This is a genomic window from Candidatus Abyssobacteria bacterium SURF_5, from assembly GCA_003598085.1.
Classification (GTDB): Bacteria; Abyssobacteria; SURF-5; order SURF-5; family SURF-5; genus SURF-5.
Window position 1 is genome coordinate 1 of sequence record QZKU01000070.1, and the last position, 42,402, is coordinate 42,402.

The window sequence follows — 42,402 nt, forward strand, 5'->3', positions numbered from 1 at the left end:
GCTACCGCACATTTGAAACCTTTTCGCTTGCCCTTTATCACGTGCTCGGAGACCTTCCTATGCCACAATTAACCCACAAATTCTTGTGAGGAGCTTAAATACTTTTCTTTTTTGACGGCTAGTCTTTACAGAGGTTTCTGTCATAGACCCAGATGTGCTCAAAGCTTTGAAGGCATTCATTTTTTCAAATCCTTTTTTCGTCAAGGTCACCTTGTGAACTTCATTTGTTACTGTGCCCTTGGAAATTGGGAACATGCTCTTAGGTTTCTCTCGCCTATCTAATACACCTTCTTTTATCATCTCGCTGATCAGCCAGTTTAGCTCTGCTTTTTCTCTCGCAAAAATAAGCGGATAATCAAATAAGGAATTGATTTCACATGCTTCCCCTAATTCCGCCTTCATGCCCATGTAAGCAATCAGGTTCTTTTCTTTCTGTTCCAGGGTTAAAAGAGAGAAATTCTGGTCAACTTCCTGAATTAAGTCTAAATCAAGCGAGGGTATTTCTTCTTGGAGATTACTCGTCCTTATAAAACCAGATAAGACGTAACTCTTAAAGGTGACAGTATTAAGAACCTTACATACTTCTTTCGAGATTCTGTAAGAACCACATCTCAAACACTTGATAAGAAAAATTTCCTCGCCATCTGCATCTTCTTGAACTTGTCCATTCAATAAGCAGATAGGACATTGATGCTTGACTGATTCCATTAGCCTTCTTCCTCCGAAATATAGAAGTCAAAGAATTTTATTCATATAGACAGAGAAAGTCAAGTATATAAAATTGAAAGCAGCCACCATGGCAGAACCCCCGAAGCTTGATGCCCAAGGGGCCCTGCAATATGATTTACTTCCGCTCAGCTACCCAGACCTTCTTCCTGTCCTTTTGAAGCACTACGACCAGATCCAGAAAATGTGTCCAGTGCTTGATGCTCCATTTCCTTTCAGCTTCTTTCAATTCGGGGTCAGCTTAAGCAACCATATGTCAACCACCCAAGACAAAAAAATAACTGCCTAGTTTTAGCTAAGCAGTTATAACCTTAACTTTGGCACGCCCTGAGGGATTTGAACCCCCGACCTTCTGATCCGTAGTCAGACGCTCTATCCAGCTGAGCTAAGGGCGCATTTCGTGCGGAGAGGGAGGGATTCGAACCCTCGATAGAGGTTTAAGCCCCTATAACACCTTAGCAGGGTGCCGCCTTCAACCAGCTCGGCCACCTCTCCAAATGGCTGCTACTCAAGAGCCGCTTCGCTTACTCGGTAAGCGGAGGGCGAGGGACTCGAACCCCCAAGCCCGAAGGCGCCGGTTTTCAAGACCGGTGCATTACCAGTTATGCTAGCCCTCCTGCAACTCGAAGAAATACGGGTACTTCCCGTTGCAAATTATAGCAGATAGCCGGGGGAGTGTCAATCCGCCCATCAGCAAATCGAGGAGCCCTGCCCCCTTGCGCCCGCGCCTCCTTTCGCCCCATTTGACAAAGCGCGCCGTGCTGAATAAAATAAACATGGAGAAGGGCCCATAGCTCAGTTGGTAGAGCAGGAGACTCATAATCTCTTGGTCGTAGGTTCGAGTCCTACTGGGCCCACCCGGCTTCCTTCACTCCGTTCCATCAATAAATCGTTTCCCTGAAAATTCCTCTTCTCGTCTCTCTCACACTTTTATCCGTGCACGAGCCGAACATCAGGCGGCCCTGCATCAGATACCTTCCTTCCTTGACAGCCTCCTTCAAAAGCTGATATAAAGGCATCTGCAGATTCCTCCCTGAGAGAAACCTTTTTTTTGAGGAGACACGCCATGAGCGAAGGAACGTTATATCAGGAACTGGCGGACAGAATCATGATGGGGCATTCGGAGAGAATCCAGCGCCTGTTCAAGATGCTGGCCGATGAGAATGAGGCAAAACTGATGTTGGCCATGCCCGCCACCGCGGAGGAACTGGCCGGCGCAACCGATCGGCCGATCGCGGACGTACAAAAATCCCTTGACACCCTCTTCAAAAAGGGCGTCGTGTTCGTTTCGGGAAGCTCCGGCAAGTACCGCATGTGCCGCGATGCCGGACAGTTCCACGACGCCAGCATCCTCTGGCCGGATGCGCCGCAGGAGTTCTACGATCTCTGGAAGGAATTCACGAAGACCGAGTGGGGACAGACTGCGAAAGCTATCGAAGGGTTCTTGAGCAATCCGCCCATGCGAATTATCCCCATCGAGGCTGCCCTCGAAGATAAGAACCAGATCCTGCACTACGAGAACGTGAAACAGATCATCGATAACGCCAAACGGATGGCCGTAACCAAATGCACGTGCCGCGTCGTCGATGGCGCCTGCGGATTACCCGTCGAGGTCTGCGTGCAACTGAACCGCGCCGCGGATTACTCGATCAAGCGCGGAACCGGCCGCGAGATCAACAAGGCCGAAGCCCTCGAGATCATGCGAAAAGCCGAGGAGGCCGGCCTCGTGCACGTAACCATGAATACCGACCGCAGCGACCACTTCATCTGCAACTGCTGCCCCGACTGCTGCATCGGCCTCAGCGTCATCAGGGCAAAGGACGGCGCGAAATTTGTGTCTCCCTCGCGGTTCCAGGCGGTGGTCGATCAAGAAGCCTGCATCGGCTGCGAATCCTGCCTCGAGCGCTGCTATTTCGGCGCACTGAGCACAACTGAAGCAGGAGACGAAATCAAGGCGTCCGTCGATCCCGACAAGTGCGTCGGCTGCGGACTGTGCGCCGTGGTCTGTCCATCGGACGCAATACATTGCGAGGAGGTTCGTCCGGCGGACTTCATCCCCTCCGCACAGCATTAGGAGGAACCGGCCGCGCTTGCGTCAGGCATCGTCACGGGCATGCAGATATCCGCAGTGGTCCCGTTTCCGAGTTCGCTGCGGAACCAGAGGCTGCCTTTGTGGCCCTCTATGATCTTCCTGCAAATGGCAAGCCCCAGGCCCGTTCCCTTGGATTTTGTCGTAAAGAAAGGCTCGTATATCCGATCAAGGTCTTCAGGAGCAATACCTCGGCCGGTATCGGAAATCGTCAGGAATAAATATTTTGTTTTGCCACGGGGCTGAGTGCATGAGGAAATTGTGATCACCCCTCCCTTTGGCATCGCCTCGATTGAATTCGACATCAGGTTCACGAGGGCGCGCGCCATCTTGTCAGGGTCCACAGTCACCATCTCGCTTCCGTTCTCAAGATTGAGAACAAGCTTCACTCCACTCGCTTCAAGTTTGCGTCCGATTCCATGAACGGCGGTGTCAATGATCGCATGCAGCGGCCGCGAAGAATATCGCAGCGTTACCGGCCGCGCGTATTCCAATATTTCCTCGACAAGCCGGTTCAGGGAATCGACCCCTGCTTCCATGTCGGCAAGCGTGTCAAGCATATCGCCATCTGCACCGACGCCGGCGCGTATCGCCTCGAGCCCGAGCGAAATGTTTTGAAGCGGATTGCGTATTTCATGGGCAACGACCGACACCGTTTGCCCGATGACCGCCAGCCGCTCCGCTTGCTGAAGGTCAGCAACCTTTTGACGAACCGTTTTTTCCAGATTCTCGGACAATTGACGATATTCCTCTCGACTGGCATGAAGCCTGTCCTCGTTCCACTTGCGCTCGATAGCGATGGCATAGAGCGCGGCAAGCCGCTCTGCCACAACCATATCCCTCTCGCAATAATCTCTCTCCGGATTGGCCAGCCCGATCATGCCCACGCGCTCTTTGCCAAACATGGCGGGCACTCCAAGAAAACGACTGATCGGAACATGTCCGGACGGAACCCCTCTCGAGCGAGCGTCGGTCGCAGGAGAATTGGTCAGCAACGGCTCTTTATTCTCCCACACCCAACCGGCAAGACCGCTCTCCGCAGTCACTCCTTTGAAGATAAACTTCTTGTCTTCGACCCGGCACCCGCTCCAGATGTCGTGCGTCAACGTCGGACAAACGAAATCGCCCGTCTCCCGATCGAGGTATCCAACTATTCCGTAGCGACTGCCGGTCAACCGCTTGGCGTACTCGAGCACGAGACACGAGATATCTTCAAGCGAAGCCGAGCGCAAAAGCGCCTTCGCCAGTTCCGCCATGGCGGCATGCTCTTCGATCTCCCATTCCAAAGCAGCCTCAGTTTTTCTTTGTTCAGTAACATCGAGCCAATATGCGACCGCGCCCGTGATTCTGTCTCCTTCGCGGATCGGAGCCGCCGAGGCAAGCGCATATCGAGCGTCGCCCCTGCGATCCCTGAATGTGAAACGCACATTCTGAACGATCTCCCCTCGGAGGGCACGGGCTGATGCCATATCGGAAACATTCATCTTCCGGCCGTCAAGCTGCGTCAGATCGATCAACCGCAGAATCTGAAGCTGCGTTAAGCCGATCGGATTGAACCCAAATATGGAGGCCGCCGCCTCATTTGCACCCGTGAGCACTCCACCAAGGCCGTAAATAAGAAAGGGATCAGCAATCGCAGAAACGACGGCTCGAATTTTCTCCGCCTGCTCGCGAGTCGCCTCCGACGGCTCAAGACCTTGGCTGACGGGGCAGGCAGCGCGCCTCTTTGCTCGTAACATGAATATATCTTTTCCCCCTTTGCGGACTAAATAGCTCCACCTTTATTGCACCATTCCCGCCACAATCATTCTGTAAGCCTAACTACTTTCAGGAAACTAAATTGCAAACTGTCGGCGTGAGCGACCCTCGGGTAAAAGGATTTCCCGCCGTTGGGCTTTTTCCGGTCGGGGCGCGGCGTCGACGTAGCCCGGCCTTGCGATCTCGCGCAAAACAGACACATTATTTTAAAAGCGTGTTTTCAAACCGATGGGGGACAGAATGAAGCAGAAAATTTTCCCGCCCAACCTCTTGATTGGCGCCGACGGCTGGAGCTGGGACGACTGGGTCGGCGGCCTGTATCCTTCAGGTACGCCCAAATCGGAATACTTGAAGGAATATTCCCGCCACTACAGAACCGTCGAGGTCGATTCCACCTTTTACCGCATTCCCAAAAAAGATGCCGTGCGAAAATGGTATGACCAGACACCGGCCGATTTTTATTTCGCCGCCAAAGTCCCTCGCGGGGTGACACACACGGGGTTTTCCGGCGATTACCGCAGCCGGCTTGATTATTTTGTCGAAGTAATGAGAACCCTCGAAAAAAAGCTCGGACCTCTGCTCTTCCAATTCCGCTACTACCGGCAGTCCGAGTTCCCCTCAGTCGATGCCTTCGTCGATGCGCTGGAGCCGGTGCTGACCTCCCTGCCGCCGGACCTTCGGTTCGCTGTCGAGATACGCAATCCCGAATGGGTGGCGCCCCAACTTCTCGAATGCCTCCGCCGGCATAATACGGCTTTCACATTGGTCGATCATCCCTGGGCGGAGAAAGTCGACGTTCTGATGAAACGAATGAATGTGATTACCGCCGACTTCTGCTACATCCGCTGGCTCGGACACCAGACGGCCCTCGAGAAAGTGACCGATCGCTGGGACCGGCTTGTGGCCGATAAGACCGAGGCCACCTCGCGCTGGGTGAAAGTCCTCAAAGACCTCCTCGCCCGCGACATCAATACAATCTATGGCTTCTATCGCAATCGCTACGCGGGCTATGCGCCCGGCTCAATCGAGTTGCTGAAGAACCTCTGGCAAAAAGAAGAGCCTCAGTGACTCCTACCCGTCCATTTGCTTGAAAGCGTATAGTAAAGCGTGACTGCCGCCGTCTGCTCTTGGTCGAAAGAGGCGCGCCTCCCCATCTTCTTCACGATCTCGTCCCATTCAGCAGGCGAATATTCGTTGGGCCAATAGAAGCGATGGCACGTCGCACATTCGGTCACCGCAAGCGCTCTCCCGCTGCGAAGCGCATCGACATCGATGGGGGAGGGCGCTTCTTCCAAAGCGGCCAACTGCTCCGCCGTCGGAAGCGATTTTGACGCCCCGGCGCATGCGAAGAAAACCATTGAAATTGATATGCCCACTAATACAGTCCTTAGCTCTTCCAGGTTCAACATCATTTTGCTCCCACTCGACTCTAGAAAACCCATCCGATCCCAAAATTGACGGCGTCGCCCGGATCGTCGCCTTCGCTGTCACGAAATTGATAATCCGCTTTCAAGACCACATTCGGCGTAAGATAGAAGTTCATCCCAACCGTGATCTCATTGCGGTCCCCGTTCGGGTTTTTCGGCACCCCCGAAGGCATACTGTATTGCGTATCGAAATCGTCATAGCGCACAAAGAAGGCGGCGTCTGAATTCCTCAGCTTGCCGGTCTTCCATTTGTCCGGCCAGAAACGATAGGCGCCCTCCAGGTACCAGCCGAAGATCTCCTCGGCTGTTCCGTTGCCGATTTGCTCCGCCCCATCGATACTTTCAAAAGCCACGGCTCCACGAAAGTCGAGACGCGAAACTGTATATTCAAAATCTGCGGAATAGATTTGGATATCTCCGTTGATGCCCGGATCCTTCCCCTGATTCCCGTTGTCGATACCGCCGGCGTAGGTGGAAACGCCAAGCCGCAACCATTGCCCAAATGGGACCTCTCGCAGAGCGAATGGGAAATAATCCAACCGACCCGTGAAGGCGGCATCATGCAGGCCGGGACGCTCCTTGATCCTGCCAGCGCGGATGCCGCTGAGAGCGTTGAACTTGGACCCGTTCAGCCCATTTACCACATATGCCTGGTATTTGAGCGAAGGACTGATGTTGCCGAACAAACCTATGCCGTCCGACGACCATGTGCTCGGGATGATGAACTGCGCGAACGACGGGCGCTCCACTCCATAAAACGTCACCGGCTCGTGCTTCTGATTAATGATCCCGAGCGGCGTGAGAATCCTCCCTGCACGCACATTGAACAGATCGGACAGGAGAAAATCAAAATATGCCTGCTCGATCACCAGCTCGCCGCCCGCACCGTCCGTGACAAAAGCATGCTCGATCTCGGTCTCCGAATGAAATTTGATCCAGTCGTTGAAATCGTAGCCGAGATACAGGACCAGCCGATGGATGTCAAATTGATCGCCCGACGGCCCCTCTTCAAAGTTCGCGTGAAACTCCCCATAGCCGCCCATAGTGAACCTGTTCAGCCACGACGAGGAATCCCACAGCGGGGAATCGTCAACCTCATCCAGCCGGACGGATACTTCGGCTATCTTTTCCCGGCTCTCTTCGTTCAACAGTTGCTCCTCCCGCTGCTGCGTCTTGAGCTGCTGCAACTGCTCGTTCAAATCGCGCAGGCTCTGTTCCAAAGCCTCGATCTTCTCGTCGCGGGCGTCCGACCGCTGCTCCTCGGCATGCGCCGCCGAACACGTCATCAGGGATGCCGTTACCGTCGTCAACCACAGCCAGACCAAAATGGACCTCATGCCGCACTCCTTTCACGCAATCTGTACTCCGGATTTCATGCCACCGCTGATAGCGGCCCGGTTGCGCTCTCACTGTGCGGCCCAGGTCCACATCGTAAAACGCCCCAATGTCGTCCTAGTTCATCATTTCTTCCTCCTTGCCAGCGCTGCTCTTCTACGACATCTCCAGCAGTATCTGCGTAAGCTTCTTCCTGAGCATCTCAATTTGCTTCGATTTGAAGGCTCGCCGCGTCTCTTCCAGCGCTTCGATTGTATCCACAAGAATATGCTTCAATGCCTCCCTATAATCACAGGCATCGTCTGAACAGGAGAGGCGCTCTCGCGAGGATGTTTTCGAGAGTGTTCGCAGATACAAATCTGACGCGTGATGGCGGTTATAAATACTTTGTCTCTCGTGCATAGATGCTCCATCGATAACCCTTTGTTTGCCGAAACAATTTTGATGCCTTCATGCGTGTGCCCGTATTCGAACGCTGTTGCGGGCACACTGCCGCCGATCACACAGAGAGTGAGACGCTGTCGCAGCATAGCGGCCGGAAAAAAAGCCGTAAAACCTCCAAAAAAACCACCCTCGAGTTCATTTCGATTTCGAATCCGCACTCTTAGGGGCCGCGGCATGCAACGTAGACGCCTCACAAACGCATTCCGCGCGGCGACCGACCCGAAAGCAGTTGAACCGCTCAGCCCACGCCTCGATTCCCTCCGGGCACGACTCAAGGAATTCGACGAAAAGCGCGAGCCGGCGGGTAAGGTCCCCGGAAATTGCGTGTTCAAGCCGACATGCTTGTTCTTCAGCTTCTGCTCTGCAGATTCCAAGGACCTTCGTAAGAAAATCATGCATCACCGTATGGCGCCGTACCACCCGTCTGGCCGCGATAAGACCCTTCGGAGTCAACGTGATAAACTCGTAAGGCTCATACTGAATTAGCCCTTTCTCAGCCAACGATTGAAGGGCGCCGGTTACTGACGGGCGGGTAACCTTCATGCTCCGTGCGATGTCCTTCGACCGGACCGCCCTTTTCTTCAAGCCGATCTGGTAGATCGTTTCAAGATAATCTTCCTGGCTTGGGCTGAGAGGTGCCACCATGTGCTTCTCCTTATGTAGTTGGGATTGCCAAACATAATATATGAAGACCAACTCGTTGTCAAGTGGAAAATGCGAACGGGCGAGAGGAGGGAGGGGCCGCAGGGGGGAACCGCCTGTGTCTACCGGCGATCTTTAGGGAACTTCATGGCAGGCATCAACTGCCCACAGATTCCCTCCACTCGAAGTACGAGACCGCCTTCGCGTAGGCCGCGATCGCTTTCTCCGGGCTGGTGAAAAGAGGGTATCCCGCCGACTGCAGCGCGCGCGAGAACTCGAGATCGCCGGTGAAACCCGCAAGGCTGATCAGCAGGCAGGGCTTTCTCAGGTCTTTTCTGAGGTCGATCATGTATTGCAGATATTCCTGCTGGCCGCCCGGTGTGATTCCACCGCCGATCAGAAGGGTGACGTCAATGCTTTCATCTTTTTCGACAACCCGCAGCGAATCCGAATATAAAGAGATGATTCCCCACGGCGCCACTCCGAGGTCGACTGGATTGCGGAAACTTGCCCCGGACGCCGGAACGAATTTCATCAACTCTTTGACTGTGCTCTTCTCCAGTTCCGGAAGCGAGAGACCCGCCCTCTCCGCTGCGTCGGAAGCGGCGACTGCCGGACCGCCCGGCCCGGAAATAATGGCCATTCTCCTGCCGCCGACCCGGCCAAAATAATAAAGGGCTGTCGCGATGTCGATCATTTCCTCCAGTGAGCCTGCGCGGATTACGCCGGCTTGCCTGAAGGCCGCGTCCCATACCGCATCGGCGCCGGCAAGCGAACCGGTATGAGACGAAACGGCCCGCGCGCCCGCCGCGGTCGAGCCTGCTTTCCAGACAATCACCGGTTTGCGCGCGCTCGCCTCCCTGAGCGCAGCCATCAGGTTTCGGCCGTCGCGCGTCCCCTCAAGATAGGCCGTGATGACCGCCGTCTTGTCGTCGCGCGAGAGGTAATCGATGAAATCGCAGCTCGACAGGTCGCACTCGTTCCCGATGCTTACTACTTTGCTGAAACTCATTCCGCGCAGGGTCCCCATCATGGTGACGAATGCGCCCAACGAACCGCTCTGCGAGACGAACGCCAGCTTGCCCACGACCGACGGCATCGAGGGAAAGAAACCCAGCCCGGCCTCCGGGCTATACACGCCCATGCAGTTCGGCCCCACCAGCCGAACGCCGCCTTCGCGCGCCCTCTCCACCATGCGCCGCTCGCGCTCGAACCCCCGCCGTTCGCCGGTCTCACCGAAACCGGAGGTAAAAACGATGGCGGCCTTCACCCGCTTCTCGACACAATCCTCCATCACCCGCTCGATCTGCTCAACGCCGACCAAAAGGATCGCAAGGTCAACATCCGCCGGAATCGAGGCCAGGGAAGGATACGCCTTCAGCCCGAGTATCGAGTCCGCGCTGGGATTCACCGGAAAAATCTCGCCCTTAAAACCCGGGTCCAGCAGCGCCTGCAGAAACACGAGGCCCGGCTTGAACGTCCGCGGCGCGCCGACAACGGCGACCGTTTTCGGCAAAAAGACCGCTTCCATTTGGTCAATTGTATAACTCATCGTAAAGCCTTCCTACGCGACAGACATGAACGTGCGAGAGGGGGTTGGGATGTTCTTGTAATAGACGAATGGCATAGTAGCATACGAACCTCAGGATTTCAATGGTCCCGGTCGGATAGCTGGATAGCTGGCTTGACTTTTCATGAATAGACTGTTAGACTGGTCTTAGACTGGTTAGGAGGAAAGCTAATGCATAAGGTGGGCGCTTATGAAGCAAAAACAAACCTTCCCAAACTCCTCGAACGTGTGGCCAAAGGCGAACGCATAACCATTACCAAACACGGCGTTCCCGTTGCAACACTCCAACCCGCAGATTCCGCAAAGAAAGCCGTGCCGGAAACCATTGCACAGGTAAAACAGTTTCGCCGGGGCCATCGGCTGGCTGGATTATCGATACGAGCCATGATTGACGAGGGAAGACGGTGATGACTGCAAGATTCGTTGTCGATAATTCTGTAATAATGGCCTGGTGTTTCGAGGACGTGGGAGATCGGTTTGCGGAAGCCGTTCTAGAGAGCCTCGAAACGTGTGAGGCGGTTGTTCCTGCCATTTGGCCGCTTGAGGTTGGTAATGTCCTGCTCGTGGCGGAGCGAAAAAAGCGCCTGAGTCAGGCAGATGTCATCCGATTCGTATCCCTCCTCTATGATCTTCCGATCGTAATTGAACAGGAAACGCCCGAGAGAATGCTCAAGGAGATTCTGGCGCTGGCGAGAGAACAGCACCTCACAACTTATGATGCTTCCTATCTCGATCTCGCGATGAGATTGGGGTTGCCGATTGCAACACGCGACCAGTCCCTCTCCAAAGCTGCAAAGAAAAGCCGCGTCCCTGCCTTTGACCCGGCAAAACTTGCATAATGCAGATACCAACCGTAAGCGAAGCGGAACTGGCTGAGTGTCCACTATGCGCGCTATCGCGCCTCATCCGGTGGCAACAGCATTGCCTGTCGAAGTCTTGCCACAAGTGACGGCTTGCTCTTATGTTTAAAGTAAAGACTTGCCATCTGCCGCAAAAACTCTGAACTGGCATCTGCCCGAATTGCCAGGTCCCGCAGGTCCTGAAGCAAGCACACCGCTTCGTCGTACTCTTTGGGTTGTCTGCATGAAATCAAGTCTGCGACCTTGATCCAAAGTTGCGCTTCACTGCCCGCGAGCGACTGCAGCCTTCCTTCACGGGCCTCGGCCTTTGCTCGCTCTTGTTGTTCAAGTTCCTTCGCCTTTCGCTCCGCCTCCTGCTTCTGCCGCTCTTCCGCGATGGATTCGGCCCGATTCATGAGCCGACCCGAATTTCGCGGACGACGTCGTCGAGAGGCTTTTGGGGATCGCTTCTGAGCAAGAATCTCGTGCATCGCGCGCTGTTTCAGTTCGGCGGTGACGTGGGAACTCTCGCCGCTGAGCAATTGTGTGAGAGCTTCTTCCTTCTCTTTTAATGGCAACTTTGTCACCCATTTTCTGATGTCTTTCTTCGACAAAGTCCACTCGACTCTTTGCTCACTCTCCCCGGCGGCCGCATCGATCAAATCCGGTTCAATGTCGAGAAACTCCACAAAGGTTCGCAGCTGAGTATTCAATTTTCCCAATCCTGGAGGAATAGGCGGTTCCTCGCATTCTTCATCCACGACGCCCTCCTGGACTGCCCGCAGCCACGCGAGGTAAAGGCAACGATGGTCCCCGAGCATCAGATCAGAGCGCAACTGTATCAGACGCTCAAGCCAGCCCTCACCCTCGACCCAATCGTCTCTGTCCACCTCTTCGGCGCTGAAGGAGAGGATGAGAAGGTCATCTTTCGTATGATAGTCCAGGGTTTCATCGGTGCAGTATCCCGACACTGTGTCAGGATCGAGCAACCGTATCGGGATACGGAACATCAGCCATCGGCTTCCCCAATTGCTCATGTAGAGAAAGGCATCGAAGTACTTCTCCATCCACATATGTGGATCGCCCTTGAAACTGCCCCAATTGTAGAAGTTATTAAACGAAATCGGCGTGATCTCAGCCCTGCTCGAGGAAGAGCGCAACTCCTCCATCTGTTCCACGGTCAAAGGGCGATCTAGTGCTCGAAACTCGTAGAATTGGTACTCGCTCATTTCTCACTCCAGCTTGCAATCTCGTGAGGAAAAACGTCGTCCAAATTGGTTGCCGAAACATTATATTCATGCGTGCGATTTTATACAAGGCGTTTCCGAACCGTTTTTTCTGCCCTCCCCCAGGATGTGCGGTCCGCATGTTTTCAGACGTTTCCGTACTGCAGGGACATCTGTACCGCCTGAAGTGAATTCGTCTGCAAGCTCCCTTGCGCGTCATCCCGCCATTGTGTTAGAATCACCCCCGATTTCCCATGACCACAACAATATCCGAAACTCAGCGCAGATTCACGTACTACCGGTGGCTGATTTTCAGCATTCTGGCGCTGGGATACGTCCTCGTCTATTTCCACCGCCTGTCGCCCGGTGTGATGGCGCTTGATCTCATGGAATCCTTCGGGGTCGGCGCGACCGTCGTCGGCATTCTCGGATCGGCCTACTTCTACCCGTATGCGATCATGCAGCTGCCGGCCGGATTGCTGTCGGACTCGCTCGGCCCGCGCAAGAGCGTCACCATTTTCCTCATTATCGCCGCTGCGGGCGCAACTCTCTTTGCGCTCTCGCCGAACATCCAGACCGCAATTGCGGCGCGCGTGCTCGTGGGTCTCGGCGTTTGCATGGTTTTCGTGCCGGCGCTCAAGATACTCTCGCAGTGGTTCACCCGCGGCGAGTTCTCCATGATGACCGCCATCCTGAACGCAATGGGCGGCGTCGGAGTCCTCATAGCCGCGGCGCCGCTCGCGTTCCTGACGGAAAGGATTGGATGGAGGAATTCGTTCTTCGCAATCGGAGCCGCCACCCTTGTGCTCGCGCTTGTCGTTTGGAAGTGGGTGAGAAACCGGCCAGATGAGGTGGGCCTGCCACCTATCATTGTTGGCGATGAAACATCCCGGGATGCGGTGAAGGCGATCCCCCTCGTTAGCGGCATGCTCCTGGTTCTGCAAAACGGCCGCTTCTGGGCGATCGCGATATGGTTCTTTTTCAACTGCGGGGTTTTCTTCGGACTCGGCGGGTTGTGGGGCGGCCCGTACTTGATGCAGGTCTACGGTTTGAGCAAGACCCAGGCCGGCGGCATCCTCAACATGCTGGCGGTCGGCCTGATCATCGGAAGTCCGGTCCTGAGCACGCTCTCAGATCGAGTGTTTCGGAGCAGAAAAAAGGTCATGCTCCTGAGCGCGCTGGCGTTGTGCCTCACGCTGCTGTTGCCGGTCATCTCCACTGACAGGCTCCCTTTCCCGCTCCTCTATGTATTGTTCTATTCAATTGGCATGTTCTCGGCCGCAATCGTGGTGATTGCATTTACGGCTACCAAGGAACTCTTTCCGCTTGAGATAGCCGGTACTTCGGTGGGAACCGTCAACCTGTTTCCTTTCGCGGGCGGCGCGGCTTTTCAGCCGCTTTTGGGATATATTTTGGCGAGATTCACAGGAGAGTCGAATGCTGCCGGCTATCGCGCCGTTTTTATCGCGTGTTTCATCTCAGCAGTAATTGCCCTTATTTCGATCTCCCTGATGAAAGAGACGCTTGTCAGCAAACCGGAAACGAAATGATCTGATATCCCGCCGGGCCTCACTGCCGCGCCATCGCTATGCGCTTTTCAGCTTCGGCATCCTGTATCGGCCTGCCGCTTACATCCACGACAACCTTGTGAATTGTCCCGGTGAAGCGGAATTCGCCGGAATAATCCGGCGTCACGGGTGAGCCCGGAGCACGCCCGCAGGAAAGCACTCCGGCCAGCCCGAACGTGAGCGGAACCGTCATCGGCAATTCGAGCTGTCCAGCCTGCATTCGGTCAATGTAAAGCCTGGCTATTCCAGGTGCGCCTCTGCCGTTCAAGATATCAGCATCTCCCGTGGGTTTAAATTCAAAGTGCACTTTATGTCGTCCCGCCGTCATCTTTCGCTTGGACTCGACCGTCCAGAGTTCTTTGCCCAGGAAATTGTAGGCGTAGCGAAGCTTCCCATCCTTGATGTAAAAAGAGTAGCCGCCGTCAAGTCCGCCTGCAGCAAGCAATACTCCGTCGGCGCCGCCCTTCGGCACTTCTATTTCGGCTGTGATAATGTGCGCACGGTTAAAGAGGCGGGCGGTTGCAAGCGGGGGCACGCTCTGTGTGCCGGGATAATAGGTATACGTCTCCTTTTCGCCTGAAACAAGCGGACGCTCATCGAGAGCGCGCATCGCGCCTCTTCCGTCAATCGGCAAAACATTATATTTGCCCGCTTCAAAATACCACTTCTGAACCATCTCGCGCAGCTTCTCGGGGTTCTTTTCGGCAAGGTTATGATTTTCCGTAAAGTCCTCGGCCACGTGATACAATTCCCAATGAGTCGCGTCGAGCTCCGCGAGCGCCTCAGCCGACAGGAATGAGCCGAACGGCCTCCCCGCCTCCGCAAAAGAAGTACCCGGCCACGGACAGACCGCGCGCCAGCCGTCGTGATAGATGGAGCGGTGTCCGATCATTTCGAAGTATTGCGTGAGGTGTTTTGTCGGCGCGTTTGGGTCATCAAACGTGTGGGCCAAACTTACTCCATGTATGGGCGATTGCACAGCGCCTTTAATCACGGAGGGACCCTCAATGTTCAGAGCAGCCAGTATCGTTGGCATCATGTCGATGGCATGGACGTATTGGGTGCGAATTTCACCATGGCTCTTGATCCCACTCGGCCAGCACACGATAAACGGGTCGCTGATGCCGCCGCGATATGTCTCTCGTTTCCAGCGACGAAAGGGCGTGTCTCCGGCCCATGCCCAGCCCCACGGGTAATGATTAAAGTATTTGGGGCCGCCCAGTTCATCCATCGCGTTGAGATTATCTTCAACAGATTCGGGAATCAAATTGAAAAATAGCGTCTCGTTCACCGAGCCGTTCGCGCCGCCCTCGGCACTGGCGCCGTTGTCGGAAATGAGCATGATCAGCGTATTGTCAAATTCGCCGATCTCTTTCAGGAATCGTATTATGCGACCAATGTGATGATCGGTGTGAGTGAGGAATCCTGCATAGACCTCCATCATCCGCGCAAACAGACGCTTTTCCTCCGCTGAACATTGATCCCAGGGCTTCACGTCCGGGTCGTGCCGGGAAAGCTCGGCCTCTCGCGGCACAATGCCAAGTTCCTTCTGCTTCTTGAAGACCTCGTCCCGATAAGCTTCCCATCCGCCATCGAACTTGCCTTTGTATCTGTCAACCCATTCCTTCGGGACGTGGTGAGGAGCGTGTTGAGCGCCGGGGCAGAAGTACATGAAGAACGGCTTGTCAGGAGCCACCTGTTTCGTATCGGCAATGAAACTGATCGCCTTGTCAGCCAGGTCCTCAGTCAAATGATATCCTTCTTCGGGCGTTCGATTCGGCTTGACTTGATGGTTGTCATAGACCAAATCAGGATAATACTGGTGGGTGTCGCCCCCCATGAATCCGTAAAAACGTTCAAAACCCCGGCCGAGCGGCCAGCGATCATATGGCCCGGCCGCGGAAACCTGCTCCGCCGGCGTCAGATGCCATTTGCCGACCGCAAATGTGCTATAACCCTTCTGCAGAAGAATCTCCGAAAGAAAACCGTTCTCAAACGGAATATAACCGTTACTGCCCGGATATCCCGTCGCTCCTTCCGTAATACAGGCCATGGCATTGAAGTGATGATTGCGGCCCGTCAAAATGCAGGAGCGCGTCGGCGAGCAGAGGGCCGTTGTTTGCATGTTGTTGTAACACAGCCCTCTTGCAGCCAAACCATCAATGTTGGGTGTCTCGATAGGACTGCCGTAGCATCCGATCTGTCCGAAGCCCGTATCATCAAGAACGATAAACAAAACGTTCGGAGCGTGGCTTCTCGATTGGACTCGCTCGGGCCATGCCGGCGAAGAGGCATCTATCGTGCCTCCGATAACGCCGCTGAATGCTGTTCCCGACTTGTATTCTTGCATGATTCGATCCTTTTCCGGCAGACTTGCTCACGTTACAGAAGGGGTGGACGAGCTAAATAACACACGACATGATCTTGCGCGGCTTCAAAACGTCCTAATTCTTAGCGTTCAGTCCTTGCCTGAACACTTTCAGAACAGTCTTCAGAACGGCTGGCTTCTTGGCAAACGCCTCGGATATCATTTTCTCCCAAACATCTGGCGTAAGATCAGGCGTATGCCCCGCCAGAGCCCCCAGAAGCAGAAAATTCACCGAGCGTCGCAAGGCGGGGTCCGCGGCCATCTTTTCTCCATCCACTATCTGAACCCGCTGCGGGAGCCTCTTCAGGCGCTCAAAGACATCGTCAGGGTATTTCGCCAATCCGGAGGAAACGGTGACGGGGTCCATCCGCTGGTTATTAACGAGGAATAAGCCGTCGGGCTTTATGTAGTGAGCGAACCGTAGCGACTCGACACGCTCAAACGCCATCACAACATCCGCCTCGCCCTGCATGATCAGTGGAGAATCAACCCGCTTCGAATAGCGCACGTGCGAATATACGCTACCGCCGCGCTGCGCCATCCCGTGCACCTCGCTCACCTTAACATCGAATCCAGACTCCATCGCCGACCGGGCCATGATGTCCGCGCAGGTAAGCACGCCCTGCCCGCCTACACCCACCATCAACACGTTCATGATTTCACCTCTATAGCGTCAAACTTGCACACGTGCTCGCACAGCCCGCATCCCTGACAGAAAAAGGCATCGATGAAAAAACTTTTTTCTTTGTTCTGGCCAAGCTGGATGATCGCCGGACACCCGAGCCGGATGCACGCGCCGCACTGGTTGCATTTTTCCTGATTCATCGAGTAGGCAGGCAGCTTCTCCTGCCCCGGGATCAAAACGCAGGGCCGCTTTGCGACAATAACCGACGGCTCGTCAGTCTCCAGGCATCGCTTGATCGTTTCCTCCAGAAGATCGAAATCTGTCGGATTCACCGTATGCGCGTCGCGCACGCCGACTGCACGGGCCAGCGCCTCAAAATTGAGTGCATGCGTGGCGTCGCCCTGAAGCGTGCGTCCGGTCGCCGGGTGCTCCTGACGCCCGGTCATCGCGGTGGTGCAATTATCCAGGATAATCACAAGAGTGGCGCCCTTATTATAAACGATGTCAATGAGACCGGTTATTCCGCCGTGAATGAATGTTGAATCGCCCAACGCGGCCACAGTTTTGCCCTTGCCGCTCACTTTCTCGATTCCAAAGGCCATGCCGACGCTCGCGCCCATACAGAGACACGAATCCATTGCGCCCAGAGGAGGCTGCGCACCCAGCGTATAACAACCGATATCACCCATGATCGTAACTTTTTGTTTTTTTAAAGCGTGCAGGACAACCCGGTGTGAACAGCCTGGACACATCACCGGGGGCCGCGGCGGTAAATCCTCATACTTCGGCGTCGGAACATCTGTTTTCGGTTTATCTCTCACTATCTGCGGGAATTTCGCCTGAAGCGCATGCCAGATCGTCTCTGGCGAAAACTCGCCGCACAGAGGAAGACCCAGATCCTGTTTCCCGATGACCTGTATGCCCAGCGCCCGAACCTGCTCTTCGATTATCGGGTCGAGTTCCTCAATGACCACAACCGTTTCGACTTCCCCCACAAATTGCCGGACCAAGTCAAGTGGTAAAGGATTGATAAATCCCAATTTAAGATATGAGGCTTCAGGCGCTACCTCAAGCGTGTACAGATAGGCGACGCCGCTGGAAATGATCCCGATCGAGCGATTATTGCATCGAATCTGGTTCCACTGGGACTTGTTCGAGAGTGCGAACAAACTCTTCATTCGCTCTTCGACGATTACGTGTCGCCCGCGCGCATAACCCGGAAGCATGACATATTTCGGAATATCTCGAACGAATCCGCCGACCGGTTTTTCAACTCGATCGCCAATGTCGACGATACCTTTCGAATGGGAAACACGGGTGGTCATGCGCACGATGACCGGCGTATCAAATCTCTCGCTCAGGTCAAACGCGAGGCGCACAAACTCCTTTGTCTCCTGGCTGTCCGACGGCTCGAGCATCGGGAGCTTCGCCGCGCGCGCATAGTGGCGGTTATCCTGCTCATTCTGCGAGCTGTGCATGCCCGGATCGTCGGCATTAATGATGACCAATCCTCCCTTCACCCCTATATAGGAAGAGGTGAACAGAGGATCGGCGGCCACGTTCATTCCCACATGCTTCATAGCCGCAAGGGCGCGGCCTCCGCCGATGGCCGCTCCGATCGCTTCTTCCAGAGCTACTTTTTCATTTACCGCCCATTGCGCCTTGACGCCCTCATATTTCGCCAGGTTCTCGAGCACCTCGGTGGACGGAGTGCCCGGATAAGCGGCGCCAAAGACCACTCCGGCCTCATACGCCCCTCTGGCGGCTGCTTCGTTGCCGGACATGAAAGTTCGAGTCATTTGCTTTTGCTCCTGAAGTCATTCTGCGAAACGATAACCTGTCGCAGATTCTGGTTCCGAAAAGTTCGGTCTACAAAAAACATTATAGCATTTTGCATGGAAAGGACAGAAACGTTTCTTCTTCGTGCAATCGGGGTAAGGCGTCTTCCCTCTGTGGAGCGGCCCAGGACATGGGGGAGAGGCCGACAAAAGCAAGACGCCGGCAAATCAACACGCTAAAACTTGTACGCGCCCGTGACAAGGATCAGCACAATCAACATCAGCAGGCCTATCAAGAGGCTGTAGCCGATCAGCTTCTTCTCGACCGGCGACAAAGGTTCCGCTTCCTGCTTCATTTCATCGGCGATCTTTGCCTTCTCGGTTACTGTCATCTATCTTCTCCTTCAACGCCCTCAAGCACCGGGCGGCGCTTGGATAATAGGCGGAGTTATTCCATGGAAGAACAGGAATGAGATGAGCAGGCCCACCCAGATAATAAAGCCGAACAGGCAGAGGAAGTATACCACGGCCAGTTTGCCCATGCCCTCTCGTTTCAACGCGGCAAAATTGGAAATCGATCCGATCGAAAAGAACGTGAGCGCAAAGAAGATCTTGCGCAAATTATCAGCCTCGGAAATACCCGACTTGATCGCGGACACTAGCGGCGGCGATGCCAGCCCGATGCCGGCAACAATCAGGAATGCGAGGATATATCCGATTACGAACTTCGGGAAGCGGTACCATATCTCGATCTTCGGCACCTTCACGCCCGGCTTCTTTTCCACGCCGTACACCCATACCATCGCCAGCACAAACGCCCATATCCCGATAAAGATATCGATGAACATCTTGGTGGTTACGCTCGTTGCCAGCATCCAGCCTTCTTCATAAACGATATTCTGCGCGCTCATCGCCTTCGCGCGAATGAGCGCATCCGTTATTGCCCCGCTCGCGGCAGCGGCGCCGTCTGTCTTAATCGCAAGTCCCATCCACGCTCCCGCCATCATCGGTTCCGTGTACAACCAATGCTGCGCCGCAAACGGAATAATAAGTAACTCGACGACCGCAAAAACAATCACGAGCGACGAGATAATCACCGGAACGACGGGCCGCGCTTTTATTGCGCCCGCAGTCGCCATTGCCGCCGACACGCCGCAGATCGAAATACCCGACGCCAGCGGAGCCGACCACTCAGGACTCAATTTGAACCATTTCCGGCTCACGAAGTACACCACCGGCCAGTAAATGAGATACGCCTCAACTATCGCGCACAGGCCTCGAAAGATGATTGTGCCGGCCAGCTTTGATGATTGAAACGCCTTCAGCCCAACCGACGCCCCCAAAATCACAATGGCGATCTTTACAAACCATTCCGGCCGGGCAGCCTCCTCGAGATACTTCGCGAGCTTCGGGAAAACATTCCCAACGATCAAACCGGCAACCAACGCGATAATATACCCTGCTTCACCCGTAAGACTCAGCGACCAATCGATCCCGAATTTCGCTTGTTTGTCCGGCGTAGCCGCGATGTAAGCCCAATGACCGGCCACCCAGCAGATATAGGTGAGCCAAAAAATCAGCGAGAAACCAGCAACGTATTTCTTAATGTTGAGCCGAAGCGAGGCTGCTCCGATGGCGGTGACAACGGTTACGAACGCATACGTAAAAATCAGGGATAAAATGGCGGGGAATCCGCCAAATTCGGCCGAAGTCGGCGCCACCGCGTCAAATAGATTCGAGTATACGCGCGTATCGGCAACCCAGCCGAGCAAGTCGATGCCAAGCAGAGAATCGCTCAACCCGAGAACTACAACGGCGAGCCCGATCCACACCGCCCACCAGTCTTCGGTGTTGAAGGATGTCCTCGTATCCGTGCCCATACGTTTATCCTCCCGCTGACCAGTCAAGACAGCCAATCGCGAAAACTTGACGCTGCTGCTCTTCTGCGCGAAGTGAAGAATCTTTTGCCCCTCCCGAAAGCTGCTTCACTTCGTCCAGAACGCAAGAACTTTCGCTGAAAATCTCCAGCGCGTCATCCCTTCTTGCCAAGCTTCATCACGATTGCGGAAAAAGGGCATGAGGGGAAGGCAATGTATTTTGCCTCCCCCTTTTGCCATGTAGATCGATTAAACTAGAACTTGTAAATAAACGCGGTCTGAACTCTGAAGTCGTCGCCGTCCGCCTGATCAACCCACTTCGTTTCATGCCAGGCAAGCTCGAGCCCGACATCGAAATTGGGGACAACTGTCCAGATCGTGTTGGCGAAAACGGTCCAGTTCTGGGAAATGTTGCCCAACATCATATCTTCGCTGTCCGCATCATCCAGACCATACCCGAAATTGAATTGCAAGTCGGGACGCGGTGTCAGCGCGGCATGGATGAACCCGCCGGTAGCCTGTATCTCTTTCAGGTTTATGGCCGGGGCCGCCCCAACATTTACGAAACCTTGAACGATTCCACCATAGACGTTGTCTATGTTCTCCCCGGTCCAGATTTCGCCCTGGAGACTGAGAAGATTCGGAATGATAGTGATCGACCCGTCAAGGGCCACCATCCAAACGTCAAGGTTTTCTGACTGAGTGATATCGCCACGAGCCTCCGTCTGCTCGCGTGCAAGCAGGCCGGACAAGCCCAAGCTCAGTTTCCTTTCTCCAAGGATTATGGTGTCCATTCCGATGCGCGCCTCACCCATCGGGTAACCGGATTCCACACCGTTCAGCAGTAGATCGCCGTCAAAGTCGTCATTCGTCATACTGCGGTCTGTATGATTCAAGCTCGCCTGTCCGGTGAATTTCGTTCCATCGACATCCCACCATTTGGTGAGGCGAAGCTGCGGGCGCCGGTAGCCGACGTTGCCCGATCCCCACAACACGACGCAGTCGAGCATCGGCGGTATGCGCGGGGCGACAACGTCCCACGTCTGGCCGGCAAGAAAACTCCATGTCGGATAAAGAAGTTCAGCATACGCGTGCCGCATGCGAATGCGATGCGCCACGACGTCTCCGCCGTTCCCCGACAGCTCGTCAAAGTCGATCTCGATTTTTCCCTTGATCGTTCCGCCTGCAAACTCGGGGCCGTCAAAATTCAAGCCCAAACGAGTGGCCGTTGCGGTCATGGAGAATTGATCATCATCATCGCGATGGACAAACGTGGCTGGATAAACGGGTGCCATCGATCTTCCGTCCTCAGGCCAAGCCCAGCCGACGACGTTGCCGGAAAACATGAACACCGCCGAATCGTCATAAGCGGCATCCAACCGGATGAAGCCGTAGGGCGTGAGTTTGATCTTGCCTTTTCCGATAGTGAAGCCATCCTGAGGAGCGACCTTCTCCTGCACGCGCGCGACGATCTCTTCCATGTTCACGTACGCTTCGGGCGCTTCCTTGGCTTCCAGATCCATGATCTTGCGATCCTGCTGCTGGATCTTCATTTCCTGCTGCTGCATTTGCTGCTGCATCTGCAACAGTTGCTGCTTCAGAGCTTCAATGTCTTCTTCGTTTTCCGCCCATGCCGCTGGCGCCAGCAAGAAGCCGGCAACGGCAATGGTGAGGAATAAAACCACCTTCTTCATGCGTTCTCCCTTGCGTTCTCTGGTATTCCCCAAAACCATGCATGAATTCTACTGCTTGTACTGTGTCACTTCCTCGGGAAATAGGCTTTATCCCCAATGGTCTCGAAGTATCACCCCCCTTTTTGCCGAGCGAACTTTATTCGAATCCTTCTGAAGCCCTCGAGGCGGAGTCCCGCCGGTCGACTATGCGACCGTGTTTGCGCTTCTCGGCAAGAGCGCCCGGTTCAACCAGGCGCACCTTCGCGCTGACACCGAGCGCGTCGAATAGTTCGCCCTGTATTTTTGTTTCAATTTCTCTCAGAATACGAAGCTGATCGGAAAAAAACGCGTCATTTACCTCAATAAGGATCTCGAGGGTTTCGCTGGTTTCGCTCCCTTCGACCACGAGCTGATAGACCGGCGCATCCTGTATGCCCCCCACCGCATCCTTGATAAACTGTTCTACCTGCGACGGCAAAATACTGATCCCTCCGATGAAGAGCATGTCATCCGTTCGCCTCGAGACACGGTCCATCCGCACAAAGCCCGACCCGCATTCGCACAATCCGTACTCGAGTCTGGTGATGTCGCCGGTCCTATAGCGAATCAGCGGAAACGCCTCTTTCGTTACCGTGGTAATCACCAATTCGCCCGCCTCGCCGCCCGCAACAGATGCCCCTGTCGCCGGATTAATGATCTCGGGAATGAAATGATCCTCAAAGATGTGAAGCCCGTCCCGCTTCACGCATTCAGCCGCTACAGCCGACGGATAAAATTCACTGTGACCGTAACAGCCAAAAACCGGCGAACACAGCACCTCCTCGACTTTCGAGCGAAGCGATTCCGACCAGTACTGTCCAACCAGTACGCACGCTCGAAGCATGAGCGCCTTCCCTCCGCCGTGGTTCTGCCGGACGTATCCCACCAGCCGGAGAGCTTTTTGCGGTGTGGTGACCAGAACGCTCGCTCGATAGTTCTTCATGGTCAGAAAAGCGGCTTCCGGCGACATGTGCGAGCCGGGGATCACCGTGGCCCCGAGTCTCTCCGCGCCATAATGAAGGCCGAGCGTGCTCGGAAACAGCCCGTATCCAATGTACATCTGGACGACGTCATCCGGACCGATTCCAGCATATGAAAGAGAGCGTGCGGCAAGTTCAGTCCAATGGTCAATATCATTGCGGGTGAAACCTACAACGATTGCCTCGCCCGCAACGGAAGATGTGCACTGCAGACGAATGACCTCGCGCAGCGGGACGGCGAACATGCCGTAGGGATGGTTCTTGACCAACGTGCTCCTGTCGGTCATCGGCAATCTGTTGAGGATATCGATATGGGTGAGGTCATCAGGATAGAAATCGCAGGCTCGGAAGGATTCCTTATAGAACGGGACATTCTTATAGACGCGATGAAGCACCGCCTGGAGCCGCTCGAGCTGAAGCTGCTCGATCTCGTCCCGGGCAGCCAGAGAGGATTTTGGATTCCGTGCACCCATAATCGCTATGCCCGCACTCGTGTGAGGAACGGCATCTTACCCTTCGGCAAAAAGTATATCAGAATTTCCTTTTCTTCTTCTAATTTTTTTTGCTGCGCCAAAATTCAGGCTCGTGGCTGGGGCTGTAAGCTTGTTCGTCACTCCCAGATTTTCTCGTACGTCTTTCCCAGATATGCGCGCTCGACATCATGATTGCGAAGCAGATCGCTGCTCGGTCCCTCTACAACGACCTGTCCGGTTTCAATAACATATCCCCGCCCTGCAATGGAAAGCGCCATGCGCGCATTTTGTTCAACAAGCAGGATCGTAACCGCCTGCTTTTTCAGTTGAACAATCGTGTCGAAAATCTCTTCTGCAATCTTCGGGGCAAGCCCCATCGACGGTTCATCCAGCAACATGAGGCGGGGGCGCGACATCAGGGCCCGGCCGATTGCCAGCATCTGCTGTTCGCCGCCGGAAAGAGTGCCGGCAAGCTGGCTCCGCCGATTTTTCAAGACCGGAAACAGGGTAAAAATCATTTCGAGATCTTCATCAAGTTCATGCCGGCTGCCGTTCTTGTATCTGAGGTACGCACCGAGCAGCAGGTTGTCGGAAACCGACATAGGCGCAAAAAGTTGACGCCCTTCCGGCACCAAAACCACACCGAGCTTGACGATCCTTTCCGGCGGAAGCCCCCGGATATCCTTCTCGTTAAAGAGAATGGTGCCCTCGCTCTGGCTGATGAGCCCGGCCACCGTATTCAAGATGGTCGATTTCCCCGCGCCATTCGCGCCGATCAATGTAACGATTTCACCCTTGCCCACATGGAGACTGATTCCTCGCAGGGCCTGCAGGCGGCCATAATAGCTCTTAAGATTTTGGATTCTCAGCATAGTGATTCGTGCGTCCCAAATACCGTGCGATAACTTCCTCGTTGCGCTGAACGTCCCGCGGCTTGCCCTCGGCAATCTTCGTCCCGAAATCGAGGACAAGCACATGATCGGAAATCTCCATTACCACCGACATATCGTGCTCGACCAGCATCACAGTGACGCCTGAATCCCTGATCTTGCAGATCAAATTTGCAATTTGGTCGGTCTCCCGCATGTTCAAGCCGGAAGCCGGTTCATCCAGAAGAAGCAACTTCGGAGACGTCGCGAGCGCACGCGCGAATTCCACCAGGCGCCGCTTACCAAATGGCAGCGAAGCGGGGGAGGAGTGAGCCTCGGAGCCTAAGCCGACTATCTCCATCTTCTGTAATGCCTCTTCTCGTATGTACTTCTCCTCCTCAACGGCTTTTCTTCTCCTGAAAGCATTACTGAAGGCGCCGTACCGGGTTCGGCAATGAAAACCCAGCATCACGTTCTCCATGACGCTCATGTTATCGAAAATTTCCACGTTCTGAAAAGATCTGGAAACACCCATGCGAGCTATGACGTACGGCTTTTTCCCGCCGATCTCCCTGTCCCCATAAGTGATCCTGCCGCTACTCGGCGGAAGCAGGCCGGTGAGCAGATTGAACAACGTTGTTTTGCCGGCCCCGTTCGGCCCGATAATCGATTTGATTTGACATTCGCTCACCTCAAAACTGAGGTCGTTCAAAGCGAGGACTCCGCCGAAGCGCCTGGTCAACCGGTCGACTTTCAGCAGCGCAGAATTCTTTCTTTCCATCAGCTCGCGCCCTGCCGGTATAACTGCCGGCTGAATCGCCTCTTGATAATGCTTAGTATCCCCGCCAGTCCTTCCGGAGCAAACATCATGATAATCAGCATCACCGCGCCATAGATAAGGATGTCGTAGTCGCCGAAGGTGCGAAGATACTCGGGCAGTGTTGCAAGCAGCAGCGCCCCGAGCAAGGCGCCCCATACGTTTGACATCCCTCCCACAACGACCATTGTGACAAGCAGAATCGACACGTTGGCATCGAACGTTGTCGGACTGATAAACGTGACATAATGTGCATAGTAACTGCCGGCTATAGAGGCAATCACGGCGCTGAAGACGAACACCTTCATCTTGATCGAAGCAGTGTCTACCCCCATGGCGTTGGCGGCTGTCTCACTCCCGTGTATCGAGCGCAAGGCCCTGCCGACCCGCGAATGGATGACATTCAGGATCAAGACCAGTAAAACCACAACGGTCGCCCAGACAAGATAATAAAAATCGATATCACGCTTAAAGACGAAACCGAAGACCGAAAGCCGGGGAATCTGGCCGAAGCCCGAGGGGCCGCCTGTTAGCTCCACGGCTGAATTGAAGAAGATGTAAACGATCTCACCGAAACCAAGGGTCGCCATCGCCAGGTAATGCCCACGCAGCTTCAGGACCGGCACACTGATCAGGAAGGCGAAGATTCCGGTAATAAACATGGCGACCAGGATCCCGATCCAGGGAGAGAGGCCCACTCGCGCGCTGAGCAGGCTGGAAGCATAGGCGCCTATACCATAAAAGGCCGCATGCCCGAGTGATATCTGGCCCCCATATCCCAACAGCAGGCAAAGAGATATCGTCATCATCGAATAGATTCCGACGAATACCAGCATCCCCAGGTAGTAGGGATTCCGCATGACAAGGGGAAGGCCCGCTACCACCGCAATAAAAAGGACCACTAGGAGATAACTTCGTTTGCCCACGCTGCTCCCGTTTTCCCGGACACTGCCTAAAATTTCTTCAGCCGCTGTGCTTCCGTATCTCCGAGCAATCCGCTGGGGCGAATAAAAAGCACCGCCAGAAGCACGATCAGCGCAATCGCGTCCTTATAATGGGATGATATGTACCCCGCTCCCAATGATTCCAATATCCCTATCAGTAGACCGGCCACCACCGCGCCCGGCCCGCTGCCAAGCCCGCCGAGAATGGCCGCACCGAATCCTTTGAGAGCCAGCATCGCGCCGCGCTGGTAATCCATCAGCACTATGGGAGTAATCACGATTCCCGCAACCGCTCCTATCCCCGCGGAAAGACCAAAGGAAATGGTCACCATCTGCTTCACACTTATGCCGACAAGCCGAGCCGCCGCGGGGTTATGAGCGCACGCCCGCATTGCCTTCCCCATAAGCGTTCGATTGAAAAACCACGCAAGCCCCAACACCACTGCAGCAAGGCTGCCCAACACCCACAGCGATTGCGGAAGAATCGTCGCCCCGAGCACGGCGATCGGCGTCTCACCCGAGAAATGGGGAAGATAACGCGCCTCTTTTCCCCATGCGAACATCGCTATTCCTTTTATTAAAATCGAGCCCGCAATGGTTATCATGATCAATACGAGAACCGACGGAGCTTTTAACGGATGAATTGCCACGCGCTCGAATCCAACCCCGACCAAAACAACAAGCACGACCGCGATCGGGAAAGCGATTGGCAAGGGCAGCTTCCACACGGTGGTCAAAGTAACCATAAACATCCCGCCCAGCATTACGAACTCGCCCTGCGCAAAATTAATGATACCCGTGCAGTTATAGATGATGTTGAAACCGAGCGCCACCATTGCATAAATGCTGCCGATGGCGACGCCCGTGAATAGATACTGAAGAGTCCTTGAGAGAACGTCCATCACGTGATCCTGTTATCCGGAAGCGCCCGCCCGTATGAATGGCAGGGGCACGGCTGCCCGTGCCCCTGGTCTGTCAGCAGTGAGAATTCAGTTATGCGCTTCCCGGTGTTGATGCGCGGGAACTAAATGCCGAGAGGCATGAACTTGCCCTCTTTTACCGTCATCATCTCGAATGCATTCTTGTCGAGGCCGCAATGATCTTCAGCCGAAAAATTGAAGATCCCGCCGGTGCCGACGAAGCCTTTCCTGTTCTCAATGTAATCCCGGAGCTTGGCTTTGTCCGGACCGACCGCTTTCAACGCATCAATGACGAGCCATAACGAATCGAACGCGTGCCCGCCGAATGTGCTTACCTGGTCTTTGTATTTCGCCTCGTACTCCGACTTGTACTTCGCCAGGACCGCCTTTTGGGGTAAATCGTCTTTGAGATGCTCGACAACCAGAAGCCGCCCCGCAGGAAAAATGATGCCTTCACCCGCAGCACCGCATGCCTCAATGTTTTTCGGATTCCCAAAACCATGGCTCTGGTAAAGCGGAATCGTCATGCCGAGTTGTCGCACGTTCTTGACGACAACCACTTGGACAGGCCCGACGGACCAATTGATCAAAGCCTGTGCGGGCGTACCTTTAATCTTGGTCAATTGCGCAGTCATATCAGTATCCGACGGGGCATAGCTCTCGTCCGCGACAATCTCGATGCCCATAACCGGCGCAAAGGCCTGGAGCTGCGCTCTGCCGGTCGCCCCAAAAGCGTCCGTGGAGGTAATTATGGCTACTTTCGTGAGCCCTTTGGCTTTCATATGTTCATAAATGCGTACGGCACAGTCACTGTCTTTCTGAGGAGTCTTGAACACCCATTTGAACACCGGGTTCACAATCGCCTCAGCCGCCGCGCAGGAAATTAATGGCACCCCATATTCCTCGGCAATCGGCTTGACCGCCATCGTCGTCCCGGTTGTGGTAGGCCCTACAATGGCGACCACATTATCTTTTGCCACCAGCTTCTTAACTGCATTCACCGTGTTCGGCTCGAGGCCTGCATCATCCTCAACAATTACCTGTATCGGCCTGCCGTTGATGCCGCCCGCCGCGTTCACTTCGGCTTCAATCATCTTCACCGTATTCCGCTCGGGCTCGCCCAGCCAGGACGCTTTACCGGTAACGGCAAAGACCGCCCCAATCTTAATCGGTTCGGGCGCATCGGCTGCGAATAGGCTCCCGCTCAGTGCAAGGCACAGAACCAATGCTGCTAGTACAGTCTTTTTCATTCTCCCTACCTCCATTATCACGCGTATCCGACAACCAAATGACCCGCCTACTGGGCAGGGCCAAAACTCGCCGATTCCTAGAGAACGCCGTAAACCTCCTTTGAGGATAATAATCTCAATTTCTGATTTTTCAGACTCTCAATCACCTCGTCCGTGTTTTCAACCCGGAGAATGATTACCGCCTTGTCGCTCTTCCGCTCGAGCACACTGTACATATATTCGATATTGACGCCGCAACCTTCCATTGTCTTCAGCAAATCCGATAGCCCACCCGGGTGATCCGGAACCTCAACTGCAATGACATCGGTCTCCTTGACCGCATGGTTGGCGGCTCGCAGAACGGCGTGCGCTCTCTCCGGGTCCTCGACCACCATCCGCAGGATGCCGAAGTCCTTGCTGTCTGCAAGGGAGATGGCGCGCAGATTCAGGTTGGCTTTGGTCAATTCGTCCGTTACCATACGCACATGCCCGATCTTATTCTCAAGAAAAACTGAAATCTGCTTTACCTTCATCCGGCTATCCCTCCTTCCTTTCGTAAATCTATGACTCGTTTTGCCTTACCCATGCTGCGCTCGATGGTCTTCGGCTGGACCAAAGTCACCTTCGCATGAATGCCGAGCATGCTCTGTATCTCGTGCTCTATCTTCTTCTCAATCAGTTGCAGGTTCTTGATCTCGTCTGAGAAAATCTCCTCACTCACTTCAACTTGCACCTCGAGCGTATCCATCGGTCCGTCTTTTCTCACAATCAATTGGTAATGAGGTTGGGCCTCATCGAAGCCCACCAGAACATGTTCGATCTGAGATGGAAAGACATTGACGCCCCGGATGATCAGCATATCATCGGTTCGACCCGTCACCCGATTCATCCGCACAAGAGTCCGCCCGCATTCGCACGGCTGGTACCGGAGACTGACGATGTCCCGCGTTCTGAATCGTATAACGGGAAAAGCCTGCTTGGTCACGCAGGTCAAGACGAGCTCCCCGATCGACCCCTCGGGCAGTACTTTCCCGGTATCGGCGTCGATCACTTCGGGAATGAAATGATCCTCGAAAATATGCAGGCCGCACCGATGCTGGCACTCTGTCGCAACGCCAGGGCCGATTACCTCAGTGAGCCCGTAGATGTCCATCGCGGTAATGCGAAGCCGTTCTTCGATTTCCGAGCGCATCGTGTCCGACCAGGGCTCGGCGCCAAACACGCCCACCCGAAGCTTCAGCCGGCTCATATCGATGTTCATTTCCTCGGCGACTTCGGCAATCTGCAGCGAGTATGACGGAGTGCATGCAAGAACCGTCACCCCAAAATCTTCCATGACCATCAACTGCCTCTTTGTATTGCCGCCCGATATGGGAATGACCGTCGCCCCGACTTTCTCAGCTCCGTAATGGATGCCCAATCCGCCCGTAAACAGGCCGTACCCGTAGCTGTTCTGCACTACGTCATTCGCAGTCACATCACCCGCCGAAAGCGTGCGCGCCATCAACTCGGCCCATAGATTCAAATCCGCCTTCGTATAACCGGCCACAACCGGCTTCCCGGTCGTGCCCGAGGAAGAATGTATCCGCACCACGTCTTTCAGCGGAGTAGCGAAAAGGCCAAATGGATACGTCTCTCGCAATTCATGCTTCGTAATGAATGGAAGCTTCTGAAGATCTTCGAGAGTCTTGATGTCCGAGGGGCTTAGCCCCAAATCGTCAAGCTTCTTGCGAAAGTAGGGAACATTCTTATGAACGCGCCGAATTACCCGTTTCAGGCGCGTCAGCTGCAATTCCCGAAGCTGTTCTCTCGGCATGCATTCATGTTTCTCATCCCAAATCATCTTGACCACTTCTCCTCATCCAAAAGAGTTCCCCAATAGCGCCTGCAGAAAAAGTAGGATACAAGTTGCGTCTGTCATGTGCTTTGCGAACGCGCCTCGAAAGCTGCACCTCTTGGTAGGGGTTATACCAGGGATAAAGGAGCATGATACAGAACATGATGATCCCCTCTACATTTGCAGCCGCGGCAGTATATCATGCCCCGCAAAAAGAAGTCAATAAAGGGGCGCCAAAAGAAGGTGCTTCCAAATGCTTCCGCACGTCCCTTTGACTGCGGTGGACGAGGCGAGTATTATAGGAGCCATTATTATCGGCAAAGAAAATCTCCAGGAGGCCCGGAATGAGCAGTGCAGTATTCGAAGCGATCCGTAAAAAGGTGCGAGATGAACCGTTCGCCCAAAAAATGAAGCTTGCGCTCGCTGAACTGGCTGAAGGCTACTCGGTTGTGACAATGACCTTTACGCCCGACATGGAAAACCTCTTCGGAATGGCGCATGGCGGCGCTATATTCGCCCTCATCGACGAAGCCTTTGAGACTGCATCGAACTCCCATGGAACCATGGCGGTCGCCTTGAATATGAGTATAACCTACATTGCACCGGCATCGCCCGGTGATGCTCTGAGAGCAGAAGCAAAAGAAGTGCACAGAACAAACCGAACTGCCAGTTACTATATCACGGTCCAGAACCAGGATAATACTCTCCTGGCAACCTGCCAGGCTCTGGTTTATCGGAAGAAGGACAAACTTCCGTTTCTCGAGTAGATCTGATTGTATCTGCAGGTTGGGAAATCGGAACCTGCCCGGAGGAGGCAATACATCCTCCTCCGTGAGGTAAATTCAGAAAAGATTACTACTTCACGTGTGCAAACACGGGTACCTCAATGACTGGATAGCTAGAATCGTTGGTCTTGATGTATAACTTTTCCGAAAAGGCGCCGGCCGGCGGCTTCTGATTTATTGAGACTTTTATCTCAAAGAAACGAGACTGCTCTTTTTGCTCAAGTTCATAGGCTATCAAGGGATTGGTCGATTCAACACCGGTAACCGTAAACTCCTTGTTGTTCGTGCTATGTAGACGAATGACCCTGGTCAGCGGGAGATTCTCGTTGATCACTCCAAATGCGACGGCGTCAGGTATCACCTTCACCGGCCCAACCACCTTTCCCCGCAAATGCACGAGCACTTTGGGATAAGAAGCGTTATCGGTCAGTATGGTGAGTCTTTCCTGAAAGTTGCCGACCGGCAGTTTCCCATCGTATTGCAGATCAATCCGATAGCCGGTTACTCCCGGTTGATCGGCCGGCCTGTATGAGGCGGTGAAGGCGGGAGACGACAGCTCGAGACTCTTGATATTCACCTGCAGTTCCGGGTTGTAAAGCAGGTCCACGGTGCGTGATGACTTCTCATTGAGCTCCGCAACCCAATACAGAGTGCTGGGCCTTACCTCCAACGGCACCAAAACGTTGGCAATGATCTCAAGTTTTACGGAGGGGCTGCCGGGATCATTCGAGCTCACAAATATGGCTTTCCTCCGCTGCCCCCCCGAGCGGCCGGAATGGAAGCTCACTTCAACCGAACCGTTGCCGCCCGGCGGAATCTCACGTTGCGACAGCAATGTGCCGGTGCAGCCGCATGTGGTCTTGATGTCTCCGATATTCAGTGTCCCACTGCCGGCGTTCTTGAATTGAAATTTGTATTTTACGGTCTCGTCCGGGCCCATTTTACCAAAGTCGTGCACCAGTTTTTCAAACACAATTTTCGGCGCCGATTGTGGTTGTGCGGCCGGTTTGGGCGATTCGGAAGCGTGCACACTAAAGGCAATAGCCGCAAGAAACCCTGCCACACAGAGAGACGCGCCCGCCGTAAAAAGTCTTTTCATCGAATCCCTCCTGATTCATTCTATTGAATGGCATTGAGCCGACTTTGAAGGCTGATCCTCTGTTGTTCCGCAACGTATCGTAGTATTTTATCAATATTTCTCTTATATGCAATATCTGAATCAACCTCTATAAACTGAACTCCAAAAAAAACTTCGCGCACGTCCCTTCGCCGCAGATAGAAACCGATCTTGCCCAAGAGCCTGATCGGTTGATCTTCTTCAGAAAGTCGAAAGGAAAGAGACAACCTCGTGTCCACCCCCAGAAGAAGGCTTCTTCCCTCCGCTATGCGAAAGCCCATTCCGCCTCCGCCTATGTCAGTCATATACGCCTTTTCGCGCGAACGTATCCTCTGCTGTTTTCCCCTTTTTCCCGTATAGATGCCAACCATGACTTCCAATGAACGCGACCTCGGGATGGAAAGCCGATAGAAACTCCTGATCTTGCCTGTCGCAAGTGCTGCGGGTACTTGCAGTTGCAGGGCAGCCACATCAATTTCCCGATTTAGCTGATGCCGAACCCTTCCCAAGATAGCTGTAGCACAGGAATAGATGACTCCGTTGTGGACAAAAACAAGTTTAATCTTCTGCCCCGGCCGTAATAAGATGATCCTTCCTTTCGACGTCGGCGCCTGAATCACCAGGACAGGAGGAATAGCGTCCCGCTGAAATGCCAGAAAACTGCTGCGGTAGAATTCGGTGGATTTTTCTCCCATCGGACGTACGTCAAGAGAAACATTGTGCTGGCAAACCGATGAGAGAATAGAAAAATCATCGTCCGCTGTTTTCTTTCGAGGAGACATTTCCAATATTATAGCCACTTCATGGGTGAAATTTCAAGCTCGGCACAACTTGTTTTAGCAACCGCAGCAACGCATCATAACGACATCCGTTTGAACGCCCGCTGCAGAGAAGTTGTGCGCCGGGGGAGGGTTAGTACTTCCGGAAAAGGCGAAGAGCCGTTGCTTCCTTATCTGCCGGACCCTACTGCATAGTCCGCAGCGAAGATACCATCCTCAGAGCCTCCTTCAAGGCATTGGAAGCGTTATCGGCAGTCGCATCCGCACCGAATTTGGATACGATCTCCTGAGTGACCGGGGCGCCGCCGATCATGATTCTCACGTTTGGATTCCGCTCGCGGATCATTTTGATCACCCGCTCCATCCCGAGCATCGATGTGGTCATCATCGCCGAGAGGCAAACCAGCGCTGCATTCGTCTTTAACTGCTCCTCGACGAACTTCTCGAGCTCGACGTCCTTACCCAGGTCATGAACCTCAAAACCGGCCACTTCAAACATCATCTTGACCAGATTCTTCCCGATGTCATGCACGTCGCCCTGAACCGTTCCAATTACGACAACGCCTTTTGACTTGGCCTTATCTTCAATCTTCACATGGGGCCGAAGAATATCGAGGCCGGCATACAGGGCATCGGCGCAAAGGAGGAGTTCGGGGACGAAATACTCCTCCTCTTCCCATAGCCTGCCGGCCTCTTCCATTCCTTTGGCCAGACCGTTAATAATTGCGTCATACGCATCCAGATTTGCGGCAAGAACCTCGTTCGCGGCAGCGACGACTTCTTCTTCCTCGAATTTCCATACACCGTCAGCAAGTCTCTTCAGCAGTTCTTCGCGCTTGGCTTCATCCGCCATAACTAGATTCCTTCCTTTTCACTTCCGCTCTCGTCGACCGGCGGCGACGGCCGCCATCAGCGCTTCCATATTCTCCCGCGGAGCGGTGGGCCAGATATCGCAGCCGGGCCAGACAGCATCCACCCCATCTTCAATACAGTGAGCAACAGCGCGCCTGACGTCCTGAGGCGTCCCCCGCACCAGCACGTTATATGGATCAAAATTGCCGAGGACAACGGGAGCTTTCCCGATGCTCTCGCGCGTCTGGCGCAGATCGTTCTTCTGATCGACGCTCAGCGCAGACGCACCGCACCCGTTCATTGAATCAATGATTCCGTTTGATTTCCCGCAGATGTGGAGAACGAGCGGACCCGCCGATTTCCTGAAAATATCCTTTAGATGCGGCTCGACAAGACTTCGAAAAAGAGTCGGCCGCAGCACGTCCGAGCATGCCCCCATTTCCCGAATCGTTATATAATCCGCACCCGCCGCAAAATATGATTTCGCCAACTCAACGATCAGCGATGAATAAATCCCAAGGATCTCCGAGACCTCCTCCGGCTTCTTCAGGCACAGCTTGAGCAGGTGATCCAGTTCCATCGTCTGGCCTGCTACGGTGAACGGGCCCATGATGTAGGTTCCAATCGGAATTTCCCCGCCGACATCGCTCTTGAGCAGACTCAGCGCCTGTCTCACCATCGGCACTCGCCCAGCGTTGGCAAGATCGGATGGAATCCGGATTCCGGCAGCCGACGATATCGTCTTTTCCTTGACCGTCGGATACAGTATCTCCTGCGGGTCCACTTCCGTATAAAAATTGATCGGACAACCCAGCAGTTCCGCCTCGATTGCAACATCGAACGGAACAACCGCAGACTGGAATCCGAACAGCCGGAACGAAGTCGCCGCCAGCTTCGCCATTTTGCCGGCGTCGGTATGCGCCTGGGCAAAACGTATTCCCGTTGCCTTCATCCCCTCAGTCGTAACATTCCCCATTCCGCTGAAACACAAAAACTCGCTGTCGCGCTTCCCCTGTAAAAGGTTAAGCGCCTTCTGCCGTATATTTTGTTGCGAAGCCACGTGATGCTACTCCTTCACTTGTTTCTGCGGCCGCTCAAGTTGATCGACAAATTCCGGGAATAGACGCCGCAACGGGTGAAATTCGGCCGCCGATAATTTCCGGGAATCGGAAAAGGTGTAAAGCGCCTTTATCGAATCGGCTACTGCGGCCGCCGCGAATGCCCGTTCCGTCCCGGACATCGGGCCGTAGAAAAGGAAATCGCTCCACACAGCCGCGATCGCATGAGCGGCGGCGTCAGCGCCCGCAAATATCTCGCGCGAGCCTCCCGCGCGAATCTGCTTCCATGTATACGTGCCGTTTGCGGGAGCGCAGCCGACTGGCAGCCCGAACTTCTGCTTGATTTCAACCCCAGCCCGAAGAGAGAACGCCATCGCCGCCACATTCATGACCGTGGTGTCAATGAGGATGCTGGAGAAGCATCCTCTCTCGATCACGGGCAACATCGCTTCAAGCGATCTTATCCTGCCGCTGGAGAATTTGTCGGCTTCATCAAACACGCCGACTATGACATGCTTCACCCCGATCTCGGCAATCTCTTGCACCTCACGCTCCAGATCCGGACTCCACGGGTTGAGGCTGTTGTAAATGAGCCTGTCAAGGATATCAATTGCCCCCGCTCTTCTTGCAGCCTCCATGCGAACATCAACTTTCCATGCGTCAATACAAAGGGGGGCCGGTGTCTCCTGCGCCAGAAATTCAAGATATGCGTCAAATTCGGCCACGCCGTTTCCTACAACATCGATACAGGCCGGGATGGATGTCTTCGAAGATAATTCCCGCAGCTTCTGCAGATAAGCCCGAGCGGCGTCTTTGTCGAATGACGCCGTTTTCCTGCTGGCGATCAGCCTGTCGCCCTTGTGAAACATCGAGCCGATGAGCAGGACGGGATTCGTTCCCGGGCGGCCGCCTACTCGTATGCCTCCAATGTCGCAGACTCTCTGTCCCGCATCAAGACCGAAAGGATTCATGTTCAAATCACTCCGTCGGCAAAAGCTCTTTCAGATTTGGAAAGGCATCATGCATGTGGGGGAAATGCATCGCCTCTACAAATTCCCGCTCGAAATCCTTCTCCAGAGTCAATTCAACATATTCCACGCGACAGGCCTGCTCAGCGGCCTCTTTCCTTTTTCCGATATCCAGCAGCGCCATCCGCGCGCCGTCGCCGGCTGCGTTGCCGACCGCGATCACGTTCTCAATCGGACAGTCGGGAAACATACCCATCAGCATCGCGCACGTCCGGTCGATATAGCTCCCGAATGCGCCCGCCAATACCACCCGATCGACGCTCTGAATCCCGAGGCGCTTCATCAGAATTTTTGAGCCGGCGTATATCGCCCCCTTCGCAAGCTGAACCGCGCGAACGTCTCCGGCCGTGATCGTGATGTTCTTCCCGATCGAAGTTTTCTCCTTCGGCACAAGGACGAATTCTCTGGATTTGCCATCGACCACAATCCGGGGCGAATTGATGCTCTTGTTGAATCGGCCGCTCTTCTCGACGATGCCGGCCCTGAACATCTCCGCAATGGCGTCTATTATACCCGACCCGCAAATGCCTCGCGCATGCTCACCATTATCACCCGCAATGACCCGGTATTCGACATCCAGCCCCCCCGGGGCAATGCGCACCCGCTCAATCGCGCCAGGCGCCGCCCGCATTCCATGCTTGATGTGGGCGCCCTCGAGCGCCGGTCCCGTCGCGCATGAGGCAGCCAAGATCTTATGGCGATTGCCAACAAGAATCTCTCCATTGGTGCCGATATCTATTATCAGTTGCATCTCATCTTTATCATAGGGGGCTTCCGCGATGAGAACGCCGACGTTATCCGCGCCAACGAATCCGGCCTCCACCGGCAGAACGTGCACATTGGCCGCTCCATTGATCCCGATTTGCAATTCGGCTGCCTTCAGGTCGATAGCGGACTGCACCGCCGGAGCAAATGGGGAAACGCCGACGCCCACCGGAGAGATGTTCAAGAGGATGTGATGCATCACGGTATTGCCCACAATGCACATCTCGAGAATGTCATCCGGCTGAATTGAAGCCTTCGTGCATACGCTGCCAACTATCTGGTTGAGAGATCCTATGATCTCCCGGTGCAGTTCGCTCAGTCCACCGTCCGCAGTCATGATATAGGTAACGCGCGACATGACGTCTTCACCATAAGCGACCTGCGGATTCATGAGCGAATGGACCGCGGCAACGTCTCCATTCGAGAGATCGCACAGATAGCCGGCAACCGTCGTCGTGCCAATATCCACCGCCAGACCGAAACATTTCATCGAGGAACCCGGAACCGCCCCCAGAAGTTCTTTTCCCATCCAGACCGCAACCGTCACCTCCCAGTTCCCCTCACGCAACACATGCGGGAGCCGCGCCATGAAAATTCTTCCCGCTCGCAGACCATGCAGGCGATGCTGCGATTCCAGCCCTTTCAGCAGGCGCTCGTAGTCGCTCAGTGGGTCGGCAAGCGTGGGTTTTTCCAGTCTGACATGGTAGGTCTTGACCGCCGGATTCAACGCTATCTTCCGAAGTGTCACTTCTTTCCGAACCACCTGCTGTCCACCACGGCTCTCCTCGGGAACATGTATCAGCAGATCCCCCTGAATATGGGCCGCGCACGCAAGCCGATATCCTTTGGCGATTTCGTCCGGCGACAATACTTTCTTTTCTTCTTCCGTAAGCGGCGTGAGGTGATCGTACCGCGATTCAATGCCGTGGCGCTCGAAAAAGCCCTCCTGCACGCGCACCTTGCATTTGCCGCACGTTTTCTTGCCTCCGCAAATGGATTCTATATCCACCCCCAGTTCGCGCGATACCTCCAGCAGGTTCTTCCCTCGCTCGATTTGCCCGCGCCGGCCGGACGGCTGAAATATCACTTGCTTGTGCACGTAATCCCCTTGCTCCTCCTTTAAGCCCGCTGCATTGTACGATATTCCTTCACGGCATTGATCATTGCTTGAACATTCTCAAGAGGCGTTCCGACAGGAAGATCACAGCCGCTGAGAAGACCAAAATTGGGTACTCCCTCCATTGCTGTCAGCATCTCCATCACCACAGCCCGCACTTCCTCCGGCTTCTTCAACATAAGAACTTCCACCGGCGCAATGTTGCCAAGGATAATGATATCCGGCGGCACCTTATCCTTGATCTTCATCAGATCGGTCGGCGAATCGACGCTGATACCAGTAACCCCCGTCTTGCACATCAGCTCGACCAGATGCCCGGCGCGACCACATATGTGAATGGTAGAGGGCACAGGTGTGCTTTTTGTGAGACGTTGAAGATAGGGAAGGACCATGCTCGCAAACGCCTTCGCCGAAAGCAGACTGCACGTCGGCTCCGCAATCCCGATCACGTCGGCGCCGGCCTTGATCAACTCCATGTAATACCGTTGGACCACCTGGAGCGAATACTCCATCACCTCATGAACGAGCGGCGGCTCCTTGATGATCTTTCGCGTTATGATATCCACTCCCATCAGCTCGGCGGCAAGCGTGAATGGACCGGCCGCCGCCGCCGTTTTCGGAAGAGTGAAACGTCTCGTGAACAGCTTCGTGGCGTCAATGAATACCTTCAATCGCCCGTCTTTGTACGGGTCCGGAATCCGCAGATTCTTCATGTCCTCATGCGTCTGGATCGGATGAACCTTCACCGAGGGCAGCGCGTTCTCAGGGATGGTAACTTCACAGCCGCAGGCCTCGGCCTCCGCCGCAAGATCGGGAAATGTGCACATGACGAAATCAGGCTTGAACGTAGTCACATACTTCTCTATCGTCCCGAACATCACGTGCCCATCCGTCAGGTTCTGCTTGACCGTCGTCCCCGTCAGCGGCGCAAGATAAGCCCCCATAATCGGTGAACCGATCCTGCGACCTGAGCCTGCCGCCATCTGCGCAAAGCTTTTGCCGGAGGTCGCCCGCCGCAAGAACAGCCCCACCGGCCTCACCGCCTTATGTCTTCCCACCCAGTTGATGACGTCGATTGTGCTCATTGTAGTGGCTCTCCTTGTGGGGAGGGATAATCAAGCCGCTCCCGGCCAAAGATATCCATCTTGTGAGTAATTTCGTGCGGCCCCCCGTTGGGAAGCCACGCCCTGATCATGTTAACAAAATCACAGCGAAAACTCAAATGGAATTCAGAAACTTAACCAGCTTCATTTATTGTCCTTGAGCAACCATAATTGTCAAGAATCTGGACCTATGTCGGAATTTGCCGTTACGTCCCCGGACTTTTATCACCATCCAGTTGCGCCGTCATCCGTTGCGCGAGAAGAGCCACCTTCTCGGCCCGCTCGCGTGCTCCTGGAATCGCAGTCGAAATAAAGCTTCCGGCCTCGGCAAGCCTCGCAGCTTCCGCAGGCGAATGCATTCCCATCGCGGCCGCGACCGCGGCCGGAACCGTGATGTTGAGGATGATGTTCGATCCCATAAGTATCTCGTTCAGGGGAACTGCCGCAAAAGGGATGCAGGCCAAAATCATGCCATCCTGTTCCTGAATCGCCTTGGGGATAACCCTGTGCGCGAGTCCCTCGAAACGGATGGTCTCTTCTCCGAGAGTTACCTCGACGTCGGCGTCAACGTTGAAACTGAGATACCGCTTCGCAATATCTTCGCTTCGACGGGCGCCGCAGGCGATTTTGGTGAATTTGATGCCGACCTCTATTCCATTGGTACGGAGAAAATATCGGCTCCCGCCTTTCTCGATGGTCTCCTGACGTTGCTCATCGAAGGTCTTGACGACCGATTCGAGCGTGGCCCCTTTGGAGAGCATGGCGTATGCGCTTACAGCTCTTCGACGGACGGCCTCGATACGGACTCCTTCGGTGCCGCGGATAATGGAGCGGGTTATCGGCCCGCGCCGCAGTTGTTCGGCCTTGCGGGCCATCACGTTGGCCGAGACTTTTGCGGTCTCCGGATCCATGAAAAACTCATCGCGCACATCGTGCACGGTCGTCGCCGTTTTCTCCTCGTCGCCTTCATGGTTTATAAAGGCGAGCAAGGCGATGATTGCGTCGGTGGTGACACGGCTGAGCACACTCGCGACCGGGCCCGACCCTCCTCCGCACCCGATCATGCCGCCTTCCTTGAAGCAGCCGAGGATATCGTCGAAGGTAATCATCGCCATGACGGTCGGCGCGCCGATATCCTTAAGCATCAGCCCCAATTCGCCAACCACTTTAGCGGTGTCGACCACTCGGTCAACTCCTTTGATGGTCAGCGTCTCCGGCAGCCCGGTCGCAGAGACAGCGCCCTGCCCGGCCAGGTGCGTTGTGTTGATCTTGCGGTAGTCGCCATATTCGGCCGCGACGCGGGCGTCGGGATGAACGATCTCAAGGATTGCGGCTGCGCCGAAAATAGCGGACATGATGCGGTTCGGCTGCATGCCGGCCCCGGCGAACGCCTTCATCATGGCCTCCGCGCCAATGCGGGCGCCCTCTTTGGCCAGGGCAGGATACACAAGATCTTCGCCAAGAGCGGAATGACCGTAAATAGGGCCGCGCGCCACGCCATTGGGCACAAGCGAGCCATCGATGGGGCTTAACTTCTTTTCTTCCATGGCGCGATAAATGGCCTGGACCGCGGGGAATCCGGAAATCTTATTATTCAATTTCGGAGTCGGCACCGACATTACGCCGCAGCGGTCTGCGCCGGCGATCATACGCGCCATCGCACCCAATTTTCGATTGCCTGCGGCCACACCCGCTTGAACATTCGCGCCGGCGAAATAAAGCAGAGTCGCGCTCAGTAAAGCGGCGTTAGCCGAATCCGCCCCGGCCGCGCGAGCGGCGGCGATACATTTCGCCAGGACATCATCGAGTGGTATCTCAGGCGCATTATCCGCAGTAACTTTCAATGTCTTGCCTCGCAGGAATTCCTCGGCGATCACATTGGCGATCGAAAAGACCGCCAGAGTGAGCATCCCATGGCCCTTGGACAGGGCCTCCAACCGGTCACACGTCATCAGGTCAACATCGGCTATCGAAGCCGTCATAGCGGCGAGAACTTCTGGTTGCATATCCGAATTCCTTCCCCCCAAAGGAGCGAACCAAGCCAAAGGGGACTGTCACAAGAATTACGGGCCGTGTCTTTTCGGCCATAGATTCGGGACTGTCCCCAAGCAAAAACAAAGCCTAAAATTGAATCGTAAAAAAACCATTCTCATTTCTTGCGGCGTGTGCTTCCAGCAGCGCGCGCATCTTTGCCAATGAAACATTCAAACCGAATTCTTCTTTCACCCGTTCGCGAGCGCGTACGACGTCCGCGTGCTCGGCTCGCGCGTTACCTCCGTCTCCTTCCCGCGCCTTGAAACGAATGTCGAGCGCAATCGACAAATCGCCCTTCCGAATGGTCGCCTCATACGCATTTGAGCGTTTGCGGCGTGCAGTAATGACATGTCTGTATCTGATGATAGCCGAAGATGGAAAATTCTTCGGCCAAAAAGCTCGCCCAATCGGCCTCCTTGGCGGGGTCGATATCGAGCAAGAGAAGACAGCCCGAGCGGCTTTTCTTCGTAATTCCCGGCAGGACGTACACATTTTCGGCCCCTCGGGCGATGATCTGGTCGATGGCGTAGCCCAACTCCTCGCCGGTGAGGTGGTCGACCTGTGCCAAAATGAGCATCCCGTTCTTCTTCATGCGTTCGCTCCGGGCCGCTCCGCCGGCGAGAGAATTTCCTCGAGCCAGCCGAGCATCCTGTCAACATATTGCGTGTGGCTCTTCCTCTTTCCGGTGAATGGCACGCCAAAGTATTCCTCCAGCCGAAGGGAATGATAGGTCGAGACGAACCCCGAGTAGAGGAAGAAGCAAAGGCCGCCCACAATGTGAGCGATCATGGGGACATCGATATCCGAACGAACTTCGCCCCGCTCGATGCCCTGGGTGAGAATGGCGCGAAAGTACTTGACCGAGGTCGCCTCGATGCGCCGCGTGACCTTTCGCGCGAAAGAGTCCATGTCCGACGTTCCAAGCTGGAGCAGGATACGGAAGGTGTCGTTGCGGGCGTCCGCGTCGGTCTGCGTGTTCTCCATGAGCATGCGTATCTTCCCGAGGCACGAGGCGTCGCTCGCGACCACGGAGCGCATGTACTCATCCTTGCCCTCGACCTGGCGCATGATGACGGCCTCGTAAAGGTCTGACTTGTTCTTGAAATATTTGTACAGCGCGCCGTTGCTGATGCCCGCGCGCTCGCAGATGTCGTTGATGTTCGCCTTATGATAACCATTCGCGGCGAATTCCACCTGCGCCGCCCGCAACACGCGGTCCTGCTTCTCCTTTGAGATATTCGAGAAAGTTTTCGAAGCCATTTGTTGTTGACCTCGCAAAAGATACCCCTCTCAAAAAATCCGCCGCTTTCAGGGGGCCGGTCAATCCGAGAGAGTGAGCGTTCACTCTCTTATATCATCCAAGTGTCTTTTTGTCAAGCATCGTTCAAAGAACGGTTTTTTCGAGGAATACCGGTAGAACGGATGGAGATGGAAAGTGGCGGCCATAGCAAGAGAGATCGCAAGACCCAGCTTCGCTATGCCTCCTGGTACATCGGAACAATTAGTGCCTACACCTCCTGCTTTTGGGCTTTACCTTGCAGATGAAATTCACCCCGGCGGGAGAGTTGATATACGTCGCCGCTAAAGTCCACAACTTCCTGACTCAAGAAATATGGGTCCTCATGAGAATTTGTGGGTGAGAAAAAGTCATAAATAATTGAAAAGCATGAACTAAATCCTGTATATCGAGTGTCTGAAGAGGATACTTGAA

The 42,402-nt window shown here is 54.6% G+C and carries 40 protein-coding genes and 4 tRNA genes; 8 read left to right on the top strand and 36 right to left on the bottom strand.

Going from position 1 to position 42,402, the window contains the following annotated elements; all coding sequences use genetic code 11:
• Positions 1-57 precede the first annotated feature (57 nt).
• Positions 58-708 carry a hypothetical protein gene (locus C4520_10335; GenBank protein RJP21110.1) on the bottom strand — a complete coding sequence of 217 codons (651 nt, stop codon included), beginning with the start codon at positions 706-708 and terminating at the stop codon, positions 58-60.
• Between the two features lie 88 nt (positions 709-796).
• Here C4520_10335 and C4520_10340 point away from each other — a divergent pair, with 88 nt between their 5' ends.
• The gene (locus C4520_10340) at positions 797-1,015 is read left to right on the top strand and encodes a hypothetical protein (GenBank protein ID RJP21111.1); all 219 of its coding nucleotides are present in this window, start codon (positions 797-799) and stop codon (positions 1,013-1,015) included.
• Positions 1,016-1,044: 29 nt separating this feature from the next.
• On the opposite strand, the gene C4520_10345 is transcribed toward C4520_10340, so the two are convergent.
• The 4 genes from C4520_10345 to C4520_10360 form a co-directional block, all read right to left on the bottom strand.
• Positions 1,045-1,121: transfer RNA gene (locus tag C4520_10345), tRNA-Arg, on the bottom strand.
• 8 nt (positions 1,122-1,129) lie between these two features.
• Positions 1,130-1,221, bottom strand: a tRNA-Ser gene (locus tag C4520_10350).
• A gap of 41 nt (positions 1,222-1,262) precedes the next feature.
• A tRNA-Ser gene (locus C4520_10355) sits at positions 1,263-1,343 on the bottom strand.
• Positions 1,334-1,546: a hypothetical protein gene (locus C4520_10360; protein ID RJP21112.1), complete on the bottom strand. Its 213-nt coding sequence runs from the start codon at positions 1,544-1,546 to the stop codon at positions 1,334-1,336. Before C4520_10360 ends, C4520_10355 begins: the two co-directional genes overlap by 10 nt.
• Between C4520_10360 and C4520_10365 the strand changes: the two genes are divergently transcribed.
• Together C4520_10365 and C4520_10370 are read left to right on the top strand one after the other, a co-directional pair.
• Positions 1,511-1,586, top strand: a tRNA-Met gene (locus C4520_10365). The genes C4520_10360 and C4520_10365 overlap by 36 nt on opposite strands.
• A 206-nt stretch (positions 1,587-1,792) precedes the next feature.
• Positions 1,793-2,800, top strand: a complete 1,008-nt coding sequence (locus C4520_10370; protein RJP21113.1) for a 4Fe-4S dicluster domain-containing protein — start codon at positions 1,793-1,795, stop codon at positions 2,798-2,800.
• On the opposite strand, the gene C4520_10375 is transcribed toward C4520_10370, so the two are convergent.
• A complete protein-coding gene (locus C4520_10375; GenBank protein ID RJP21114.1) occupies positions 2,797-4,554 on the bottom strand; it encodes a PAS domain S-box protein in 1,758 nt (585 codons plus the stop codon). The genes C4520_10370 and C4520_10375 overlap by 4 nt on opposite strands.
• Before the next feature lie 247 nt (positions 4,555-4,801).
• On the opposite strand from C4520_10375, the gene C4520_10380 reads away from it, so the two are divergent.
• Positions 4,802-5,641 carry a DUF72 domain-containing protein gene (locus tag C4520_10380; GenBank protein ID RJP21115.1) on the top strand — a complete coding sequence of 280 codons (840 nt, stop codon included), beginning with the start codon at positions 4,802-4,804 and terminating at the stop codon, positions 5,639-5,641.
• Here C4520_10380 and C4520_10385 read toward each other — a convergent pair.
• The 5 genes from C4520_10385 to C4520_10405 all read right to left on the bottom strand — a co-directional run bounded on the left by C4520_10385 (position 5,635) and on the right by C4520_10405 (position 9,973).
• Positions 5,635-5,931 carry a hypothetical protein gene (locus tag C4520_10385; GenBank protein ID RJP21116.1) on the bottom strand — a complete coding sequence of 99 codons (297 nt, stop codon included), beginning with the start codon at positions 5,929-5,931 and terminating at the stop codon, positions 5,635-5,637. The two genes, C4520_10380 and C4520_10385, sit on opposite strands and share 7 nt — an antisense overlap.
• A 71-nt stretch (positions 5,932-6,002) precedes the next feature.
• Positions 6,003-7,337 carry a hypothetical protein gene (locus C4520_10390; GenBank protein RJP21117.1) on the bottom strand — a complete coding sequence of 445 codons (1,335 nt, stop codon included), beginning with the start codon at positions 7,335-7,337 and terminating at the stop codon, positions 6,003-6,005.
• A 154-nt stretch (positions 7,338-7,491) separates the two neighbouring features.
• Positions 7,492-7,737: a hypothetical protein gene (locus C4520_10395; protein ID RJP21118.1), complete on the bottom strand. Its 246-nt coding sequence runs from the start codon at positions 7,735-7,737 to the stop codon at positions 7,492-7,494.
• Between the two features lie 177 nt (positions 7,738-7,914).
• On the bottom strand, positions 7,915-8,424 hold the full coding sequence (locus C4520_10400) for a metal-dependent transcriptional regulator (protein ID RJP21119.1): 510 nt from the start codon (positions 8,422-8,424) through the stop codon (positions 7,915-7,917).
• A gap of 154 nt (positions 8,425-8,578) precedes the next feature.
• On the bottom strand, positions 8,579-9,973 hold the full coding sequence (locus tag C4520_10405; GenBank protein RJP21120.1) for a hypothetical protein: 1,395 nt from the start codon (positions 9,971-9,973) through the stop codon (positions 8,579-8,581).
• 189 nt (positions 9,974-10,162) lie between these two features.
• On the opposite strand from C4520_10405, the gene C4520_10410 reads away from it, so the two are divergent.
• Complete coding sequence (locus tag C4520_10410) at positions 10,163-10,399, top strand: type II toxin-antitoxin system prevent-host-death family antitoxin (GenBank protein ID RJP21121.1); 237 nt, start codon at positions 10,163-10,165, stop codon at positions 10,397-10,399.
• Entirely contained in the window at positions 10,399-10,830 is a 432-nt protein-coding gene (locus C4520_10415; protein RJP21122.1) for a PIN domain-containing protein, read from the top strand. Before C4520_10410 ends, C4520_10415 begins: the two co-directional genes overlap by 1 nt.
• A gap of 53 nt (positions 10,831-10,883) precedes the next feature.
• Here the strand turns inward: C4520_10415 and C4520_10420 are convergent, their stop codons facing one another.
• Positions 10,884-12,059: a hypothetical protein gene (locus tag C4520_10420; GenBank protein RJP21123.1), complete on the bottom strand. Its 1,176-nt coding sequence runs from the start codon at positions 12,057-12,059 to the stop codon at positions 10,884-10,886.
• Between the two features lie 251 nt (positions 12,060-12,310).
• On the opposite strand from C4520_10420, the gene C4520_10425 reads away from it, so the two are divergent.
• Complete coding sequence (locus C4520_10425; protein ID RJP21124.1) at positions 12,311-13,606, top strand: MFS transporter; 1,296 nt, start codon at positions 12,311-12,313, stop codon at positions 13,604-13,606.
• A gap of 19 nt (positions 13,607-13,625) precedes the next feature.
• Here the strand turns inward: C4520_10425 and C4520_10430 are convergent, their stop codons facing one another.
• The 13 genes from C4520_10430 to C4520_10490 all read right to left on the bottom strand — a co-directional run bounded on the left by C4520_10430 (position 13,626) and on the right by C4520_10490 (position 30,059).
• Complete coding sequence (locus C4520_10430; GenBank protein ID RJP21125.1) at positions 13,626-15,974, bottom strand: arylsulfatase; 2,349 nt, start codon at positions 15,972-15,974, stop codon at positions 13,626-13,628.
• Positions 15,975-16,068: 94 nt separating this feature from the next.
• Complete coding sequence (locus C4520_10435; protein RJP21126.1) at positions 16,069-16,647, bottom strand: indolepyruvate oxidoreductase subunit beta; 579 nt, start codon at positions 16,645-16,647, stop codon at positions 16,069-16,071.
• Positions 16,644-18,416, bottom strand: a complete 1,773-nt coding sequence (gene iorA / locus C4520_10440; GenBank protein RJP21127.1) for an indolepyruvate ferredoxin oxidoreductase subunit alpha — start codon at positions 18,414-18,416, stop codon at positions 16,644-16,646. Before iorA ends, C4520_10435 begins: the two co-directional genes overlap by 4 nt.
• Positions 18,417-18,808: 392 nt before the next feature.
• Positions 18,809-20,275 (bottom strand): putative sulfate exporter family transporter, encoded by a 1,467-nt coding sequence (locus tag C4520_10445; GenBank protein RJP21128.1) that lies wholly within the window; start codon positions 20,273-20,275, stop codon positions 18,809-18,811.
• A gap of 251 nt (positions 20,276-20,526) precedes the next feature.
• The gene (locus C4520_10450; protein RJP21129.1) at positions 20,527-22,005 is read right to left on the bottom strand and encodes a hypothetical protein; all 1,479 of its coding nucleotides are present in this window, start codon (positions 22,003-22,005) and stop codon (positions 20,527-20,529) included.
• 97 nt (positions 22,006-22,102) lie between these two features.
• Positions 22,103-23,437 carry a phenylacetate--CoA ligase family protein gene (locus C4520_10455; protein RJP21130.1) on the bottom strand — a complete coding sequence of 445 codons (1,335 nt, stop codon included), beginning with the start codon at positions 23,435-23,437 and terminating at the stop codon, positions 22,103-22,105.
• A gap of 137 nt (positions 23,438-23,574) precedes the next feature.
• The gene (locus C4520_10460; GenBank protein ID RJP21131.1) at positions 23,575-24,309 is read right to left on the bottom strand and encodes an ABC transporter ATP-binding protein; all 735 of its coding nucleotides are present in this window, start codon (positions 24,307-24,309) and stop codon (positions 23,575-23,577) included.
• Positions 24,287-25,087 carry an ABC transporter ATP-binding protein gene (locus C4520_10465; protein ID RJP21132.1) on the bottom strand — a complete coding sequence of 267 codons (801 nt, stop codon included), beginning with the start codon at positions 25,085-25,087 and terminating at the stop codon, positions 24,287-24,289. The genes C4520_10460 and C4520_10465 overlap by 23 nt, the downstream gene beginning before the upstream one ends.
• Positions 25,087-25,983 (bottom strand): branched-chain amino acid ABC transporter permease, encoded by an 897-nt coding sequence (locus tag C4520_10470; GenBank protein RJP21148.1) that lies wholly within the window; start codon positions 25,981-25,983, stop codon positions 25,087-25,089. The genes C4520_10465 and C4520_10470 overlap by 1 nt, the downstream gene beginning before the upstream one ends.
• Positions 25,984-26,075: 92 nt before the next feature.
• Positions 26,076-26,969 (bottom strand): branched-chain amino acid ABC transporter permease, encoded by an 894-nt coding sequence (locus C4520_10475; protein RJP21133.1) that lies wholly within the window; start codon positions 26,967-26,969, stop codon positions 26,076-26,078.
• A 122-nt stretch (positions 26,970-27,091) separates the two neighbouring features.
• A complete protein-coding gene (locus C4520_10480; GenBank protein RJP21134.1) occupies positions 27,092-28,237 on the bottom strand; it encodes an ABC transporter substrate-binding protein in 1,146 nt (381 codons plus the stop codon).
• Between the two features lie 77 nt (positions 28,238-28,314).
• The gene (locus C4520_10485) at positions 28,315-28,749 is read right to left on the bottom strand and encodes an amino acid-binding protein (GenBank protein ID RJP21135.1); all 435 of its coding nucleotides are present in this window, start codon (positions 28,747-28,749) and stop codon (positions 28,315-28,317) included.
• Complete coding sequence (locus C4520_10490) at positions 28,746-30,059, bottom strand: phenylacetate--CoA ligase family protein (protein ID RJP21136.1); 1,314 nt, start codon at positions 30,057-30,059, stop codon at positions 28,746-28,748. The genes C4520_10485 and C4520_10490 overlap by 4 nt, the downstream gene beginning before the upstream one ends.
• 338 nt (positions 30,060-30,397) lie before the next feature.
• Between C4520_10490 and C4520_10495 the strand changes: the two genes are divergently transcribed.
• Positions 30,398-30,820: a hotdog fold thioesterase gene (locus C4520_10495; GenBank protein RJP21137.1), complete on the top strand. Its 423-nt coding sequence runs from the start codon at positions 30,398-30,400 to the stop codon at positions 30,818-30,820.
• Between the two features lie 88 nt (positions 30,821-30,908).
• Here C4520_10495 and C4520_10500 read toward each other — a convergent pair whose 3' ends face one another.
• The 11 genes from C4520_10500 to C4520_10550 all read right to left on the bottom strand — a co-directional run bounded on the left by C4520_10500 (position 30,909) and on the right by C4520_10550 (position 41,951).
• Positions 30,909-31,937, bottom strand: a complete 1,029-nt coding sequence (locus C4520_10500) for a DUF1573 domain-containing protein (protein RJP21138.1) — start codon at positions 31,935-31,937, stop codon at positions 30,909-30,911.
• 20 nt (positions 31,938-31,957) lie between these two features.
• Positions 31,958-32,737, bottom strand: a complete 780-nt coding sequence (locus tag C4520_10505; protein ID RJP21139.1) for a flagellar brake protein — start codon at positions 32,735-32,737, stop codon at positions 31,958-31,960.
• 181 nt (positions 32,738-32,918) lie between these two features.
• Complete coding sequence (locus C4520_10510) at positions 32,919-33,587, bottom strand: cobalamin-binding protein (protein ID RJP21140.1); 669 nt, start codon at positions 33,585-33,587, stop codon at positions 32,919-32,921.
• A gap of 18 nt (positions 33,588-33,605) precedes the next feature.
• A complete protein-coding gene (locus C4520_10515; GenBank protein ID RJP21149.1) occupies positions 33,606-34,628 on the bottom strand; it encodes a methyltransferase in 1,023 nt (340 codons plus the stop codon).
• 24 nt (positions 34,629-34,652) lie between these two features.
• Complete coding sequence (locus tag C4520_10520) at positions 34,653-35,615, bottom strand: tetrahydromethanopterin S-methyltransferase subunit H (GenBank protein RJP21141.1); 963 nt, start codon at positions 35,613-35,615, stop codon at positions 34,653-34,655.
• A 7-nt stretch (positions 35,616-35,622) separates the two neighbouring features.
• Positions 35,623-37,536, bottom strand: coding sequence for a DUF4445 domain-containing protein (locus tag C4520_10525; protein RJP21142.1), 1,914 nt, complete (start codon positions 37,534-37,536; stop codon positions 35,623-35,625).
• Between the two features lie 20 nt (positions 37,537-37,556).
• Positions 37,557-38,639: a hypothetical protein gene (locus C4520_10530; protein RJP21143.1), complete on the bottom strand. Its 1,083-nt coding sequence runs from the start codon at positions 38,637-38,639 to the stop codon at positions 37,557-37,559.
• 224 nt (positions 38,640-38,863) lie between these two features.
• Complete coding sequence (locus C4520_10535; protein RJP21144.1) at positions 38,864-40,663, bottom strand: hypothetical protein; 1,800 nt, start codon at positions 40,661-40,663, stop codon at positions 38,864-38,866.
• Positions 40,664-40,778: 115 nt separating this feature from the next.
• Positions 40,779-40,979, bottom strand: a complete 201-nt coding sequence (locus tag C4520_10540) for a hypothetical protein (protein RJP21145.1) — start codon at positions 40,977-40,979, stop codon at positions 40,779-40,781.
• Between the two features lie 22 nt (positions 40,980-41,001).
• Positions 41,002-41,283, bottom strand: coding sequence for a DUF111 family protein (locus C4520_10545; protein RJP21146.1), 282 nt, complete (start codon positions 41,281-41,283; stop codon positions 41,002-41,004).
• Entirely contained in the window at positions 41,280-41,951 is a 672-nt protein-coding gene (locus C4520_10550; GenBank protein ID RJP21147.1) for a TetR/AcrR family transcriptional regulator, read from the bottom strand. The genes C4520_10545 and C4520_10550 overlap by 4 nt, the downstream gene beginning before the upstream one ends.
• Positions 41,952-42,402: the final 451 nt, after the last annotated feature.

Bases quoted from the DNA above. Each gene is read 5' to 3' on its own strand.
- C4520_10335 (RJP21110.1), bottom strand. From the start codon at position 708: ATGGAATCAGTCAAGCATCAATGTCCTATCTGCTTATTGAATGGACAA.
- C4520_10340 (RJP21111.1), top strand. From the start codon at position 797: ATGGCAGAACCCCCGAAGCTTGATGCCCAAGGGGCCCTGCAATATGAT.
- C4520_10360 (RJP21112.1), bottom strand. From the start codon at position 1,546: ATGAGTCTCCTGCTCTACCAACTGAGCTATGGGCCCTTCTCCATGTTT.
- C4520_10370 (RJP21113.1), top strand. From the start codon at position 1,793: ATGAGCGAAGGAACGTTATATCAGGAACTGGCGGACAGAATCATGATG.
- C4520_10375 (RJP21114.1), bottom strand. From the start codon at position 4,554: ATGTTACGAGCAAAGAGGCGCGCTGCCTGCCCCGTCAGCCAAGGTCTT.
- C4520_10380 (RJP21115.1), top strand. From the start codon at position 4,802: ATGGGGGACAGAATGAAGCAGAAAATTTTCCCGCCCAACCTCTTGATT.
- C4520_10385 (RJP21116.1), bottom strand. From the start codon at position 5,931: ATGGTTTTCTTCGCATGCGCCGGGGCGTCAAAATCGCTTCCGACGGCG.
- C4520_10390 (RJP21117.1), bottom strand. From the start codon at position 7,337: ATGAGGTCCATTTTGGTCTGGCTGTGGTTGACGACGGTAACGGCATCC.
- C4520_10395 (RJP21118.1), bottom strand. From the start codon at position 7,737: ATGCACGAGAGACAAAGTATTTATAACCGCCATCACGCGTCAGATTTG.
- C4520_10400 (RJP21119.1), bottom strand. From the start codon at position 8,424: ATGGTGGCACCTCTCAGCCCAAGCCAGGAAGATTATCTTGAAACGATC.
- C4520_10405 (RJP21120.1), bottom strand. From the start codon at position 9,973: ATGAGTTATACAATTGACCAAATGGAAGCGGTCTTTTTGCCGAAAACG.
- C4520_10410 (RJP21121.1), top strand. From the start codon at position 10,163: ATGCATAAGGTGGGCGCTTATGAAGCAAAAACAAACCTTCCCAAACTC.
- C4520_10415 (RJP21122.1), top strand. From the start codon at position 10,399: ATGACTGCAAGATTCGTTGTCGATAATTCTGTAATAATGGCCTGGTGT.
- C4520_10420 (RJP21123.1), bottom strand. From the start codon at position 12,059: ATGAGCGAGTACCAATTCTACGAGTTTCGAGCACTAGATCGCCCTTTG.
- C4520_10425 (RJP21124.1), top strand. From the start codon at position 12,311: ATGACCACAACAATATCCGAAACTCAGCGCAGATTCACGTACTACCGG.
- C4520_10430 (RJP21125.1), bottom strand. From the start codon at position 15,974: ATGCAAGAATACAAGTCGGGAACAGCATTCAGCGGCGTTATCGGAGGC.
- C4520_10435 (RJP21126.1), bottom strand. From the start codon at position 16,647: ATGAACGTGTTGATGGTGGGTGTAGGCGGGCAGGGCGTGCTTACCTGC.
- iorA (RJP21127.1), bottom strand. From the start codon at position 18,416: ATGACTCGAACTTTCATGTCCGGCAACGAAGCAGCCGCCAGAGGGGCG.
- C4520_10445 (RJP21128.1), bottom strand. From the start codon at position 20,275: ATGGGCACGGATACGAGGACATCCTTCAACACCGAAGACTGGTGGGCG.
- C4520_10450 (RJP21129.1), bottom strand. From the start codon at position 22,005: ATGGTTTTGGGGAATACCAGAGAACGCAAGGGAGAACGCATGAAGAAG.
- C4520_10455 (RJP21130.1), bottom strand. From the start codon at position 23,437: ATGGGTGCACGGAATCCAAAATCCTCTCTGGCTGCCCGGGACGAGATC.
- C4520_10460 (RJP21131.1), bottom strand. From the start codon at position 24,309: ATGCTGAGAATCCAAAATCTTAAGAGCTATTATGGCCGCCTGCAGGCC.
- C4520_10465 (RJP21132.1), bottom strand. From the start codon at position 25,087: ATGGAAAGAAAGAATTCTGCGCTGCTGAAAGTCGACCGGTTGACCAGG.
- C4520_10470 (RJP21148.1), bottom strand. From the start codon at position 25,983: ATGCGGAATCCCTACTACCTGGGGATGCTGGTATTCGTCGGAATCTAT.
- C4520_10475 (RJP21133.1), bottom strand. From the start codon at position 26,969: ATGGACGTTCTCTCAAGGACTCTTCAGTATCTATTCACGGGCGTCGCC.
- C4520_10480 (RJP21134.1), bottom strand. From the start codon at position 28,237: ATGAAAAAGACTGTACTAGCAGCATTGGTTCTGTGCCTTGCACTGAGC.
- C4520_10485 (RJP21135.1), bottom strand. From the start codon at position 28,749: ATGAAGGTAAAGCAGATTTCAGTTTTTCTTGAGAATAAGATCGGGCAT.
- C4520_10490 (RJP21136.1), bottom strand. From the start codon at position 30,059: ATGATTTGGGATGAGAAACATGAATGCATGCCGAGAGAACAGCTTCGG.
- C4520_10495 (RJP21137.1), top strand. From the start codon at position 30,398: ATGAGCAGTGCAGTATTCGAAGCGATCCGTAAAAAGGTGCGAGATGAA.
- C4520_10500 (RJP21138.1), bottom strand. From the start codon at position 31,937: ATGAAAAGACTTTTTACGGCGGGCGCGTCTCTCTGTGTGGCAGGGTTT.
- C4520_10505 (RJP21139.1), bottom strand. From the start codon at position 32,737: ATGTCTCCTCGAAAGAAAACAGCGGACGATGATTTTTCTATTCTCTCA.
- C4520_10510 (RJP21140.1), bottom strand. From the start codon at position 33,587: ATGGCGGATGAAGCCAAGCGCGAAGAACTGCTGAAGAGACTTGCTGAC.
- C4520_10520 (RJP21141.1), bottom strand. From the start codon at position 35,615: ATGAATCCTTTCGGTCTTGATGCGGGACAGAGAGTCTGCGACATTGGA.
- C4520_10530 (RJP21143.1), bottom strand. From the start codon at position 38,639: ATGAGCACAATCGACGTCATCAACTGGGTGGGAAGACATAAGGCGGTG.
- C4520_10535 (RJP21144.1), bottom strand. From the start codon at position 40,663: ATGCAACCAGAAGTTCTCGCCGCTATGACGGCTTCGATAGCCGATGTT.
- C4520_10545 (RJP21146.1), bottom strand. From the start codon at position 41,283: ATGAAGAAGAACGGGATGCTCATTTTGGCACAGGTCGACCACCTCACC.
- C4520_10550 (RJP21147.1), bottom strand. From the start codon at position 41,951: ATGGCTTCGAAAACTTTCTCGAATATCTCAAAGGAGAAGCAGGACCGC.